This window comes from Pseudomonas sp. MWU16-30323 (assembly GCF_020515595.1).
Classification (GTDB): Bacteria; Pseudomonadota; Gammaproteobacteria; order Pseudomonadales; family Pseudomonadaceae; genus Aquipseudomonas; species Aquipseudomonas yamanorum.
This window is the reverse complement of the sequence record NZ_JAIWYM010000019.1, coordinates 54834-108743: the sequence shown is the minus strand read 5'-3', so window position 1 is coordinate 108743 and position 53910 is coordinate 54834. Positions and strand designations below refer to the sequence as shown.

The following is a 53910-nucleotide window of genomic DNA, read 5'->3' as shown; positions in this document are numbered from 1 at the left end:
GGGAGAGCAAACTGCATTCCCCATAAGCTTTACTTTATCGCGTCTTGTTACATCAGGAAAAATATAATCATCGGGAAAACCCATTGCGCGCCGCAACTCGTCAGGTTGCAACATTCGCATCATATGCCCGTCCGAGGTAGGCATAACGAATGCAAATCTATCCACTGTGGTTATTGTTCTTAGAGGGTCACTCATTCGTTGCCAACCACCCGCACCATCCGACCCATAATACACAAGAATAAATGCTTTATCCTCGCCCAACTCCTTTATAGCCCTATCCGCGCGAACAAGAGTATCTTTTGCTCTTTTAGGAGTACGAAGTGGTGTCATTTTATATCTACCACTCTGGTCCAATATATCCCAAACGTTTTTATAAGTAGTACTTATCGGACATACCAGTTCAGGTGCTTCTTGACGATCGGCTATCATAAACAATCGACGCCTACGCTGCGCTACCCCGAACATAGAAGCATCAATAACCTGCTCCCTAACGTTATATTTCAGGAATTTTAGCTCTTCCATCAATTCGCTATATCGCGACCAAGGCTTCATATGGATAACATTTTCTAATGTTATCCATCTGGGCTTCATAACCTTTGCGTACCTGATAACCTGAAAAGCCGTGTCTTTACTGTCTTCAGAGCGAGGTTTAGCTCCTCGCGCGCAAGTATGGTGCGTACATTCGGGTGAAGATATAAGCAGATCTATTGGACCTGTTTCCTTCATAATTTTTTTTGGGCTTAGCTTGCGGAGGTCCCCCTGATAGACATGAGCATCAGGAAAATTGAGACGAAATGATTCGACTGCTGGTCCCCAAAGGTCTACACCGCCAACAATCGTTGCGCCCCCTTCTCGAGCTCCCAGGCTGCTGCCTCCCGCCCCGCAGAACATGTCAAACGCGCGAATCTGATCCATTTCAAAGCCTTTAATTTAATCTTCTAGCCAGGTTACCAGGTTCCCTGCACCATTCAACAATAATGGCATAAGGACACCAGCATGAACGAGAACCTGGTTTACGCAGTTGACGAGCTATCAAGCTCAAATTTGGTGATCGATGCTCGCTACTCAGGTAGCCGAAACGGCAATTCGAGTGACGATCCTCTGACGAAGCTTCTTAGCCTCAGCAATCAAGGCGGCTTTCGAATCAGAGGAAAACGCAACGACCCGCGTCTCATCGCGCTGTTGTCGAGCATGGAGGATCTTGACTGGCCCGATGAACTGGACCTCTCCACAGGTGTGTTTACCTACTATGGCGATAACAAGAAGCCGGGTCGTAAATTGGACGAAACCAACCGGTATGGCAACAATCTTTTAGAGCTAATTTTCGAACGACAACACTCAGGTTTACGGGCGGATATCCCACCAATTTTCGTTTTCACCAAGGCTGGTATCTATCGCGACATGATTTTCAGGGGGCTGGCAGTGCCCGGCAGAATTGGAAGCACTCACAATGATGATTTGGTAGCCGTCTGGCACGCGAGCAACGGTCAGCGATTTCAGAATTACAGAGCCACCTTCACCATTCTCGACCTGCCAGAAATCCCCAGGGCATGGCTTACGGATATTATTTCAGGCGTACGGGCGGATGACAGCGAGAATGCACCGGCTGGATGGCTTAAATGGGTGAAAACGGGCCAATACACTCCTCTGATCGCCAAACGCTCACAACCTATCAGGTCAAAGAAAGACCAACTGCCGACCTTAAAAGATGATGTCAAGACGTTGGCCATCCTACACAAACACTTCGAGTCAGACCCTTACGCATTCGAGGAGTGTGCGGCCCACTTGGTTAGGGTGTGCTTGCCCGATACTGTAGAGCTTGACCTGACACGGCGGTATCGAGACGGGGGGCGAGATGGCATTGGCAGACTTCGGATCGGGAGACCTGAGACCTCGGTGCTCGTAGACTTTGCAATTGAAGCCAAGTGTTACGGTACGAATAACTCTGTAGGTGTCAGGGAGGTGTCGAGGCTGATCTCTCGCCTTCGGCACCGTCAATTTGGCGTCATCGTCACGACATCATGGCTGCATGATCAGGCCTATAAGGAAATCGTAGAAGACGGCCACCCAGTAATGATTCTTGCTGGAAAAGACCTCGTGGAGCTTCTGAGAGAAACAGGCCTACAGGACAGCGCCGCGGTACTGACGTGGTTGAAAACGAGTTTTCCATTGGGTGAAACCTAAATGAGTGCCGACGTAGTCACCCCTGAGCAGCGGTCAAGGAACATGTCCAAAATCAAGGGCAAAAACACGAAGCCCGAAATGACTGTTCGATCAATGTGTCATGAACTGGGGTTTCGCTATCGTCTACACCGAAAGGACTTACCGGGAACACCAGACCTGGTATTCCCGAAGCATCGATTATGCTTGTTCGTTCACGGGTGTTTCTGGCATAGACACCCTGGCTGCAAATACGCGTACACACCAAAAAGCAGACTGGATTTTTGGCTACCTAAGCTCGCAAAAAATGTTGAACGAGACATGAAGGCTAAACGAGCGCTTGAAGTATCAGGTTGGCGCGTATCAATTATCTGGGAATGCCAAACGAAAAATAGAGACACATTGCGGGCTGAAATCCAAAAAATGATCAACCCCAAAATCGATAGTCAGCACGTATCAGCTGAAATGGAATGATAATTCTGAGAGCTTGACGAGCTCCAACCGCCCACCTACCCTCACCACTCGGCGCCTAAGAAACGCCTCAACCAGAGCGGTCCTCCGCACCCGACAGCCATGCGGCTTTTTTTCGCCAGCGGTTTCTCTACGTCTGTGAAAAAATCCCCGTTATGTCGGGAGTGGGCGAATACAAGACCCGAAAGGGGAATATGTCCGGCCCGTCTCTGGTGGGTTTCTTAGCTCCCGACACCCATAACGCCCTAAGAAAGCAACCAGAGGTAACGGAAATGCCTGGATACTTTGCGGTCCCTGCGAAGGACTTTAGCTGTACCTGCACCACCTCTCATACACGCTCCGACTCGGAGGTGTTTCATGCATGAACCCTTCCTGCCTACCGTCTTCACCCGCCATAACCTACACCTGCACGCTCTACTCCTTGAGAACCAGCCATGGTTCTGTGCTCGAGACCTCGGCCGTCTGATGGGGTTGTACCTGGATGATCGTAAGGTCAGCAAGCTCGATGAGGATCAGCGTCAAACCCTGGAAATTCGATATCACGGCCAACCTGAAAACATGCTGATGATCAGTGAGTCCGGCGTGTATGCGTTGCTGGTGTATCACTACACACCTGGGCATCGCCTGCTGCGGGAATGGCTGACTCATCAAGTGGTTCCCACTTTGCGCGATGAGCATCAATCAAGATCCACAGACCGTCCGATGTTGAGCTTGCTGGATTGGCCTGAAATGTCGTTGAGCCTTCTGCATTGGCAAGATGAAGGCTGGATTCGGCTCCGGGATATGCCCTACCTATTGCTCAACAGGACTCGCCGTCGGGCGCCCCCGAGCAGAACTTGGTTGCGGAAGGTCGCGGAATATTTCCGTTTTTCAGGTCATACGGTGCGCTGAACTTTTGTGTTTGATCCGTCCGAGCTGAAGCTCGGACGGCCCCTCCTCCTATTGTCAGTTCTCTTCTGTTTTATCGTTTAAAACCATCTTTTAACCTTCCACTTCATTGGAAGTGCGAATGCGTGAGCCAAAATCCCAAAAAACACAAACCACTCAATAGCCGGATAACTTACAACCAAGTCAGGTCTATATCCCAAAAATAAAAATTGGTTATACCGAATGATATCCATATAAGAGACTACGAAAAAACCATTAACAATCAGACAAGTATACAGCTTTATATAACCTAACTTATCTCCAGAAAAACGTATCTTCAGAAAATAAGCAAATACGACACCACCCATCACGAACACCCACACCCAAAAGACGATCATTCATTGATACCCACTCGACCAAAACCAATAGAGGCCACCCATCAAAACCACCACCGAAGCTCTCTCTCGACGGGCCATGCAAAAACATGAATATAACCACAGAAAAAAGCAATCCATTCGATGAACGGATATTCTAAAATTATGTCCGGCCTGTATCCCAACACGGGAAGGACTTGCAGTTTCGAAATTAAAAAATAGATCATCGCAAACAAAAAATTAAACGCGACGCAAATTATGAACCTTATCCCGCACCATTCCCACAAATGCGCCCCGGAGAATCGTATCCTCAAAGTAAAAGCACAGAGTAATCCCCACAATGCAAACAATGGAAACGTCATAACAAACCAAACGGTCAATTCCAGTCTCCATTTTTACGCGAAAACCACCACTTGACCTTTCTCCCCACCGGAATAGCCATCGCATGGGCGAAAATACAGAAAAATGCAAACCAACCTAAAAAAATACAATCATAAAAAATATCTGGACGATAACCCAACAACCAAAACTCGTCATACTTAATCATTTTTATATACATAGCAATGAACACTGAATTTATAAAAATCCCAACATAAATCTTTACCTCACTAATATTAACACCCGATAGCTTGGCCTTCAGATAAAAAGCAAAACAGACACCGAGAACTTCCAAGATAAAAATGAGCAAACACATTACTCTCTCGCATCATTGAGCAATTGATCCAGAGTCAGAACACCGCCCCCTATCTCAGCAGCCCTTGAGCCAGGTCCCATTTTCTGATACCCCCTGATGTAGTCAGTACGGATATATCTAAATAAGCGCCAAGAGTCAGGTTTCAACACTAGCCTCATAGCACCGTAGCCAGACATTGCCAGATCTACCACTCCATAACCCTTATCCCCAAGTGCTTCATTCCCTCCAAACTCTACAGCCGCCTTTTGATAAAGCTGCCTTACCGGGCCCTTTGTATTTGAATGCCCCTCCCATAAGTTACGACCATTCTCATATATATTATTAGCCCCCTGCGCCATAATCGGGATGCCCGCCAGCGCACACAACGTTCCGACTGAGGCATAGCAAATCCCTGCACCTGTCGCAAATTGGAGAGCCCCCGCGATAACCCCGACACCTTTCCTCCCCACCTCCAGAGACTGATTCATCAGGCTTTTTTGTTCGTTCTTTATTTCCAGCAAACCTTGATCAACACTCTTCTTGCCTTCCTCAACATCCCTGACAATACTCCGCGCGTAATAAGCCACTTCCCGATTGAACTGCAACCTGACAATTCCATCTTTAATATGGCGAGCACTTATCGTGCAGGCCTGATTAGTCAAGTATGCACCCGCCTGACTAACCATCCAGATATCGTGAAACGTCGGATTCTGTTTTTTCTTTTCAATAGTCACCGACCCGCCTCCCAAGTGCTGAAACCACTGGTTCCGGCTTGATGGTGAGTCCAGATAATTTCCCGATATTGAAGCGCAACATGCTCTTGTGCCGCAGCATCAATATGCAAAACAGAATGCGGTACGTCGACGGTGAGGTCAGTAATGATGCAACCTCGAATATCGACGCTGTAGTACTTTTCGTGCCAGCCCGTTGGGGCAATACGGTAAAAATTGATGACACAGTTGAGCTCTTCCCTATTGGAAAGCGCTACCGCCAGTAAAGGAGATGACTTGTCGATATTTTTGGTGATAGCAATCGGGCCGTGACTCGATGCCCTGACGTTTCCGCGGTTGGCCATATTGTGGTGGAAGGACAGCACCATTATCTCGTCGCGGTGCCCGTCCTGGCACTTGTTGCCTATAGAGTCCTGGGTCGAACAGCTTGCAGAGATGAGGCCTTGGGATTTGCCGCTGATGGTCATGTAGCCGTGGTTAGCCATAAGGTAAGCGCCCTGTTGTTTTGAAGGGCACCTTACGAAAAATACAAAATAGGAAATATCGGACGCTTCGCTTTAAACGGTACGAGTAATAAGTAGGAAATTTCACCTTATAGTGCATGCTGGATGCCGGACAGCGCGCTGGATAGGTTCGAGAAGGCCCAACCATGGACCTTGAGGTAGTAAACTGCGCCGATCAACCAGACGCGTGATTTTCGCGTCCGAGAAAACAGAGAGAGCGATCGCTCTGGCAGCTCACCGTCTTCCGCCTGAACCGTGCAGACGACTCCCTGTCAGAACACCAGATGACCCGCTCCAAATAATCGAGACCCGCCCGTGAACCCAGACATGCTCGAATCCGGCCCCTTGGATGCCAAAGTACTCTCCGTCTTTGACTTCGACGGCACCCTGACCCACCACGACAGTTTCGTGCCGTTCCTGAAGTTCGCCTTTGGTAAAGGCGAGTTCATGCGCAGGATGGTGAAGCTGGCGGTGCCTGGCGCGCAGTTTCTGTTGCGCGTGATTAGCCGTGATGAGCTCAAGGCGCAGTTGATCCGCACCTTTATGACCGGCGTGGACAAGGCGTGGGTTCAGCAGAAAGCTGAAGCGTATTGCCAGGCGTATTGGAACAAGTTGATGCGCCCAACCGGGCTGCAATCGGTGGCCGATGAGGTGAAGTCCGGGGCGGTGGTGACGCTGTGTTCGGCGTCGCCGGCGTTGGTGTTGCAGCCGTTTGCGGATCGGCTTGGGATCCGGTTGATTGGTACTGAGCTTGAGGTGGTGGACGGGGTGTTGACGGGCAAGCTCACAGGGAATAATTGCCGGTGTGAGAATAAGGTGCTTCGGCTTGAGGCGGTTTATGGGGATCTGGGGGAGTATCGGCTCAGGGCCTGGGGTGATACGCGCGGGGATCGGGAGTTGTTGGCGGCGGCGCAGGATGCGCATTTTCGGCATTTTCATGGGAAGAAGAAGCGGGCCAGGTTGCAGCGGTGATGCGGGTGGATGGGGTCTGCGGGTAGACCGAGGTGATCCCATCGCAGCCTCGCTGGGGCTCGACAGCTCCCACAGGGGATCTCTGTAGGTTCTAAGGGTGGTGTGAGTTCGTTAGATTGGCGCTTTGAGGTCCACGCCGAGTGCCGTTGCGAAGGCTTTGACCAGCGGGCTTCGTGGGGCGTTGTGGCGCAGGATGAGGTTGAACGGTGTGCTCAGGTGGATCTGCTCCGGGCATAACACGCGCAGGCGCCCTTCTCTCACCAACGGCGCGGCGTAGTGTTCCGGGAGGAAGCCCAGGAAGCGGCCGGTGAGGATGAGGATGGCCACGGCTTCTACCTGGGAGGCCGAGGCGGACTGGCTGTCGTAGCTGACGAAGTTGGCCTTGTCGCTGTGGATCGCATAACGATGGTTGACCACTTCATGCTGGCGCAACACATCTGCGTTGATGTCACTCGCTTCAAACAGCGGATGCCCGACGGCGCAGTACGCGTGGGACTTTTCTTCGTACAGCGAGAAATAATCGAATTCTTCCCGGCGCTGGTACACCGGGACGATGCCGACAATCAGCCGCCCTTCCACCACGCCCCGTTCAACTTCGTCCAGTTGGGAGGCATGTAGGCGCAATCTTATTTTCGGCGATTCTCTATGTAATTTCCCCAGCGCCTTAATAAGCGGCGAATTAACGTCCGATACGGTGTTATCAATAACGCCCACACTAAGGTCGCCAATCAGTTCGTTCTGTGCCGAACTAAGCTTGTCTCTGAAACTGTCTACCGAGGCAAATAATTCAATGGACGCTTGATAGACTAATTTGCCTTCTTCGGTCAGGCCAAATCCTTCGCGCCCTCGCGTACACAGGCGCATGCCGATGCGAATTTCCAGGTCGGAAATCTGTTTGCTGATTGCCGCCAGGCCCACGTTCAGCTCATTCTGCGCCGCGCTGAAGCCGCCCGCTTCGACCACCGCCTTGAACACCCGCAGCAATTTGAAGTCCAGGCCGCTGAGTTGCAGGGGCGGTCTTGTGCCGGGTTTTGGCGGTATGTTTCCAGAATTGGAAAGTGGGGTTTCCATAATACGTGTTGACCTCAAGTGCCATATTCAACAGGCTTTGACCTACTCCATGAACATCGCCGGGCGGCAATAATGAACATACTTAACCGCCCTTGGCAACCTTGAATATAGCGGGTTGAACAGCTCTTACCGGCTGATTTAACGCCCATAAAAACCTGACACTTCGATCAGGACTTTTTCGTTTTGCTACTGCCCTCCGAATCCATAAGGCCAAGCCACGTCCACCGGGCTTGTCACTTCTAAAAACAAGCGTGAGGAATACCATGTCTCAGCCCACCGATCGCCTCTGGGGTGCTCGTTTCAAGTCCGGCCCGTCCGCTGCTTTGGCGGCGCTGTCCCGTTGCCCCGAGCGCTATTTTCGCCTGACGCCCTACGACCTGGCCGGCTCCCGGGCCCATGCCCGTGAGTTGCAGCGGGCCGGGTTGCTGGATGAGTCGGAAACCTTGCGCACCCTGGAAGCGCTGGACCGCATCGGTGAGGACTTCGCCGCAGGCCGCCTGCACCCGACGCTGGATGACGAGGATGTGCACACCTTCATCGAGCGGGTGTTGACCGAGCGTTTAGGCGCCCTGGGCGGCAAGTTGCGCGCCGGGCGTTCGCGCAATGATCAGACGGCCAACGATTTGCGCCTGTTCCTGCGGGATCACGCGCGCACCATCACCACCGAGGTGTTGGGGTTGCAGCAGGCGCTGGTGGACCAGGCCGAGCAGCATATCGAGAGCATCTGCCCGGGCTTCACCCACTTGCAGCAGGCGCAGCCGATTGTGTTCGCCCATCACTTGCTGGCCCATGCGCAATCGATGCTGCGGGATGTGCAGCGCCTGGTGGATTGGGATGCGCGTACGGCGTTGTCGCCGTTGGGTGCAGCGGCGATGGCGGGCTCGGCGATTGCGCGCCAGCCGGAGCATTCGGCCAAGGAGATGGGTTACACCGGGCCGTGCGAAAACTCGATTGATGCTGTAGCCAGTCGTGACCACGTGGCGGAATTTCTGTTTGTGGCGGGCATGCTCGGGGTGAATATTTCACGGCTGTCGGAGGAGTTTTGCCTGTGGTCGTCGCGGCAGTTTCGCTGGGTGCAGTTGGACGATGCCTACGCCACTGGTAGCTCGATCATGCCGCAGAAGAAGAACCCGGACATTGCCGAACTGGCGCGGGGTAAGGCTGGGCGTTTGATTGGCAACCTGACCGGGTTGATGTCGACGCTCAAGTCGTTGCCGCTGTCGTACAACCGCGATTTGAGTGAAGACAAGCACAGCGTGTTGGACAGCGTGGATACCTTGCTGCTGGTGCTGCCGGCGATGGCCGGGATGGTCGCGACGATGAAGGTGCAGGTGGAAGAGCTGCGGCGTCAGGCGCCGATGGGTTTCACCCTGGCGACGGAGGTGGCGGATTGGTTGGCCACTCGTGGTGTGCCGTTCAAGGAAGCCCATGAGATTACCGGCGCGTTGGTGCAAGCCTGTGAGAAGCATGAGATTGAATTGTGGGAAGCCTCGCCGGCGTTGCTGGCGGAGGTGGATACGCGGCTGACGCCGGAAGTGCGTGAGTGCCTGACCCTGGAAGCGGCGATTGCAGCGCGCAGTGGTTGGGGTGGTACGGCGCCGGAGCGGGTCAGGGAGCAGATTGGGCGGTTGAAGGTGGCGTTGGCTGCGCAACTGAAGTGGGCAGAAACCTACACCGGCTTTCGAATTTAAAGATCGTTCCCACGCTCTGCGTGGGAACGCCTCTTGTGACGCTCCGCGTCACGCTTTTGGGACGCAGAGCATCCCTTGCTGCATTCCCACGCAGAGCGTGGGAACGATCAGTGTATTCAGTTGTTTTGGAGAGTCACCATGAAACAAACCCCGGCAGAGCGCTTGCAAGCCGAGCGCCAGCAGACCGAGAACCAGTTCGATATCACGAAGTACGAGCATGTGCCCCGTCGCTATTACGGTCGCATGGTGTTCGCCACTTTGATCGTGGTCGCACTGGCCGCCTTGTTGCGGGCATTCGCCAACGGTCAGATCGAATGGTCCTACATCGGTCAGTTCCTCACGTCCGAGGCGATCATCTGGGGCCTGGTGAACACCATCATCATGTCGATCCTGGCCATGGCGCTGGGTGTGGTGATCGGGGTGATCACGGCGATCATGCGCATGTCGGCCAACCCGATCCTGCGCTACGTGGCCATCACCTACACCTGGCTGTTTCGTGGCACGCCGCTGATTCTGCAGCTGCTGCTGTGGTTCAACCTGGCGCTGATTTTCCCGGTGATCGCGATTCCCGGCCTGTTCAGCATCGACACCGTGGACCTGATGACGCCGTTCGTGGCCGCCCTCCTCGGCCTGAGCATCAACCAGGGTGCCTACACCGCCGAAGTGGTGCGCGCCGGCCTGTTGTCGGTGGACACCGGCCAGTATGAAGCCGCCAAGTCCATCGGCATGCCGAGCCTTCAGGCGCTGCGTAGGGTGATTCTGCCCCAGGCGATGCGGGTGATCATTCCGCCTGTAGGCAACGAGTTCATCAGCATGGTGAAAATGACCAGCCTGGCGAGTGTGATCCAGTACTCGGAGCTGCTGCACAACGCGCAAAACATCTACTACGCCAACGCCCGGGTCATGGAGCTGCTGATTGTTGCCGGCATCTGGTACCTGGCGGTGGTGACTGTTCTTTCATTCGGTCAGAGCCGCCTCGAGCGTCGTTTTGCCCGCGGCGCCGGCAAGCGTTCGTAAGCCCTGACTGAGGAGATTTGCCCCATGAGAAGCATCGTCAAGGCCGTGAACCTGAACAAGTATTACGACCAGTATCACGCGCTGCAGGACATCAACCTGGAAGTCGAACAAGGCGAAGTGCTGTGCATTATCGGCCCGTCCGGTTCCGGCAAAAGTACCCTGCTGCGCTGCGTCAATCAGCTGGAAAAAATCGACAAGGGCGGCCTGTGGGTCGACGGCGAACTGGTGGGTTACCGGGTGGTCGGCAACAAGCTGCATGAGTTGAATGAATCACAGATCGCCCGTCAGCGCCTGGCCACCGGCATGGTGTTTCAGCGCTTCAATCTGTTCCCGCACATGACCGTGTTGCAGAACATCATCGAAGGCCCGTGCCAAGTGCTCAAGCGCTCGCCCAAGGAAGCCACCGAGGACGCGTTGGAGTTGTTGGCCCGCGTCGGCCTGGCGGACAAGCGCAATGCCTACCCGGTGGAATTGTCCGGCGGCCAGCAACAGCGTGTGGCGATTGCCCGTGCGTTGGCGATGCGTCCCAAGCTGATGCTGTTTGACGAACCCACGTCAGCCCTCGACCCGGAGCTGGTAGGAGAAGTGCTGTCGGTGATGCGCGATTTGGCCACCACCGGCATGACCATGATTGTGGTCACCCATGAATTGGGCTTCGCCCGCGAAGTGTCCAACCGCATGGTGTTTATGGATGCCGGCCAGATTGTGGAAGCCGGCAGCCCGGAAGAAATTCTAATAAGCCCACAAAACCCGCGTACCCAAAGCTTTATTTCTGCCGTTCGCACTTAACTAAAAAACTAACGAGAACGCCCCCATGAAAAATCTGTTTCTTCCAAGTTTGCTCGTAGGCCTGATGGCCTCCACTTCGGTTTTGGCGGCATTGCCGGCAGCGATCAAGGACAAGGGTGAGATCAGCGCGGCCATCGTGCCGAACTACCCGCCGATGGATTTCAAGGACACCGCCACCAACAAACTCACCGGCCTGGACTTTGACCTGGGCAACGCCCTGGCCGAGCGCCTGGGGGTGAAGATCAAGTGGCAGGAAACCGGCTTCGAACAGATGCTCAGCGGCCTGACCACCAAGCGTGTGGACATTGTGCTGTCGGGCATGACCGACACCGCCGAGCGTCAGAAGTCGGTGACCTTCATCGATTACTTCACCAGCGGCCCGCAGCTGTACACCCTGGCCAAGCGCGAAGACCTCAAGGAGTTGACTGACCTGTGCGGTAAAAAAGTCGGCACCAGCCGACGTACCACCTGGCCGTCGGAAATTGCCGCGTGGAGCAAGGAAAACTGCGAAAAGGCCGGTAAGCCAGCCATCGTGGTGATTGGCACCGAGGGCTCGGCGGATGCGCGGGCGCAGTTGCAACAGAACCGTCTGGATGCGGCGATGCAGGGCAGCGAAACCATTCCTTACCTGATGTCGCTGGACAAGGGTAAGTACAAGCCGGTGGGCCTGGCGATTTCCAAGCAGTTCACGGGGCTTGGGATTGAGAAAAGCAATACTGAGTTGGTCACGGCCATCAGTGAGGCACTGCAGGGTATGATCGATGATGGGACCTACGGCAAGATCCTGAAGAAGTGGGACCTGGAGCAGGGAGCGGTGGAAAAAATCAGCATCAATGCCGGCCAGTAACACCCCATAACCCTGTGGGAGCCGGGCTTGCCCGCGATGAGGGCGTGTCAGTCGATATTTCCAGTGGCTGACACACCGCAATCGCGGGCAAGCCCGGCTCCCACAGGGATCAACTGTGTATGAAAGATCATCGTCAGCCCCAAGAATAAGGACATCTGCCCCACCGTGGCCACGTACTCCCTGGTAATCCGCCGCCTGATGATCTGCTCGGTGACCATCGTCGTCAGCCGCGCCATGACCAGCCCGTTGCTCGCCCTGTTGCTCAGCACCCGCCTGGGCCTCAACCAGCAGGACATCGGCTTGCTGATGGGCATCGCCGTGTTCATCGCCACCCTGCTGGGCCTCTACGGTGGCTACATCATCGACCGCCTGGAAAAGCGCAAGCTGCTGATCCTGGCGATGCTCTCAAGCTCCATCGGTTTTCTGTTGCTGACCTTTGCCAGCAACCTGTACCTGACCACCCTGACCCTGGTGATCACCGAGGCCGCGTCGGCGCTGTTCCTGATCGGCTCCAAGGCGATCATCAGCGAGAACCTGCCGGTGGGCCAGCGGGCCAAGGTGTTTTCCCTGCGCTACACCCTGACCAATGTCGGCTACGCCACCGGCCCGATGCTCGGCGTGGTGATTGCCGGCCAGATGCCCCTGGCACCGTTCCTGATCGCCAGCGCGATTGCCTTTGGCAGCCTGTTCCTGATGATCGGCATCCCGCCGACCCAGCGCGACGACAGCAACAAACCCTTAAGTTTTCTCAGCACCCTGCGGACCCTGCGCAGCGATCGCACCTTGATCCTGTTTACCAGCGGCAGCCTGTTGAGCACCATTGTCCACGGGCGCTACACCCTGTATCTGTCGCAGTTTCTGCTGGTGGCCTACAAGCCGGAAAACGCGCTGAAAATTCTCTCTGCGGTGCTGGCGTGCAACGCCATTACGGTGATCCTGATGCAGTACCAGATCGGCCGCTTCCTCAAGCGCGAACAACTGCGCTACTGGATCGTGCTCGGCACCTCGCTGTTTATTGCCGGGTTGATCGGCTTCAGCATGGCGGACGGCTTGGTGTCGTGGTGTGTCGCGATGTTTGTGTTCACCCTCGGGGAGATGATCATCTACCCCTCCGAATTCCTGTTTATCGACACCATCGCCCCGGACGCCCTGCGCGGCAGTTATTACGGCGCACAAAACCTGGCGGCATTTGGCGGCGCCTTGAGCCCGGTGATCTGCGGCTACCTGCTGATCAATGCATCGCCCGCCTCGATGTTCTATGTACTCAGCGGGCTGACGGCGGTGGGAGGCACCTTGTGTTTCCTGAGTGGCCGGCGTGTGGTGGTCCGTGCGTAATTTCTACTGATATTTGCTCGATATCCCGCTATTAATAGCGAAATCTCTCACGGACCCGAGCCCCATGAAATTCGACACGGCCTACAGCCTGAGTCTCGACGACAAGCTGTCGATCTATGACGTGCGCGACCTGAATTTCGACGAAACCGCCGCCTTCGACTCCGACAAGGACAGTTTCCTGTGCCCCAACGATGAATGCCGGGCGGCGTTTGCGGCGGGCAATGTGCTGGGCACCTTCAATGCGAAAAACGTCAATTACCTGCGCACGCCACACTTCAAGAACATCCCCAGTACCCGGCATATCGAGGGCTGCCGTTACGCCATCCGCCATGCCGGAAAAGGTGAAGCAGAGGATGGGCCGGAGGAAAATTTCCCGTCGGAATTTGTCCTGACGCGACGCCAGTACGAACGCAAAACCCCGGTTATCGGTGCCGAGGGCGGCACCCCACAAGAACCACCGAAAACGCCGGCAACCCGCAATGCCTTGTCTCACAGCTCAAGCGATACCCCCCCGGACAAGACCAGCGTCTTCGCCCACCCGGTGGAATGCTACGTATCGAATATCGACGACAAGGAAAAGCTGAAAAGCATGCCCTTGAAGATCGGCGATCACACCGCGACCTACTGGACGATTTTCAAGAAGATCGAATACCTGCAAGACAACAAAGGCCTGATCTACTGGGGCAAGATCAAGGAGATCAAGGACTACACCAGCAGCTTTCGCATCGACTTCGAAAAGAAAGCCTGGCTCGACAAGAAGCCCTACTCCATCAATGTTTACCTGAGCAAAAAACTGATCGAGAACTACCGCAAGCGCAAGGCGTTCCTGGAGCAGATCAAGGCGGCGGTTGACAGTGATCGAGCGCTGTATTGCTTCTTCTACGGGGTGACGCCGGAGCTGAAACAGGTGCCAAGCAAGAAAAACCCCGAGCAGACGTTCGGGGTGTTCAGTGCCAATATCCAGAACCTGGATCACCTGATTATCCGCGAGGCGCCGGGGTTGGGAGAACGGTAATGCGACTCCAGGTCAGGCCCTTCGGCTGAATAGACGGTACTTTTCACGTGCAAGTGCGGCGCCCGCAGGGTCCAAGCCGCCTACCGTGACCAACCAATGAATCAGCATTTCCTCATCCGGCCAATGAAGCCCCTTCACATCTTTCAAGCTTCGAGGCGTATGGTTGATTCGAGCGTCGTAATGCAGAGCGCTCCAAGGCATTGCGGCAAGATCCACGCCTTCTGCGTCCATCTCAAAATTCCGCAATATTTCGTTGATTTGAGTCTGCGCACTCCGATCACCCCGCTGCTGCTGGCAGTACGACTCGACCAAACTGACGAATTGCTGCTCAGGCACCGACGGATCAACCAAATCCAAAACATCAGACTTTAAGGCGAGATCCAAAACACCACTCATCCAGCGATTAATAAAGGTGTGCACGAAGCCATCGGCATCGGCCTTTTTCATATCAAAAAACAGCATGCAATAGCGGGTTTTCAGATGTATCGCCAACAGCACATGTTTACGTTGAACCGTCGCGGCATGGACCAGCCACTGATGAGGGGCGGCGTACAGGTCATCGCCCTGGCTTTCTTGTGGCAGCGGTTTTTGAACCGGGGTAATTTTTTTGCCTTTGTGAACCCGGCTAAAAAAATCACCAGCCGCCTGCGTACAATTAAAACTTAGCATCAAGATACTTCCTGAACATTTGTACTGAAGTCATAGACAAGACTCTCAGTCGCGTTGTACGTGTGCAGCAACCCACTCGATTTCGTAACGCTGCCTGACCGCGTAGCCAATAGCGCTCAATGTCTCTTCGCTTAATACCGACAACTCTGAATCACTCAACAAGTCATGCCTGATCATTTGCGCGAGGCTTTCGCGGGCTTTCGAGCGACTGTAGAGATCAAACATTCGGACGACATCGTTATCGCGATCCCTGGTGAGGCGATACAGTGTCCTGTACCGAGCCTCGGCAGAAAGCGTTTCGCGCTCGCTGATGGTCTTTGCATCAGCCAGTACGCCTAGGTAAAAGCGTTCAAGCGCCAATGCCCTGAGGACTTTGTACTTCTTCCAATCGCTTTCGGAAATGGACATCACATTCCCCGGTCACTTTCTTTTGAATAAAGAAGTAACCCTAGCCTGCGGCTGAGAGAACGCAAAATCCACTAGTGTCAGACCAGCATGCTCACCATCACCACGCCCAACAACCCGATATACACCCGCGCATGCAGTGCATCCGGGATGCGGCCGATCCACGGTGTGGCCAGGCGAATGCCCAGCAGCGAGCCCAGGGTGAGGATGGCAAACGCCAGCAAGTCGACATAGCCGACAAACCACGCGCCCAATTCCACCTTGGCGAATCCTGCCATGAGCATGTAGGTAAACGTACCGGCCAACGCCACCGGAACACTCAAGGGGTTGGCCATGGACGTGGACTGGGACATGCTCAAGCCGCAACGGCGCAACAATGGCACGGTCATCACGCTGCCGCCCACCCCGAGGAAGGTGGCGATCAGGCCAATGGCGATGCCGCCGCCCGTCACTTCCGCGCCGCTCAGGCGTCGTGGCTGGAGCCTGTCGTCCTGGCTGAGAAAGCCCCTGCGCAGCAGGCAATCGACGATGGTGACGGCCAGGTAGGCGATAAAGGCGTACCGCATGAAATCGCCACTGGCGAACATCGCAGCACCGGCGCCCAGCACGGCGCCGATCCCAATGTACCCGCCCAACGGCCACAGGTAATGGCGAATCAGATTACCTTTGCGACGGTGTTTTCCGGTGGCAAGCAGCGCGTTGACGATCATCACGCAGGTGGAGGTGGCGACCGCGATATGCATCGCCGATGCACTCACGCCCGCGTCGTGGCTGAGCTTGAGCATGCCGTACAGCAACGGCACCACTACGAACCCGCCGCCGAAGCCGAACAGCACCGCCGTCACGCCGGTCATGCAGCCGAACAGTGCCAGTAATAGATAGAACATCGAGAATCGCCTTCAGCCTCAGGGAGAGCTGTCGACGATAGAGATTCAAGGCTTGGCCCGCTTGCGCAAGTCGGCCAATAATGTGCGAGATATTGCCACTTCCGGAATCAGCTCCATGCGCAACGTTTCCATCGCTCAACTCGACCTGACGCCGCGAACGGTGGTGGCAATCGGCACCGATTATCCCCACGGCTATCTGCTCAAGCGCCACAGCCACCGGCGCGGGCAGTTGTTGTATGGCGCCACCGGGGTGATGCAAGTCAGCACCCAGCAAGGCAACTGGGTTGTGCCGCCCCAGCGTGCGGTGTGGATTCCCGCCCAGGTGCCCCATGAAGTGCTGATGATCGGTGTGTCGACGCGCAGCCTGTATATCGAACCGCACGCGGTCACCGACTTGGGCGCCAGCTGCCACGTCATCACCGTTTCACCCCTGATGCGCCAGTTGCTGATGGAGGCGGTGGAGCTGCCGCTGGAATACGACGAGGCCGGGCGCGACGGTACGCTGGTCAGCCTGCTGTTGCATGAACTGGCCCGCGCCACGCACTTGCCCTTGCATATCCCGCTTCCGGAGGACCCACGCCTGCTTGCCCTGTGCCTGGCGTTTCTGCAGCGGCCGGACGTGCACCAGTCACCGATTCAGTGGGCTGAACAATCGTACCTGAGCCTGCGCACCTTCAGCCGGCATTTTCGCCAACACACCGGCTTGAGTTTCGTGCAATGGCGCCAACGAGCGTGCGTGGTGCAGGCCCTGGCACGCCTGGCCAGCGGCGAGACCGTCACCCGGATCGCCCTGGACCTGGGCTATGAAAACCCGGCGGCGTTTTCCAGCATGTTCCGGCGAGTGCTTGGCCAGTCGCCGAGCACCTACCTGGACGGGGCGAAATAGACCGGCGGCAACCCTCTCGAAACCATCCAGTTGATGAGCGGTAGAAACAACTGTACAAAAACACAGTATAGTTTGCCTTCCCCCGTCGAACCTGGAGAAAGCCCATGTCCTCTCTGGCAATGAGCAACACCGTAGAACAGCAGATCGTCCTTCATCAATTCACCCCACGGCACAGCGTCCAGGCCCGCCTGATGCTGGGCTGGAGCCGGGAAGACCTGGCCCGGGAAGCGGATGTGGAAGTGGACGCCCTTCAACGTTTTGAAAGCCATGGCGATGTGGACGATGAAGTCCGCCTGAGTGTGGCGTTTCGTCTGGAGGCTGAAGGGTTGGTGTTTTTCCCGGGGTTTGCGCCGGGGTGGGGGATGAATGTGCGGGGCCGCGCCAGCACTCCGGCACAACCTGCCACCAAAGGAATCATCTCCAGGTTTCTGGATTCAACAGCGGCATCCATTGACCCAACAACACCTCAGCCCAATGGTGCGTAGCGCGCAAGGCCATCAACTCACGCCTGCAACTGCAACGCCCGAAGGATCATTTGTGGCGGCTGGCCAAACGCCCGCAAAAAGGCCCGACGCATGCGTTCCGGGTCACCGAAGCCTGTCTCCCGGGCGACGACGTCGATGGAGTGGCTGCCGGATTCGAGCATCAAGCGCGCGGCTTCAATGCGCAGGTGTTCCACTGCCTTGCCCGGTGATTGGCCGGTTTCGGCGCGGAACAGTCGGCTGAATTGGTGTAAACGCAGGCTTCCTGATTGCCTGGGAGACCTGTTCATCATCGCGGCGTCTGCGCCGACAATACCAACCGACAGCCTTGCGCCAGCGCAGCCAGACCATCGCCGGCCCAATAAGCGCCATAGAACCACACAAACGTTGAAACCCCATCCGGGCCAGTACCGGTGGGTAGACGTATCCTTGGGTTACCCGCAGTGGCTGCTTGATGAAAGGCGGCACTTTGCGCATCGGACACCAACCCATCGAGCCGATTTTCCGTGACCCGATCGTTAATTTCGTTGCCAGGGTCCAGGGTGAAATGACGCGTGTCATCCGTCAGCCGCGCATGCACGGGCACCAACTCCGCACCGGCTGTACGCAGTACGTTCAGTACCTGAGCAAAGTGCGCGCTGTGTTCGATCGTTTCCCGAACATCACCTGCAACATATTCACTGGCAAAACCAATGCGGCTGCCCGCCAACGGCCGTGTGTTGATCAGATGACCCGCATCGGCGACCGGCGGGACCTCCACCATCACCGGCCCCTCAGGGTCAACGCCGCTGAGGGCGATCAGTGATAACGAAGGGTCGCGCACGGTGCGCATCATGGGGCCGGGGATATCGAACCGGGGGCCGTAGCCGCTCGGGGAGTCAAACTCCAGGCCGCTCGGGTGATCGATGGAGCTGACGATTGCACCGCCCATATCAGCGCCAAACACGACGCCCTTGCTGACGGTCGGAGCGCAAGCCGGGGGAACAGAACTGTCCCCCGAGACTGTCTGTTTGAACACACAGAACGCGCCCGACGCTGTGACCTTCCTACTCTTGTCGTCCATATACGCCCACGCCTCGAAACTGATTTTCGAAGGATGATTGCATCCTTTTATCGAGACGGCTGTAGGTCGGAAACACTCTGCAACTCAGCAGTGGGACTGCATCTAAATAGCTATCACCCGCCGACGTGTTGCTCGTTACCTGCGTGCTCGACTTCCAGCCACCAGGCCTGCCCGCGCTCCGGCTGATTGAGCATGAACGCCTGCCCCATCGCCGGCGTGGTGATCGACACATTACGCTCCCACGCCAGCGCCATGATCCGGTCGAACGGTTCGTGCCACGCATGAAACGCCAGGTCAAAGGTGCCGTTGTGGATCGGCAGCAACCAGCGGCCCTTCAGGTCAATGTGCGCCTGCAGGGTTTCTTCCGGTTGCATGTGAACGTGGGGCCAGTCGACGTTGTAAGCACCGGTTTCCATCAGGGTCAGATCAAACGGACCGTACTGCTCGCCGATGCGCTTGAAGCCTTCGAAATAGCCGGTATCGCCGCTGAAGAAAATCCGCCGCGGGCCGTCGATCATCACCCACGAACACCACAGCGTCTGGTTGCCATCGAACAGGCCACGCCCGGAAAAGTGCTGGGCCGGCGTGGAAACAAAGCGAATCCCGTCCACTTCAGTGCCCTGCCACCAATCCAGTTGCCGCACCTTGCTGGCATCCACGCCCCACTTGACCAACGTATCGCCCACGCCCAGCGGCGCGAGGAAATAGCGGGTCTTGTCCGCCAGTTGCACCACCGCCTTGTGGTCCAGATGGTCGTAGTGGTTGTGGGAAAGAATCACCGCCTCGATCGGCGGCAGGTCTTCAAGGCTGATCGGCGGTTGGTGGAAACGCTTGGGGCCGGCCCAACTGAACGGCGAAGCACGCTCGGCGAACACCGGGTCGGTCAGCCAGAACTTGCCGCGCATTTTCAGCAGGACGGTGGAGTGCCCAAGGCGGAACACGCTGTGGTCGGGGGCGGCGAACAGTTGCTCACGGGTCAGCGGCTGCACCGGGATCTCACCCACCGGCCGCGTGCTGCGGGGCTTCTGGAAAAACATCTTCCACATGATGCCCAAGGTCTTGCCCAAGCCGCCATGCTGGATGGGCTTCTGATTGGTGAAGTGACCTTGCTGTTGTTCGGAAGACTTGGGCGCTGAAGAAGAACTGTCGAGACGGGTTGAGATCGTGGCCATTACCGAGGAACTCCTGCAGACTGCTCTTTAAATTACACTGCACAGTGTAGTTTCTAGATTGCAACAAAACGCGGAGCAAGTAAACTACCGAGTGTAATTTTCCCTTCAGAGCCGAAATCCCCCCATGACTGCACCTCAGCGCCTCACCGACCGTAAACGCGAAGCCATCGTGGCAGCCGCCATCGCCGAGTTTCGTGACAACGGTTTCGAGGTCACCAGCATGGACAAGATCGCCGCCACCGCGGGGGTTTCCAAACGCACGGTGTACAACCATTTTCCCAGCAAGGAAGAACTGTTCGCCGAGATCCTGCATCAACTGTGGGCCAGCAGCGTGGCGCAACTGGACGTCAGCTACGCCAGCGACCGCCCGCTGCGTGAGCAACTGCGCGGGTTGCTGCAGGCCAAGATGGCGATGATGTCGGACGCCAACTTCCTCGACCTGGCCCGCGTGGCAATTGCCGCCACCATCCACTCCCCGGAACGCGCCCAGGACATGGTCAACCGCTTGAGCAAGCGCGAAGAAGGGTTCACCCAATGGGTGCGCGCCGCCCAGGAAGACGGCCGGCTGCGTTGCACCGACCCGTGCTTCGCCGCCCACCAGGTGCAAAGCCTGCTCAAGGCTTTTGCCTTCTGGCCACAGATCACCCTCGGCCAGCCAACCCTGGACGCCGACGCCCAGGCGAACGTCATCGAGTCGGCCATCGACCTGTTCCTGGCGGGCTATGAGGTCGTGCCGCAGCACTGACCTGTTGCAGGAACGACATCCAAGGTCGTTTTTTGTCAGATTCGCCCTGTGCCCTTTGCAAATGGCTTGGAAGGACACTGATTATTCCCACGCGAATAACTGACAATATTCACACGTATTATCCGACCAGTGGTTTTCCCGATCACGTGTGCCGTCGTACCTGCAAAAAAGAATCGACCCAGGAATTTATGGAAAACCAACGAGGCAAAGGGCTGTCATTTGCCAGACGTATCTACAGGCCAAGGATCATCGGCCTGGGCATCGGCTGCATCAGCGTCATCGCTGCGCTTTACCCACTGCACATGCCTGGCTGGGTCTGGGCGTTGCTGCTGTTCAATGGTTTTGGTTGGGCGCACCTGGCGTATCAACTGTCCACTCGCTCCGACTTCCCCTACAAGGCGGAACGACGAAACCTGCTGTACGACTCGTTGCTCGGCGGATTCTGGGCGGCCACCACCCAATTCACGCCCCTCACCGCCGTGACCATCCTGTCGATGATGACCATGAACAACGTCGCCGCCGGCGGCAAACGCCTGTTCCTCCACGGGATAGTCGCGCAGCTGGTGGGCATCGGCGTGTCATGGCTGTTATTCGGCATCACGTTCAACCCCGACGTCAGCCTGGTCCAGGTCTACGCCTGCCTGCCCATGCTGACGCTGTATCCCATGGCGCTGGGCATGGTCTGCTACCGCCTGGCGATCAAGTTGTCGGAACACAAACGTGCCCTGAGCGCCCTGAGCCGCACCGACAGCCTTACCGGCCTGCTCAATCACGGTTCGTGGAAAGACCTGCTGCACCTGAAGTTTCACAAGTGCCAGCAACAACAGGTCCACGCCACTATTGCGCTGATCGACATCGATCATTTCAAGCAAATCAACGACAGCTACGGGCACATCATCGGCGACCAGGTTCTGCGCCAACTGAGCCTGGAGCTGCGCCGCAACCTGCGGGAAAACGACCTGGCCGGGCGTTACGGCGGCGACGAATTCTGTGTGATTCTTCCGGACATGCCCATGGAACAGGCGGCGCAAGTCATGGAACGCATGCGCGAGGTGTTCAGTAATTACCGTAACCCGGAAATCCCGGAGTTGCGGGTCAGCCTGAGCATTGGCCTGGCGTCTTTTCAAAGCACCTTCACCGACGCGGCCATGTGGCTCAACGCAGCGGACCGCGCGCTGTATGCGGCCAAGGACACTGGCCGTAACCGCGTGAATATCAGCGACTATGTGGTCGCTCATAGCGCTTGAATCCCGCGAACTGCACCTCGTCTGAATTAAGCGCAGCTACCACCGACCGATAGCATAATGCCGCCATTGGTCGGTCGCCGTAGAACTTCTTGCCGACCATACGACTCAGAACCCGCTGTTCCACCCTCTGTCAGCACAAGGAAGCTGGCAATGAGCACGTTCGCCGTAGGCTTGAGCCATACGGTGGCAGGCGCCCCCATGGATACCCCTGACGCTTGCTTCCCCCGAGCACACGACCATGCTATTCAACGCCCATAAAAAAACCATCAGTACCTTGCAAGCCACCCTTGCCCAGCAAGCCAGCCTTCTCGACGCCATCGACCGCTCCATGGCGGTGATCGAATTCGACCTGCAAGGCACGGTCCTGCGAGCCAATGAGAACTTTCTCAAGGCCATGGGTTACACCGCCGATCAAGTGGTGGGCCAGTCCCACCGGCTGTTCTGTCCCCCGGCCTTTGCCCGCAGCGCCGAGTACGGCCAATTGTGGACACAACTGCGCAACGGCCAATTCCAGTCCGGCACCTTCGAACGGGTGACCAGCAGCGGCCAGCCGATCTGGCTGGAAGCCAGTTACAACCCGGTGCGCGACGAATCCGGCAACGTGGTGAAAGTGGTGAAGTACGCCATGGACGTCACCTCGAAAATGCAGGCGGAGAGCGAAGCCAACGCCAAGTTGCAGGCCATCGACCGCGCCATGGCGGTGATCGAGTTCAACCTCGACGGCACCATCATCAGCGCCAACCAGAATTTCCTGCAGCGCATGGGCTACAGCCTGGCGCAGGTCCAGGGCAAGCATCACCGCATGTTCTGCACACCGGAGCTGGCCAACAGCAGCGCCTACAGCGATTTCTGGCAACGGCTGAACCAGGGCGATCTGTTCAACGGCCAGTTCGAACGCATCGACAAAAACGGCCATGTGGTGTGGCTGGAAGCCAACTACAACCCGGTGTACGACGCCAGCGGGCGCCTGTGCAAGGTGGTGAAGTACGCTTCCGACGTCACGGCCATGGTGGAAAAACACGCCGCCGACGCCCAAAGCGCGACCCAGGCTTATCACATCTCGCTGCAAACCCGGGACTTCGCCGAAAAAGGCGCCGAGGTGATCCAGCAGACCGCCACGGGCATGCGCGAGATTGCCGCCAACATCGACGGTTCTTCCGCGCTGATCGCCAAGCTGGGCGAGCGTTCGCAGCAAATCACCGCCATCGTCAACACCATTCGCGGGATCGCCGACCAGACCAACTTGCTGGCCTTGAACGCCGCCATCGAAGCCGCCCGCGCCGGCGAGCAAGGGCGCGGCTTTGCAGTGGTAGCCGATGAAGTGCGGCAGTTGGCGGCGCGCACCAGCGGCTCAACGGCGGAGATTTCGTCGATGATCGAGATGATCCAGAGCGAAACCCGCCAGGCCATCGACAGCATGGACGGCACCCGCGACCGCGCCGCCCAGGGCGTGGACCTGGCCAACCAGGCCGGCACCGTGATCCTGCAAATTCGCGAAGGCGCCAGCGAGGCGGTGCAGGCGGTGAGCGCGTTTGCCAATGAACGGGGCAACAGGTAAGCGACAGGCTTCTTCATGTGCCTGGTGGAGGGCTCGGTCTATAGTGGTGGCTTGTCTTACACCACGGATTCGAGCCCGCCATGACCCCGGACAAACCTGACGCCAAAGTTGACCACCTGCGTTTTCATCGTAAACACGCCCATCTCGAACCGACCTTCGGTAATGACACCTTTGCGCTGAAAGCCGAAGCCTTCGCGCGCTTCTTTGGCACCCCGACATTCCTGGGGGCGCAAACGGCAATCGTGATTCTGTGGGTCGTGCTCAACGTGACCGGCATCACACACTTTGACGTGTATCCGTTCATTCTCTTGAACCTGGCGTTCAGCCTGCAATCGGCCTATGCCGCGCCGCTGATCCTGCTGGCCCAGACCCGCCAGGCCGCACGGGACAAGGCCCAATCCGACGCCGACGCCCAGCACCGCGAAGCCCTGGCCGTGGCCAACACCGAACGCCAGGCCCAGGCAGCGCAAACCACCAAGCAATTGCTGGAACTGCTGGAGCAGAACACCAAACTCACCGAGATGACCAAGCAACTGACCGAACGCATCGAAGGGTTGACCACCGAGATGCACGAGCACTTCGTGCGCAAAACCTGACCCTGCCAGCTCCCACAGTCAGTGATCCGGCAAGCGCACATGCTGGCCCAACTGATCGAATAACGTGACCACCGAGCGCAGCGCCCGGCAATCGGGGCGTGTCAGCAGCCACAGGGCCGTGTCATGCCCTGTCAGCGGCGGGCTCAACGGTTGCAGGCCTGCGCCCAGCAAGTAATCCGGTAATGCCGCCACACCGAGTCCCGCGCGCACCAGTTCGGTCACCGAGACCATGCTGTTGCAGCGATAGGCCGGCATCACCCCGGGCAAGTACTGGCGCCGCCAGGTGACGGTGGGATGGTCCGGCAGAAAGTCATCCGGCGCGATCCAGCTCAGGGCGGCCAGCTCCTTGCCTGCATGCTGGCGGGCATAGTCGGCACTGGCACACACCCGATACGACACCGTGCCCAGGCAACGTCCTACCAGATGCTCGGGCGGAGTCTTGGTCAGGCGCAGGGCGATATCCGCATCGCGGCGGCTGAGATTGGCAAAGTCATTGGAGGTGCTCAGCTCCAGGGTCAGCGCCGGGTAGCCAGGCATAAACTGCGCCAGGGCCGGCAACAACAGTGACTGCAACACCGAATCCGTACAGGTCAGGCGTACCGTGCCGCTGATGACTTCACCGCCCTGCTCCACCCCCACACGCGCCGCCTCCAGCGCTTGTTCGGCACGTTCGGCCTGCTCGGCGAGCGTGGTGGCCAAGGTGGTGGGCAGGTAGCCGGCGCGGCTTTTTTCGAACAGCGGCTGGCCCAGCGCCGCCTCCAGCCGCCGCACCGCGCGAAAAACCGTAGACACATCCACCCGCAGCAACGCCGCCGCCCGTGCGAGCGTGCCACCCCGCACCAGGGCGAGAATCAGGGAAAGGTCGGGGTAGTCGACCTGATAGTGCGCGGCTGCATTGAACATGTGGGCTAACGCCAATATTGATTGCGTGAACGCCAATCTATAGTGAGCGCCAGGACTCAACAAGCCACGGATACCCTTGATGAATAAAACCACCCTGCACCTGGCCCTGATCGGCGACTACGATCCACACGTCACCGCCCACCAGGCCATTCCCTTGGCGTTGCAACAGGCCGGCGCGGCGTTGGGCCTGACGGTGCGGTTCGACTGGCTGGCCACCGACACGATCAAATCCACCGAACACTTGCAGCACTACGATGGCTTCTGGTGCGTTCCCGCCAGCCCTTACCGTGACCTCGACGGCGCCCTGCTGGCCATCCGTTATGCCCGCGAACAGCGGCGCCCGTTCCTCGGCACCTGCGGCGGTTTTCAACACGCGGTGCTGGAATATGCCCGCAACGTGCTGGGCTGGGCCGACGCCGAACACGGCGAACTGGCCCCCGATTCGCCCCGTGCAGTGCTCACGCCCCTGACCTGTGCGCTGGTGGAAGCGACTGACACCCTCCGCTTGATGGCCTTTACCCGCATCGCCGAGGCCTACGCCACCCTGGATATCCATGAAGGCTACCGTTGCCGCTATGGCATCAATCCAGACTTCGAAAGCGCATTGCTGGAAGCCGACCTGATTGCCAGCGGCCATGACTCGGCGGGCGACCTGCGGGCGGTGGAGCTGCTGGACCATCCGTTTTTTGTCGCCACTCTGTTCCAGCCGGAACGTGCGGCGCTTAAAGGCGTCACGCCACCGTTGGCTATTGCGCTGCTGAAGGCCTGCGCATGATCGCCAACACGCCCAAACCGCCGTACTACGCCGTGGTGTTCAGTTCATTGCGCACTGAAGGTGACAACGGTTACGGACAAGCCGCCGACCGCATGCTGGAACTGGCCCGGCAACAACCTGGTTTTCTTGGCGTGGAATCGGCGCGCGGGGAAGATGGCCTGGGCATCACGGTGTCCTACTGGAGCAGCGAAGCCGCGATCCTGGCCTGGAAGCAGCACGCCGAGCACACCGAGGTGCGCGAACAGGGGCGCTCCACCTGGTACTCGGCGTGCCATACACGGGTGTGCAAGGTGGAGCGGTCTTACGCGTTCGAGCGCTGAAACATCAGCCTGTGTAAAACACTTGATGTGCACAAGGGAGGCTCTGTGGTGAGGGAGCTCGCTGTAGTGAGGGAGCTTCTGTGGTGAGGGAGCTTGCTGTGGCGAGGGAGCTTGCTGTGGCGAGGGAGCTTGCTCCCGCTGGAGTGCGCAGCGCTCCCAAGATTTTGGGGCCGCTACGCAGCCCAGCGGGAGCAAGCTCCCTCGCCACAAAAAGCGCTCCAGCCGCAGGGCTATGCGGCACTCAACTGACCAGACTGCGCACCGCACTGATCTGCGGAATCTCCGCCCGACGCATGTACACCCGCAGCGGTTCCGTGATGTTGATGCGATCGTCGATGTTCTGGTCCAGCAGCAATTGGATCCGCTCGCGGGACAGGGTCATGGCCTGCCCGTCAACCGGCTGCCAGACAAACTCGGCGGTCGGGATGATGCCGTCGTCGGCCACGTCCATGCCGAAGGCGTCTTCGCTGAAACGGACGATGTACTGGTGGGTCTTGCGGTTCAGGCCGACAAAACCGTGGAGTTGGTCGGCGGCCTGGCAGATAAGCTCGGAGGTGATGCGCATGGTAAACCTCACTGAAAAGTCCTGTTTGGACTGGAAAGATGGTTTACACGCATGGCAGAAAGTCTGCCCTCTGATGGGGCATCTGAGGGCAAGAGTACTGCATGGCACCGCACAAAAGTGCAGAAAAATGGCCCGTTAACACGTTAATGTCGGTTTGGTGATAGCGCCATTCGCAAGCAATTGTTAAAAAGGAGCCCTTCTCAAAGTTACCTCCACGAAAGGACTTCGCTTATGCCTGTCACGTTTACCAAGAGTGCCCTGCTGCTGGCCCTGATGCTGGGCCTTGGCCACGCACAGGCGGCAAGCCCGATCAGCCCTACCGAACTCGCGGCCAACGAAGGCATTCCAAACCCTGCCGTCATTGCCCACCGTGGCGCGTCCTACGACGCACCGGAATCCACCGCCGCCGCCTACAAAGTCGCGCGCGACCTGGGGGCCGACTACCTGGAAATGGACCTGCAACGCAGCAAGGACGGCGTGCTGTTTGCCCTGCATGACAACAACCTGCAACGCACCACCGACGTCGCCACCAAGTTCCCCGAGCGCAAGGACAGCCCGGCCAACGAATTCACCTGGGCCGAGCTTAAAACCCTGGACGCCGGCAGCTGGTTCAACGCCGCCTACCCGGATCGCGCACGCCCTGGCTTCGTCGGCTTGAAAATCCTCAGCCTGGACGAAATCATCAAGATTGCCGAAGGCAACCCGCAGCACAAACCCGGCCTGTACATCGAAACCAAAGAGCCGAAGCAATTCCCGGGTATCGAAGCCGACCTGAAGAACAAGCTGTTGGACAAAGGCTGGTTGAGCTCCACGGGCTCCAACCAGGCCCAGAAAAACATCGGCGTCGGCCAGGGCAAGGGCCGCGTCGTGCTGCAAACCTTTGAAAAGGACAGCCTGAAAGAACTGCAAAAAGAGATGCCCAACACCCCGAAAATCCTGCTGTTGTGGGTCGGTGAAGGCAGCATCGAGCCAAAATCCAAGGTGACCTTCGCGGAGTCCGGCGAGCCGAGCAAAGCCGCCTACTACGCCAAGCAGGAGCCGAAGGACGCCGCCGAGTTCGAAAAATGGGTCGACGAGGCCAAGAGCCTGGGCGCCATCGGTACCGGCCCTTCGGCACAGCTGACCAACCTGGGCGACCAGAGCTACTCCGACCTGGTCAAACCCGAGATGAACCAGTTGACCCACGACAAAGGCATGCTGGTGCACGTGTACACCGTGGATGAGCCGGTGGACTTCGACAAGGTGATGAAAGCCGGCGTCGACGGCATCTTCACCAACCGCGCCGCCGAACTGCTGAAGTACTACAAACGCTGGCCGTCCTCGAGTGTGGCCGACCTGCTGCAGGACAACGGTTACTGAGTGAGCCCCGAATGGTCAGGCTGCCTGTGGCTGGGGCCTGACTACGGGCTGATCCTGGGCATACCGGGGCGCACCGCGCCCCATGCACACTATGCCCACCAGCTGATGTTCTCCCCGGGCGGGCCGATCACGGCCAGCCTCGATGGCCGTGTCAGCACGGCCCATCGCCTGTTTATCCCTTCCAGAATGCCCCATGCCCTCCTCCACACCCAGGGTGAGGTGTTGATGGTGTATGCCGAACCCGGCGCATTTGACCTCGACTCTTTGCAGGCCGCCCTGGCCGACAGTGAACTGTCCCTGAAAGCACTCGAGCGCACGCTGCGCCAATTGCCGAGACGCGCACTGGATGACGCCCGCGTGGAGCGCGCGCTGTTGGCGCTGGATCAGCAACTGAGTGGCAAGGTCTCCGCTCACGCCCTGGCTCAGGCGGCGCATGTGTCGTTGGCGGCAGCACCTTGACCGAGGCCGGCCGGGGCGTCGTTGCGCAACCTGCGTGTACGAATCCTGGACTAGACCGACGGGCACCGGCGGCTCCTTACACCATCAACGGCCAGCAGCGCGGTCAATACCGGCAAGCTCAACAAGCCCGCGATATTGAGACCTTCGTTGACCACCCCATGAATCAGGTCGCGACGACGGTCTCCCTGGTTGCGATTCCACTGCGGCTCATAGGGCAACCACCACTCTCCAATAAACGACACCACCACCGCGCAGACAACTACCAGCCCCAGCCACTGCGGCTCATCCACCTGCACCAGCCAGAGCGCCCACCCGATAAATCCCGCCCAGAACAAGGGCGCGTACACCCAGGCCAATAACTGTTTCATCTGTGCCTCCCATGATTGAGACGCCAGCATGAAACCCCGCACTCGCCGCCGATTGAACAAACGGCGCAATGTTAAGGGTGAGTTAAGTTGCGCTGGTTAACCTGATCCCACTTAAACAGCTCACCCCAAAGGATCACACCATGAAAAACTTGACTGCTCTGTTCGCCGCTGCCGCCTTGACCCTTACCGCTGGCTTGGCCCAGGCCGATGTTCGCCCGGACCACATTCCGAGCCTGCTCAAGTCCGGCGCCATCATGGATTTTGAAAAGCTCAACGCCAAGGCAGTGGCCCAGCACAAAGGCGCGACCATCGTTGACACTGAACTGGAAGACAAAGCCGGCCGCCTGGTCTACGAGACCGAACTGCGTGACACCAGCAACGTGAAGTGGGACGTGAAGCTGGATGCGAAGACCGGCGAAGTCCTGGAAAACAAGCAAGACACCTGAGTTGAACCGCAAAAACGCCGCGCCGCCTTCGGGCCGCGCGGCTTTTTTATGCGCGCTCGTCGCCCGGAAGAGCAAATAGTCTAATTACTGTTAACGAATTTATACCTTACGCCGCCAAGCTCGCTAGAATCCCCATCATCAGCCAAGGCACAACGCCAGCAGCATCAGGACCGAGACCGTTCGCATGGGGCAAAAAGCCGTCGATATTGCCACCATTGGCCGAATCAGCGCCGTCCCGGCGATTCTCCAGGTGATCAGCGAAATGACCGGCTTGCGTTTTGCGGCCGTGGCACGGGTCACCGATGATTCATGGACCGCCTGCGCCGTGCGCGACCAGTTGGACTTCGGCCTGCCCGTGGGTGGCGAGCTGGACCTGACCACCACCCTGTGCCACGAAATCCGCGGCTCCCATGTCTCGATCGTGATCGATAAAGCCAGCGAAGACCCGCTGTACCGCGACCACCACACGCCGCGCATCTACCACTTTGAAAGCTACATCTCGGTGCCGGTGTTCCGCACCGACGGGCGTTTCTTCGGCACCATCTGTGCCCTGGACCCGAATCCGGCGCAACTGCGCAGCAGCACCATCCAGTCGACCATGGAGTCGTTTGCCCGGGTGCTGTCGCTGCAGATTGAAGCCGAAGAAAGCCTCCAGCAGACCGAGGCCGACTTGCAGCAGGAGCGCGAAACCGCCGAACTGCGCGAACAATTCATCGCCGTGCTCGGCCACGACCTGCGCAACCCGCTGTTTGCCATCAACGTCGGCGCCGAACGCCTGCTGCGCAAGCACCCCGACCCGGCCACCGACACGCTGGTACGGCACATGCTGGCCAGCGGCCGCCGGGCCTCGCAACTGGTGGAGGACGTACTGGACTTTGCCCGCGGCCGAATGGGCAGCGGCATCCCGGTGAACATCGGCGAGTGCCCGGGGCTGGAAGACACCTTGCAGCACGTGGTGGACGAGGTGAAGCACGTGCACCCCAAGCGGCTGATCCACGCCCGCATCGGCAATCTCAACGGTGTGAAAGGCGACCGCGAGCGACTGGCGCAATTGCTCTCCAACCTGGTGGCCAACGCCATCAGCCACGGCAGTCCCGAAGGGCCGGTTGAAGTCAATGCGCAGGCCAACGCCGGCACCTTCGAGCTGACGGTGAAAAACCGTGGGCTGATCAGTGAACAAGCCATGCCGCTGCTGTTCCAGCCCTACTCCCGACCGACGGGCGCCCTGCCCCAGGCCGGCCTGGGCCTGGGTTTGTACATCGTCAAACAGATTGCCGACGCCCATGGCGGGCGGCTGGAAGTGTCTTCCAGCGAGCAGGACGGCACGGTGTTCAGCTTCAGTTTGCCGACGGCCTGATCACGCGCTCAGTCGCGCTGTCACCTCGTTCAACTCCACCGACAAACTGCGCAGGTTCTGACTGGCTGCGTCGGTACGTTGCACGTTATCCAGATTGGTCGTGGCGACGGTGGTAATTTGCGTGATATTTCGCGAGATGTCCTCTGCCACCGAGGTTTGCTCCTCCGCCGCCGTGGCAATCTGACGGTTCATGTCGCGGATGGCTTCCACCGCCTGGGTGATTTGGTTGAGCATCGCGCCCGCCTGGGACACTTTTTCCACACTCTCATCACTGCACGCCTGGCCACTGACAATAGCCTCCGCCGCATCCACCGCGCCCGTTTGCACCGCCCCGATAATCTGATTGATCTCGATGATCGACGCCGCCGTGCGCTGCGCCAGGCTGCGCACTTCGTCGGCGACCACGGCAAACCCGCGGCCCGCTTCCCCGGCACGCGCCGCCTCGATGGCGGCGTTGAGGGCCAGCAGGTTGGTTTGCTCCGCAATGCCACGGATCACTTCCAGCACCTTGCCGATGCGCACACTGTCGGTTTCCAGGCGCCGAATGATCGTGCCGGTGTTAAGGATCTCGTCGCGCATCCGGCCGATAGTGGCGATGGTCACCTTCATCACCTCGCCCCCCTCACGGGCCGAATGATCGGCTTCATCGGCTGCTCGGGAAGCACTCGCGGCGTGGCGCGCGACTTCCTGGGCGGTGGCCGACATTTCGGTCATGGCCGTGGCCACCTGATCGGTGCGGTCAAACTGCTCTGCGGTGCCCTTGGCCATCAACCCGGCAATCGCCCCCAGCTCGCCGCTGGCGCCCACCAGGTCAGTGGCACTGCGCTGCAAACGGCTGAAGGTTTCCGCGAGGAAGTCCCGCAACGTATTGGCGGCTGCGGCCAGGCGCCCCAGTTCATCTTCACGTTGGCTGGCCACTCGATTGGCAAAGCGCCCCTGGCTCAGTTGCGCGACGTACTCGATCAGCTCGCGGATCGGTGCAATCAGGTTGCGACTGATCAGCCACAGGCTCAGCAGGCCAATCAACACACCCGACAGCAACATCACCGCCACCCCCAACATGACCGTGCGATCGGCCTGGGTGCTGATCAGCAACGATTGCTGCGTGCCTTGGGCGTGCAACTCGCTGACCAATGCACTCATCTGCTCGCTGACGGCGCGGTCCACGCCCTTGACCGCGTTGTCGCCCGCCGCCGGATCCGCACCCGCCGCCAGGTAGGCATCGCGCCCTTTCTGATAGGCCACGCCCAACACCTGATGCTCCTGACGCAAGGCCTCAAGGCGTCGGCTCAAGGCCTGATCACTCTGGGTCTGGCTCACCAGCTGGCCGAGAATGCCTTGCACATCCCGTTGCCGATCCTGGAACTGCCCCCAGTACTTCTCCATGTCCTGGGGTTGTTTGCCACGTAACAAGACGTTCTTCCACTCCTGCACTTGCACCTTGAATTGCAGGTTCGCTTCATCGATCAATTGTGAAGTCTGCAACGGCCCTTCCAGCAAGCTGCGGTAACTCTGCACGCCACTGGAAAGAAAATGAAAACACGCCAGGGCGATCAACAGCATCGCCAGCAGGCTGCCACCGAGCAGCGACAAGATCTGTGCTCTCAAGGACTTTCGCAAAAGATTCATCGGGGAAAATCCTCGAAACAGGGAAAAGGGGAGCATGCCCGCCATGACGTCCCTGTCTGAAAAGCCCGCCTCATCCACAGCGTTGCTTGCGCTTGAATCGGCCGTGCCAGACGCTTCTTGAGCCTATCGGACAGGCGGTGAAAAGCCTGTCAAAAGGCCACTACTGCACCACTTGCCTGCCGCTCTCAGAACCGTCACAAAACTGTCAACCAGACTTGCCATGATGCGCTCCAAGTGAACCTGTGAAATCTCCTACAGGCACTTTCCCTGCGAGCCTCCATGAACCACAGCATCGACCACAGCCACCAGGACTCCGACCTGTTTGGCTTGCTTTACGGTTTTCGTTTCCGCCCCGGTGAAAAGGGCGAACAGATTGACTCAGCCACTGCCCTGGCGGCCTTGCAGCAACCCGGTGATGCCGACGAATTTCTCTGGCTGCACCTGAACCTGGCCCACGCCGCCTGCGAGCGCTGGATGCAGGCGCACCTGAACCTGCCGGAAGAGTTCTTCGAGGCCCTGCACGAAGGCTCGCGCTCCACCCGCATCGAACACGTAGACTCGGCCTTGCTGGCGGTGGTCAACGACGTGGTGTTCAACTTCAGCAGCATGGTGTCTTCAGACATTTCCACCTTATGGGTGTGCGCCCGCAGCCGGCTGCTGATCAGCGCGCGCCTGCAACCGCTGCACTCGGTGGACAAGCTGCGCTCGTCGGTGAAGGCCGGTGAACACTTTCGCTCGCCGCTGGAACTGCTGGTGCATTTGCTGCGGGATCAGGGCGAGGTGCTGACGCAGATCGTGCGCAAGACCAGCCTCAGCGTCGACCAGATCGAGGACCAGTTGCTGTCGTCGCGCCTGTCCACCAACCGCGCTGAACTGGGCGCCGCGCGCCGGGTGCTGGTGCGCCTGCAACGGCTGCTGGCCTTGGAGCCCGGCTCGTTGCTGCGATTGCTCAACCGCCCGCCGCAATGGTTGCAGAAGGAAGACGTGAAGGAGCTGCGCAAATCCACCGAGGAGTTTGCGCTGATCATCAACGACCTGATGGCGTTGGGCGAGCGGATCAAGCTGTTGCAGGAAGAGATCGCCGCCAACCTCAACGAGCAGAGCAACCGCACGCTGTTCACCCTGACCGTGGTGACGGTGCTGGCGTTGCCGATCAACATCATTGCCGGCTTTTTTGGCATGAACGTTGGGGGCGTGCCGCTTTCCACTGACCCGGAAGGCTTCTGGATTCTGGTGGCACTGGTGGCAACGTTTACCCTGATTGCCGGGCGTTGGGCATTTCGCAAGCGCAAGGATTATTGAATTTGAAACGCGATCAATGTGGGAGCTGGCTTGCCTGCGATAGCGGTGGTGACTGATACACCGCTATCGCAGGCAAGCCAGCTCCCACAGTTGATTGGCGGTGTTTTGTAGACCAGCGGCCATCCCAAATCTCTAAACACTGATTTACCGCAGCATCTCTGTAACATTCTGCAACGATCATGACCGACATCCTCCCCAAACTGGATGCTCCGGCATGGCCACCCCTTCCCTGACTGCCTCCACACACGCTTCCACCGCCGATCCCAAACCGCGCCTGGACAAGAAACCTGGCCTGGTGACGGTGATCGTTTTCTTCGCCGTACTCGCCATGGGCCTGTTGTTCACCGCCTACAGCCTGATGCACGACATGCACGAGCTGGGCACGGTGGTCACCACCTGGACGCCGTTCCTGCTGCTGGGCGTGGCTTTGTTGATCGCCCTGGGCTTCGAGTTCGTCAACGGTTTCCACGACACCGCCAACGCGGTGGCCACGGTGATCTACACCAACTCATTACCGCCGCATTTCGCGGTGGTGTGGTCGGGCTTTTTCAACTTCCTCGGCGTGCTGCTGTCCAGCGGCGCGGTGGCGTTCGGCATCATCGCCCTGCTGCCGGTGGAGCTGATTCTGCAGGTCGGCTCCTCGGCCGGCTTTGCGATGATCTTCGCGCTGTTGATCGCCGCGATCCTGTGGAACCTCGGCACCTGGTGGCTGGGTTTGCCGGCGTCGTCGTCCCACACCTTGATCGGCTCGATCATCGGCGTGGGCGTGGCCAACGCACTGATGCATGGCCGTGACGGCACCAGCGGTGTGGACTGGGGCCAGGCGATCAAGATCGGTTACGCACTGTTGTTGTCGCCGCTGATCGGCTTCGCCTTCGCCGCGCTGCTGTTGCTGGCGCTGCGGGCCTTCGTGAAAAATCGTTCGCTGTACAAGGCGCCAAAAGGCGACACCCCGCCACCTTGGTGGATTCGCGGCATGCTGATCGTCACCTGCACCGGCGTGTCGTTCGCACACGGTTCCAACGACGGCCAGAAGGGCATGGGCCTGATCATGTTGATCCTGGTAGGCACCCTGCCGATGGCCTACGCGTTGAACCGCACCATGCCAGCGGGTGAGTCGTTGCAGTTTGCCGCCGTGGCCGAAGTGACCCAGGCAGCCCTGGTAAAAGCGGCGCCGCAACTGGCGCCTGCCGACTCGCGCGCTACCTTGTCGACCTACGTGCGCACCAAGGAAGCCACCCCGGAACTGGTGCCCGCCCTCGCCTCCATCACCGGGCATATCGGTGAAGAAGTGAAGAGCTACGGCTCCCTCGCCGCCGTGCCGGCCGAGGCCGTGGGCAACGTGCGTAACGACATGTACCTGACCAGCGAAACCATCCGCCTGATGGACAAGGGCAAGGTCGGCAACTTCGACGCCGACACCCAGAACAAGCTGCAACTGTTCAAGCAACAGATCGACAACGCCACACGGTTTATCCCGCTGTGGGTCAAGATCGCCGTGGCCATCGCCCTCGGCCTGGGAACCATGGTCGGCTGGAAGCGCATCGTGGTGACCGTGGGCGAGAAGATCGGCAAGACCCATCTGACCTACGCCCAGGGCGCCTCGGCCGAGATGGTGGCGATGCTGACCATTGGCGCGGCGGACATGTATGGCTTGCCGGTGTCCACCACCCATGTACTGTCGTCCGGTGTGGCCGGGACCATGGTGGCGAACGGGGGTGGGTTGCAGATGAAGACCATCCGCAACTTGCTGATGGCCTGGGTGCTGACATTACCGGCGGCGATTTTGTTGTCGGGTAGCCTGTACTGGCTATTCACCCAATTGTTCTGACACAACCCGATAAAAATGTGGGAGCTGGCTTGCCTGCGATAGCGGTGGTGACTGATACACCGCTATCGCAGGCAAGCCAGCTCCCACAGGGGTTCGGCGGCGTTCTCAGGTATTAAACAACCCACTCATCACCCTCAACCGCTTCTTGTACACCCGCCGCGCCTCCAGTGCCTCCTCCAGCGTCACCGCCACAAACCCCGCCCGCTGGTTCGGTTGCATCTGCCCGATCAGATCCAGGTCGGCACTGATCACCGTACCAATCATCGCGTAGCCACCGCCCGACACCGCGTCCCGGTGCAGCACGATCGGCTCCAACCCGGCCGGCACCTGGATCGAGCCGATGGGGTAGCAACTGTCGACGATGTTCGACGGATCAGACCCGGCACCAAACGGCTGTTCCCGTGGCTGAAAGCTCAGCGCGCTGCCGCCCTTGAAGCGATAGCCGATGCGATCAGCCTCCGAACCGACCGTCCAGGGCTCGGCAAAAAAGCTGATTTTGGCGCCGGGGGTCAGTCGCTCGTAATACAGCCCCGGCACCACCCGCAGCGTCACGTCCCCACCCACCGATTGGCGTAATGCCATGGGCAAACTGTTCCCGGCCCGGCCTTTGCCGCTGGGCTCGCCGACCGGCAGCTCATCACCTTCTACCAGTCGCCGCCCCTGAAACCCGCCCAACGCACCCAGGGTGTAAGTGGACCGGCTGCCCAACACCAGCGGCACATCAATCCCACCGGCCACCGCCAGGTAAGTCCGCGCGCCGGCCTTGGGAAATTCAAAGCGCAGCACTTGCCCGGCGCGCACTTCAAACGCGGTGTCCTGATGCACCACCACGCCGTCCAGGCGCGGCGACATCAGCGCCCCGCACAACGCCACCAAAGCATCTTGCTGAAACTCCAGCTCCGGCCCGATCAACGTGCATTCCAGCCCGGCGGCGCCGATGGGGTTACCCACCAGGTGGTTGGCCGCACTCAACGCGTATTGGTCCAGGGCGCCGGACGGCGGAATGCCCAGGTGGTAATAACCTTCACGACCCAGGTCCTGCACGGAGGTGGCGAGGCCGGGTTTGAGTACCTTGATCATGCCAGCGCCTCCTGCAGGGTTTTCGGGTAGCCAGTGGGGTCGGCCAGAAAGGCATCCAGGGAAAATTCCACCGGGCGGATGCGCAGGTCGAACCGCCCGGCCTCCACTTCAGCCACCGCCAGGTCATAGGCATCACGGTCCACGGGTTTGAACTGCACGATGTCGCCGGGACGGAAGAACACCATGTGCTCTTTCAGGTAAGCCAGTTGCTGCTGCGGGTCGTAGATCGGCGCCGGGGTGACGCCGAACATCTGGTAGCCGCCAGCACCGCGCACCGAATAAATACAGCCGAAGCAGCCGCCGTGGCCGAGGGTCAATTTCGGCGTGTCAGTACGTGGGCGCAGGTACTTGGGTACCTGCAACTGCCGCTCGCGCTCCACCATCTGGAACATGAACGGCAAGCCCGCCACAAACCCCACCATCGAGACAAACCACGGCGCGCCACTGTGGGCCGCGATAAACGCTTCCACGTCTGCCAGGCCGTTGATCCGCGCTGCGTATTCCAAATCGGTGCCGGTGGGGTCCTGATGGCGGTCGCGAAAACGCATCAGGGTTTCATGGGTCCAGGGGTCGTTGTACAGCACCGGGATTTCGATGATGCGGGTGTGCAAGGTGCGTTCGGCCACGGCTTGGGCTTCGGCGCTTTGCACCGCGTCCAGCAGCACGTGGGGCGCGATGCGGTCCGGGTCGAAGCGAATCTGGAACGAGGCATTTGCCAGGCAGACGTCCAGCACACCGTCCAGGGCCAGGCGCTCCACTGCGCGGGTGACGGCCATGCCCTTGAAGAAAGCCTCCAGGGACATGCTCTCGCTGACCTCGGCAAACAGGTGTTCATCACCGCCAAAGCTGTAGCGGATCGGGGAAGATTCGGCCATGTCTGTTCCTCTTGGAATCATTGTAGAAAGGCAGGCAAAAAATCAGAGAGACCCGGTGTCTGGGCACCGGTGTCGGTCAGCGAGGTGTGCGCACTTCAATCCCCGCCTGGTCCAGCGCTTCGCGGGTGGCTTCCACCAATTCAAGGGCGCCGGGGGTGTCGCTGTGCAGGCAGATGGAATCGAATTCGATAAACAGGTCTTCGCCTTCAACCGTGCGCACCAGGCCGGTCTGGCAGGCCCGTAGGACTCGCGCCGCAACCGTTGCCGGATCCAGCGCCCGCACATGGCGGGTAAACACGATGGAACCCGTGAGATCGTACTCACGGTCGGCATAAAACTCCCGCACCACCGGCTGGCCCAATTCCTTGGCAACGCGCCAGATCACCGAGTTGGGCATGCAGTACAGCAACAGCGTGGGCTCCAGGCGTTGCAGGTTTTCCACCAGCAATCGCGCCGCTTCTTCGTCCCGCGCCAGGTGCATGTACAACGCGCCGTGGGGCTTGATGTGTTGCAGCGTCAGGCCCTGGGCCCGGGCGATTTCCCGCAGGGCGCCGAGCTGATAGAGCATGTCGTCCACCAGTTCCTGGGCCGGGGCGTTGATATGGCGCCGGCCGAAACCCACCAGGTCACGAAAGCCCGGGTGCGCGCCAATCGCCACGCCCAACTGCTTGGCACGCTCGACGGTGCGGCGCATGGTGCCCGGGTCACCGGCATGAAAGCCGGTGGCGATGTTGGCCGAGCTGATGTAGGCCATCAGTTCACTGTCGACGCCATCGCCGATGGTCCAGGGGCCGAAGCCTTCGCCCATGTCCGAATTGAAATCCACTGCCTGCATCGGGGTCGCTCCGTTGAAGTTCATGCCATGGAAATTAGGCTGCGGCTTGACCCCTTGGGAAGATCTATTATCAGATGGCCCATCTTCTGAAAATCAGATACCCGATAATGCCGCCCTGGACGCTCTGCGTCCGCTTTTAAAATCGTGACGCAGAGCGTCACAGGATGCGTTCCCACGCAAAGCGTGGGAACGAGCGGAGAAACCAATGTCCCTGACCCTGCGTCAAATCCGCTACTTCGTCGCCACCGCCGAAATCGGCCAGATCTCCCAGGCGGCGATTCACCTGAACATCTCCCAATCGGCGGTGACCACCGCGATCAAGGAGCTGGAAGCGATGCTCGGCGCGCAGCTATTCGTGCGCTCGGCCCAGGGCATGAGCCTGACCGATGCCGGGCGGCATTTTCTCAACCGGGCCTACGTGATTGTGCGCAGTGTCGACGACGCCCTGAACAGCCCGCTGCCAGACTACCGCGCCAGCGGCGTACTGCGGGTGGCCGCCAGCTACACCGTGCTCGGCTACTTCCTGCCGCACCATTTGCAGCGCATGGAACACTGGCACCCGGACGTGACCATCGAGGTCTTCGAACAGGAACGCCAGGCCATCGAACACGGGCTGCTCAACGGCCAGTTCGACATGGCCGTGGTGCTCACCGCCAACCTCACCCACCCGGATATCGTCTCGGAAATCCTCTTCAACTCCGAACGCCGCCTGTGGCTGCCCAGCCATCACCCGTTGTGCGAACGCCCCGCCGTGAGCCTCGCGGACGTGGCCCGGGAGCCGTACATTTTCCTCACCGTCGACGAAGCCGAACAAAGCGCCATGCGCTACTGGGAACAGGCCGGGCAAACGCCCAAGGTGCGGCTGCGCACCAGTTCGGTGGAGGCGGTGCGCAGCATGGTCGCCAACGGCAGCGGCGTGGCAATTCTGTCGGACCTGGTGCATCGCCCGTGGTCGCTGGAAGGCAAGCGCATCGAAACCGTGAGTGTCACCGACAAGGTCACGCCCATGAGCGTCGGGCTGGCCTGGCACCGCGAGCGCGACTTCACCCCGGCGATGCAGGCGTTTCGTGATTATTTCCACGATGCCTTCCTGGCGCCGCAGCAGTTGTCGGCCCGGCGTTAAAGCCGGGATTGCAGGGTCGCCGCCAGCCAATCCATGAACACCCGCACCCGCTGTGGTAAATGCCGTTGGCCGGCGTACAGCAGGGACACGTCCAGCGCAGGTGCCGGATACTCCGGCAGCACCGCTACCAACTCACCACTGGCCAAGAGATCGACAATGCCCAGCACCGGCACCTGAGTCAGGCCAAACCCACCGATGCACGCCAGCCGATACGCGTCGGTGCTGTTGACGGTCACCCGCCCGGCCATGGGAACCCGGTGCACCTTGTTGCCCTGTACGTATTCAAACCCGGGCGAACGTGAGCCCAGCGGGCGTACGTAATGCACCAGTTGATGGTGGGCCAAATCGGCGAGCGTCTTGGGTACGCCGTAACGTTGCAGGTAAGTCGCGCTGGCGCAATTGATCATCGTCATGCTGCCCAGCAACCGCGCCACCACCGACTGGTCCGGCTGCGCGCCAATCCGCAATACACAATCGAAACCTTCGGCCAACAGGTCGACCTGGCGGTCGGTGCTGCTGATCTCCAGCTCGATCAGCGGGTGCAGGTCCATGAATTCCGGCAGGCGCGGCAGGATCAGTTCCCGGGCCATGACATTGGGCATGTCCACCCGAATGCGCCCCGCCAGCTGCGCTTCATCCTGGCGAAACAAGCCTTCCAGCTCTTCCATATGGGACAGCAAATCCTTGCTGCGCTCATACAGCACGCGCCCGTCCTGGGTGGCCTGGACCTTGCGCGTGGTGCGCTGCAACAGGCGCGCACCGACCAACGCTTCCAGGGCCTGCACATGCTCGGACACGGTCGAGCGCGGCAAGCCCAGGCTTTCGCCCGCCTGGGTGAAACTCGACAGCTCGGTGACGCGCACGAAGGTGCGCAGCAACTCAAGTTTGTTCATGGGATTGTTCGCCTTATCCGGCCAGTGATTCCGGTACAGCTCTATTTATCACGTTATGACCGGACAAATACACTCAGTCCCACGAACACTCACCCGCTCCGAGGACTCCACCATGACCCGTAAAATCGCACTCATCACCGGCGCCAGCCGCGGCCTGGGCAAAAGCGCTGCCCTGCACCTGGCGGCACAAGGCGTCGACATCATCGGCACGTACAACAGCGCGGCGGACGAAGCCCAGGCGGTGGTCGCCCAAGTCGAAGCACTGGGCGGCAAAGCGGCGATGCTGCAACTGGACGTCAGCCAAAGCGCCACCTTCGATGCATTCACCGCCCAGGTCGGCTCGGTGTTGAAGGACGTGTTCGGCCAGGCGCACTTCAACTTCCTGATCAACAACGCCGGGATTGGCGCCCATGCCAGCTTCGCCGAAACCACCGAGGCGCAGTTCGACCAACTGGTGGCGATCCACTTCAAGGGTCCGTTTTTCCTGACCCAGAAACTGCTGCCGCTGATCAGCGATGGCGGGCGCATCATCAATATCTCCAGCGGCCTGGCGCGCTTCAGCCTGCCAGGTTACTCGGCCTACGCCTCGATGAAAGGCGCGGTGGAGGTGCTGACCCGCTACCAGGCCAAGGAGTTGGGCGCGCGCGGGATTACCGTCAACACCCTGGCCCCCGGCGCAATCGCCACCGACTTCAGCGGCGGCGCGGTGCGGGACAACCCGGACGTGAACGCGATGGTCGCCAACAACACCGCACTCGGTCGCGCAGGCTTGCCGGATGACATTGGCGGGGCGATTTCCACCCTGCTGGCGGATGGCAGCAACTGGATCACCGGGCAGCGCGTCGAGGCGTCGGGCGGGATGTTTCTGTAACGCGCCGAGATTCTCCGCTAGCATCAATGCTTTCGGATACCTGACAGGCAATCACCCATGAGTTTTGATCCAGGACTGGCCGGCGGCATGGGCGTACTGGCCGCCGTGGTCGACAGCGGCAGTTTCGCCCGCGCCGCCGACAGCCTGGAGATGACGCCTTCGGGGGTCAGCCGGGCCATTTCGCGGCTGGAAAAACGCCTGGGGATTCGCCTGTTCGACCGCACCACTCGCTCGGTGCAATTGACCGACGAGGGCCGGCGTTTCTACCAGGAAATCGCCCCGCTGCTGGCGGGCCTGGAAGAAGCCGCCAGCTCGGCGGCAGACAGCGCCCTGACCGTACGTGGGCGGTTGCGGGTGAACATCGACCCGTACTTCTCGCGGCTGGTACTGGGGCCGGTGCTCGGTGAGTTCATGAGCCAATACCCGCAGTTGCAGTTAGACCTGCACACGCGGGACCAGCTCGGGGACTTGGTGGCGGATGGCTTTGACCTGGCCATCCGTTTTGGCATTCCGCAATCGTCCTCGCTGATTGCCCGCAAGCTGATGGAAGTGCGGGTGCTGACATTGGCGTCGCCGACTTATCTTGAGCGGCATGGTCGCCCTTCACACCCCAAGGATCTGGAAGACGGCCAGCACGTGTGCATCGACTTTCGCGACTCCCAGACCGGCCGGCCGTTTGCCTGGGAATTCCACCGGCCCGGTGAGCAGGTCAACGTCGCCACCAGCGGGCGGCTGGTGGTCAACGATGCCGGGACCTTGTACAGCGTCTGCGAACACGGCCATGCAGTGGCGCAGATGCTCGACCTTGGGCTGGCACCGGCGCTCGACTCCGGCGCGTTGGTCGAGTTGTTTCCCGACTGGCCCGATGAGCGCTTCCCGCTGTATGCCTTCTACCCGTCGCGGCATTTACCTGCGGCCAAGGTGCGGGCGTTCCTTGAGTTTGTGGCGTCCCTCAAACTTGGCTGAGCATGCGTTTTTGCATGATCTTTTCGCGCACGGCGTCATAACCCCAGTGATACACATAGGTGTACGGCAGGAAAAACAGCAGCACGCCGATGTCGAGGATAAACGCCTGCATCAGGCTGATGTTCAGCCACCAGGCAATCAACGGTACGGCGACAATGATCAGGCCGCCTTCAAACATCAGGGCATGCAGCACCCGAGTCCAGACGCCATTGGCCAGCTTCAGGCGCAACTTGAGGCGGTCGAACAGGCTGTTGAAAATGATGTTCCAGGTCAGCGCCATCAGGCTGATCGCCAGGGTCACCGTGCCCATTTCCACGACAGGCCGGTCCATGATCCAAACCAGCAGCGGCGTACAAATCAACAAAGCCAGGCCTTCAAAACCAATGGCCTGCCAAACGCGTTCAGTAATCGACTTGGTGGGTGTCATGACCCGTTCTCCGTGAGTGACGATGGTTGCCATCATTACCCTTTGACTCGATACTTCATAACCAATAACCATCGATCAAGGCGATAGTCATGGCCTCCCATGAAGTGCTTCAAGCGTTTGTGCAGGCGGCAACCCAAGGTTCGTTTTCAGCGGCGGCGCGCAAACTGGGCAAGAGCCAGTCCACCGTCAGCGCGGCGGTGGCCAGCCTGGAGATTGACCTGGACGTGGTGCTGTTTGATCGCAGCAGCCGCAAGCCGACGCTGACCCCGGCCGGGCATGTGCTGTTGCAACGCGCCGAGCAGGTGCTGGAAGCCAGCAGCCGCCTGGAGTTGGCGGCCAGCCAGTTGTCCCAGGGGTTGGAGCCGAAGCTGAGTATCGCCATGTCCGATACCTACCAGTCGGACCGTTTCGAAACCGCCCTCAGCGCCTTCGAACAGCGCTACCCGGACCTGGAGCTGGAATGCCTGATCGCCGAATGCGAGGACTTGATCGCCCTGGTGCAAAGCGGCCGGGCGCAGATTGCGTTTATCGAGAAGCAGGAGGTTTATCCGCCGGACCTCACCAGCACCGCCGTGGAAGAACGCACGGAAATCGCGCTGTTTGTCGCCCCCAAACATCCGCTGGCGAGCCTTAAGGACATCGATCAGCACACCCTGGAGCAACACCGCGAACTGCGCCTGGCGAGCATCATCAACCCGAATGAAACCCGAGGCCTGGGGCGTGTGTGGTCGGCGCCCAGTTACCTGATGCTGATGGAAATGGCGCAGTTGGGTTTCGGCTGGGCACCATTGCCACGCTGGCTGGTGGAGCGGTTTGGCGGTGGTCACCTGTGTGAAATCAAGGCCCGGAGCTGGCCGCGCTCGGTGGCGGTGGATGCGCTGTGGTCACGCCAGCATCCGCCCGGCCCGGCAGGCAGTTGGCTGCTGGGCAAGATGCTGGAGTAATGCCCGAACACAAATTTCGGAACAATGAAGATCAAATGTGGGAGCCGGCTCGCCTGCGATAGCGGTGTGTCAGTCACCACCGCTATCGCAGGCAAGCCAGCGCCCACATTGAATGTGCGGTGCATTCAAAGGCGCAGTCAGGCGGCTTCAATCTGCGGCGGGCGGTTGTTCTGGAAATACTCATGCAGCGCCCGCAACGCCGGCAACTCCAGGGCCTGGGCGGCAAAGCACAACCCCACCCGGCGCGTCGGTGCCGGCAGGTGCCAAGGGCGAATCACCACCCCGGCCCGCTCCGCCGCCAGCGACTGCGGCAACATCGCCACGCCCACACCGGCTGCTACCATATGCAAGGCCTGGGTCAACGAACCGGCATGCCCGGCCACCGCTTGGGGCGAGCGGCCATACAAGGCCATCAGCCGTTGGTGGGAATCATGCTGCGGGCAGGTGATCCAGTCTTCAATCGGCGCCCAGGCCTGTTCTTTTCCACCCGCCGCCATCGGGTGCGCAGCCGGCAGGGCCATCACGTAGGACTCGTCCCAAAGCGGCAGGAATAATTCGTCCTCGCAGCACATTTCCTCTACCGCCAGGCGCCCTTCTCCTTCGCAGCCTTCCTGCAAGGTCAGCAGCAAACCCGGCAGGCCCTGGTGCGCCATGCGCAGGAAGGTTTCGATCTGACTGTCGGCAATATCGCCTTCCACACCCAGTTCCAGGGCGATGCGGTTTTCGCGCCCGCGAAACAACCGGCTCAACGCGTCGGCCTCGGCCACCATGCGCCGGGCTTGCGGGTACAACACCCGCGCCTCGTCACTGACCTCGACCCCACGTGGCTGGCGCAGAAACAGCGCCACGCCCAATTCTTCTTCCAACTGCTTGATGGTCACCGACAACGTCGGCTGGCTGATGAACAGCCGCTGGGCGGCGGCGGTGATATTGCGCTCCTCGAATACCGCGAGAAACGCCTTGAGATGACGCACATCCATAGTTAATACCGATGACAGACAGAGGAATAAGGCATTTTTCAGCCACTCAAGGGCTAAATATACTGCTCGCCACGTTCAGTTATTTGTTTTTCTTATTTCAGGAGTTCCACCATGAGCAAGCCATTGATCATCATCACCGGCGCCAGCTCGGGCATTGGCGAAGCCACCGCGCGCTTGCTGTCGGCCGCTGGCCACCCGCTGTTGCTGCTGGCCCGCCGCATCGACCGGCTGAATGCGCTGGAGTTGCCGAACACCTTGAGCCGCGGTGTCGACATCACCGACCGCGTTGCGCTGGTGGCGGCGGTGAAAGAAGCCGAAGCGCAATTCGGCCCGGCCGATGCACTCATCAACAATGCCGGCGTGATGCTGCTGGGCAGCGTCAGCGAACAGGACCCGGCACAGTGGGAGCAGATGCTCGACGTCAACGTGAAAGGCCTGCTGAACGGCATTCATGCGGTGGCCGCCAGCATGGTCGAGCGCAAGGGTGGCACCCTCATCAACGTCAGCTCGGTAGCCGGGCGCAAGACCTTCCCCAACCACGTCGCCTATGTAGGCACCAAGTTCGCCGTGCATGGGATTTCGGAAAACCTGCGGGAAGAAATGTCGCCGCACAACGTGCGTGTGATCACCATTGCGCCGGGTGCGGTGGAAACCGAACTGCTGAGCCACACCACCGATGAGGCCATCAAGACCGGCTACCAGGCGTGGAAACAGGACATGGGCGGCACCGTGCTAAGCGCCGATGACGTAGCTTCGGCGATTGCCTATGCCTACCAGCAGCCGCAGCATGTGTGCATTCGCGAGATCGTATTGGCGGCGACGCGTCAGCAGCCGTAAGAAGCCAAGGCAGACAACACACATCCAATGTGGGAGCTGGCTTGCCTGCGATAGCGGTGGGTCAGCCATGCATCTGTTGTTGATACGCCGCTATCGCAGGCAAGCCAGCTCCCACAGTGGATCGCACTCCAGTCTCACTGGCTATTTGAGTTCGGCCAAACGCCGTTCGATAAAGCGCTTTTCCGGCGCTTGCTGGGTCAACGCCAGCGCCCGTTCAAACGCCCGCCGCGCGTCCTCCCCCCTTCCCAGCCGCCGACAAAACTCGCCCCGTGCCGAGTGCGCCAGGTGATAGTCCACCAACTCCCCCCGCGCCAGAATCTCGTCCACCAACTGCAACCCCGCCAACGCCCCATCGCGCATTGCAACGGCCACTGCGCGATTCAGCTCGATCACCGGCGACGGCACCAACCCGAGCAACACGTCGTACAGCCCGACAATCTGCGGCCAGTCGGTCTCGTCAGCGCTCGCCGCCTCGGCATGCACCGCCGCAATCGCCGCCTGCAGGCTGTAGGGCCCGAAGCGGCGTGTGGTCAGGGATTTCTCCACCAAGGCACATCCTTCAGTGATCAACGACGCATCCCACAGCGAACGGTCTTGCTCATCCAGTAACACCAACTCACCGCCGGCCGAGGTGCGTGCCGGGCGCCGGGATTCGTGGAGCAACATCAGCGCCAGCAAGCCCATTACTTCCGGCTCCGGCAACAATTCCATCAGCAATCGGCCCAGGCGAATGGCTTCGCGTGTCAGGTCCTCTCGGGTCAGATCAGCGCCCATGGACGCCGAATAGCCTTCGTTGAACACCAGGTAAATCACCCGCAGCACACTGTCCAGGCGCTCGGGCAACTCCGCCAGGGACGGCACTTGATAGGGGATTTTCGCTTCGCGGATCTTGCCCTTGGCCCGCACGATGCGCTGGGCGATGGTAGTCGGCGTGGCGAGAAACGCCCGGGCGATTTCCTCGGTGGTGAGGTCGCAGATCTCACGCAAGGTCAGCGCCGCCTGGGCATCTGCTGCCAGCGCCGGGTGGCAGCAGGTGAAGATCAAACGCAGGCGGTCGTCTTCCACGTCTTCAGCGCTCCAGTCGGCCTCTTCCAATTCATCAGCCTGAGCCAGCAACTGGTTCTGATGCGCGGCAAACCGGGCCTGGCGGCGCAAACGGTCGATGGCCTTGAAGCGCCCGGTGGAGACCAGCCAGGCCCGGGGATTGTCGGGCACACCGTCTTGCTCCCAACGCTCCACCGCGACGAAGAACGCCTCGTGCAAGGCCTCTTCAGCGAGGTCGAAATCGCCGAGCAGGCGAATCAGGGTCGCGAGGATGCACCGCGATTCGCTGCGATAAACCGCTTCGACCCGGGCCTGCACCGTCAATCGCGCAGGCCTTCGGTCACCAGCGTCACCAGCCGGTCGAGGCTCTGGCCCCAACCCTCGTGAAAGCCCATGGCTTCGTGGGCCTGCTTGGTTTCGGCGCTCCAGTGCATGGCGCGGGCGGTGTAGAGGGTTTTGCCATCGACGTCTTCAAAGGTGACTTCGGCTGTCATGAACGGTTGGCCCGAAGGAATCCAGCCGGGGGTGAACGCATCGGTAAACACCAGCCGACTGGGCGCAGTGATTTCGAGGAATACGCCCTGGGTCGGGTATTCGCTGCCGTCGGGCGCGCGCATCAGCGTGCGAAATTGCCCACCGACCCACAGGTCCATTTCGCACTCGGGGGTGGTCATGCCGTGTGGGCCCCACCACTGCTGCAACAAGGCCGGCTCGGTCCAGGCACGGAATACGCGGCTGCGAGGTGCGTCGATCAAGCGACTGATGGACAGTTCAAATTCGGCGGGCTTGGGTTGATTGCTCATGGGAAACCTCCTGAGTTTTATTGTTGTGATCAGAGATTCAATTCACGCACGGGGCGCACTTCCACACTGCCGACCCGGGCGGCCGGAATGCCACCGGCCACCTGGATCGCTTCATTCAGGTCCTTGGCTTCGATCAGGTAGAACCCGGCGAGCTGCTCCTTGGTTTCGGCAAACGGTCCGTCGGTGATCGACAGCTTGCCGTTGCGCATGCGTACCGTGGTGGCGGTGGTCACCGACTCCAGCGGTTCGGCAGCGAGCATCCGCCCGCTGGCCTGCACGGACTGGCCATAGGCAAAACATTCCGGGTCCTTGGGGCTGTCGGGCGACTCGTGCAGCACCTGCTCGTTGCTATAGATCAGGCAGAGGTATTTCATGGGATTCTCCGTTTTCGGACACTCAACTATAGTCCCCGGCGATCAGGGTTCCAGCGCGAACAAGGTGGTGCCGGTGTGCATGTCGAACGGCGCCGACCAATGCTCATGCACCACCTGCCAGTGGCCGTTGATACGCTGGTAACCGGCGGTCACCCGCATCCAGCACGCCTTCACCACACCGTCCGGCCCGGCGCCGCCACAACGCGCCAGCCAGAAGGCAAACGCACTCTCGGCGGCCGGCACAATGTGCAACTCATGAAACTCGAAAATACCCGGACCGGGGCAGACCTTCATGCACGCCTCCCAATGGGCGCGATAGGCGGCCTTGCCCTTGAATTGCAGGGCGCCTACGGCGTCGAACGAGACGATATCGTCGGCGTAGAAGCTGACAATACGCTCGATATCCTTGGCCATCACGGCTTGCTGCCATTGTTCGATCAAACGGCTGATATCGGTTTTAACCTGGGCATTCATGGCGATACTCCTCTTGGGAAAAATCACTGAAGACACCCTTAGTCGACTGGGATATCGGCGAATCGACAGCCCCGCAAAAAATAATTGCGACTACAGCAAACCCGCTAGAATCCGCGCTTCTTTGTAGGATTTCGGATGCTACGCCGATGGAAACTCGCCTCGTCGCCTATCAGACGTTGACTGCCCTGCAACAACAGCAACTTAACGCCCTTGAAGTGCATCCCGAGCAACTGGCGTTTTCCGGCGATATCTACTGTGCGCTGAACACCCTGCTGGTCAATCCGAATCCCGGCATCGCAGGCTTTGCGCTACTGGCCGACGACCTCCCCGTCGCCTTCCTGCTGCTCAAACGCCCGCCCTGCCTGCCCCATTGGGCGGATGAACACAGCGCCACGCTGCATGCGTTGCAAGTCGATCGCCATCAGCAAGGCCTGGGGTTTGGCAAAGCCTGCCTGCAAGCCCTCCCCGCCGCCGCGCGCCTGGTTTGGCCGCAGATCAAAGCGCTGGAGCTGTCGGTGGACACGGATAATGTGGCCGCGATGGGGCTGTATTTGCAGCAGGGCTGGGTGGACAGCGGGGAGGCGTATAAGGGGCGGATTGGGTATGAGCGCCGGTTGGCGTGGGTGTTTTAAACAATAAGGAGCTGGTGAAGATGCTAACAACCCTGGAACAACTCGAATCCCTCTACGGCCTGCCCCACGAGCGGGCCGTGCGCAAGGAGATCCCGTTTCTCAACGAGGATTACCAGGCCATGGTCCGCGCTTCACCCTTGGTGGTGGTGAGTTCATCCGGCCCGGACGGCATCGACGGCTCACCCCGTGGCGATGTGCCGGGGTTTGTGCGAATCATCGACGAGCGCACGCTGGCGATTCCGGATCGGCCAGGGAATAACCGCCTCGACACCCTGCGCAATCTGGTGGTGGACCCGCGTATAGCGTTGCTGTTCATCATCCCGGGCATTGGCGAGACGCTGCGGGTCAATGGCCGGGCGCAGATTTCCATCGAGCCCGAGTTGCTGGAGAGCTTTGCAGTGAATGGCAAAGCGGCCCGCTCGGTGATTCTGGTGCAGGTGGAGGCGGCGTATTTCCATTGCTCCAAAGCCTTTGTGCGTTCCGATTGCTGGAACCCGGAAAAGCATCTGGATCGCTCGGCTCTGCCCAGCGCCGGGGCCTTTCACAAGCGCTTGAATGACGGGGCGTTCGACGCCGAAGCCTATGACCGCGAGATGCCGGAGCGGGTCAAGGCCACGTTGTATTGAGAGGCGGTGGCAGGAGCGAACAGGCTCGCTCCTGCCAATGATGCGCTCAGGCGGATGCGGCGTTGATCGGGATCCAGATTTCCACGGAGCCCGTGCCTTTACCCACATCGAAGTCGGCGCTGTAGCGCTCAAAATCGGCCCCGACCACCTTGTACCCGGAGGCCGGCAGCCACTCGAACATGATGCGTTCATAGGTCTGCGCCAGCGCCTGCACCGGGCCAAAATGCGGGAACACGGCATAGCGGTGGGCCGGGATTTCAATCGACTGGAAGTTGCTCGGTACATCGCCCTTGGCCGGCACTTCAACGCCGGCCAGGTAGTCGAATTCATCGTGTTTGGCGTTGTAGCACACGCCGTAGGTCACGCCGCCGACGCGCTTTTTGATCTCTTTGAAGCAGCTGTCGAACAACTCCCACAACTTGGGAATATCGCCAATCGTGGCTTTCGAATAACGCCCTTGCACACCCGCGATCACCAGGGCCTTGCCCTCTTCCATGCGCGGCTGTAACGGCAGTTTTTTCTGTTGATCCATCTGAACAGTCTCCTTCTTATGAGGGAACAAACCCGCGTCGAGTATAGGGGCATATCCCCGTCGCACTCCAAGCAGAAATTTTTCCTGCAGCATCTGGACAATTGGCCATCATCGACCGTATTGTCTGCCCCGCAGGCCACCGCAGTGGCCGACGTCGCTCGGACGGTTCCGGGCGCTTACGTATTTCGAGGCAACCATGGCCGAACCCCGTTCGCCGCGCCGCTTTGCGCGCATAGATCGACTCCCCCCTTACGTGTTCAATATCACTGCCGAGCTGAAGATGGCTGCGCGTCGGCGCGGCGAAGACATCATCGACTTGAGCATGGGTAACCCTGACGGCGCCACGCCACCGCACATCGTGGAAAAAATGGTCACCGTCGCCCAGCGTGAAGACACCCACGGTTACTCCACCTCCAAAGGCATTCCGCGGCTGCGCCGGGCGATTTCGCGCTGGTACAAAGACCGCTATGAAGTGGATATCGACCCGGAAACCGAAGCCATCGTGACCATCGGTTCCAAGGAAGGCCTGGCGCATTTGATGCTGGCCACCCTGGACCAGGGCGACACGGTGCTGGTGCCAAACCCCAGCTACCCGATTCACATCTACGGTGCCGTGATTGCCGGCGCCCAGGTGCGTTCAGTGCCGCTGATTCCAGGCGTGGATTTCTTCGCAGAACTGGAACGCGCCATTCGTGGCTCGATTCCCAAGCCGAAGATGATGATCCTCGGCTTCCCGTCCAACCCCACCGCGCAGTGCGTGGAGCTGGACTTCTTCGAACGGGTGATCGCCCTGGCCAAGCAGTACGACGTGCTGGTGGTGCATGACCTGGCCTACGCCGACATCGTCTACGACGGCTGGAAAGCTCCGTCGATCATGCAAGTGCCGGGCGCCAAGGACATCGCGGTGGAGTTTTTCACCCTGTCCAAGAGCTACAACATGGCCGGCTGGCGCATTGGTTTCATGGTGGGCAACCCGGAACTGGTCAACGCCCTGGCGCGGATCAAGAGCTACCACGACTACGGCACCTTCACCCCGCTGCAAGTGGCGGCGATTGCGGCGCTGGAAGGCGATCAGCAGTGCGTGAAAGACATTGCCGAGCAGTACCGCCAGCGTCGCAACGTGCTGGTGAAAGGCCTGCATGAGCTGGGCTGGATGGTCGAGAACCCGAAGGCGTCGATGTACGTCTGGGCGAAGATCCCCGAGGCGTACGCCGCGATGGGGTCGCTGGAGTTTGCCAAGAAGCTGCTGCTTGAGGCGAAGGTGTGTGTGTCGCCGGGGATTGGTTTTGGTGAGTATGGCGACGATCACGTGCGCTTTGCGCTGATCGAAAACCAGGACCGGATTCGCCAGGCGGTGCGGGGCATTCGGGCGATGTTCCGGGCGGATGGGCTGGTCAAGAAAGCTGACGCCTGACCCGATGATCGTTCCCACGCTCTGCGTGGGATTGCCGTCTTGGACGCTCTGCGTCCGCTTGTGACGCGGAGCGTCACAGGATGCGTTCCCACGCGGAGCGTGGGAACGATCACTTACCGCCTAGACCACCAGCGACAGCAACATGATGAAGCCCAACGCCACCACCGACAGAATGGTCTCCATCGCCGTCCAGGTCTTGAACGTCTCGGCCACGGTCATATTGAAGTACTGCTTCACCAGCCAGAACCCCGCATCGTTGACGTGAGACAACACCAGCGAGCCCGCCCCCGTCGCCAACACCAGCAACTCGCGGTTCACCCCCGGAATCATCCCCACCACCGGCACCACAATGCCGGCGCCGGTAATGGTCGCCACCGTCGCGGAGCCCGTGGCCACACGAATCACCGCCGCCACCAGCCAGGCCAGCAGGATCGGGTTGATCTGCGCGGTCACCGCCATCTGGCCGATTACATCACCCACGCCGCTGGTCACCAGCATCTGCTTGAAGCCACCACCGGCACCGATGATCAGGATGATCGCGGCAGTGGGCGCAAGGCTCGCGTCGAGCAGCTTGAGGATTTGCTTGGAACCGATGCCCTGGCGATGGCCGAAGGTGTACAGCGACAGCAGCAAGGCCAGCAGTAACGCGGTGATCGGGTGACCGATCATGTCCATCCAGTTGCGGATCACATGGCCGTCCGGCAGGGCCACGTCGGCGAAGGTTTTCAGCAGCATCAGGAACACCGGCAGCAGCACGGTGATCAAGGTGATGCTGAAGCTCGGCAGGGTCTTGGATTCCGGTTGCTCACTGGCCAGTTGGTCCACCAGTTCCTGGGACGGGTTGCCCGGGATGTACTTGGCGATAAACGAACCGTAAAGCGGGCCGGCGATGATGGCCGTAGGCAGCGCGACAATCAGGCCGTAGAGAATGGTCTTGCCGATGTCAGCCCCAAACACGCCAATTGCCAGCAACGGGCCCGGGTGCGGAGGCACCAGGCCGTGCACTGCCGACAGGCCAGCCAGCAGCGGGATGCCGATCTTGATCAGCGACACGCCCGTACGGCGCGCAACGATAAACACCAGCGGGATCAGCAATACAAAACCGATCTCGAAGAACAGCGGAATGCCCACCAGAAACGCGGCGAACATCATTGCCCACTGCACCTTCTCCTTGCCGAAGGCCCGCACCAGGGTTTGCGCGATCTGATCGGCACCGCCGGAATCGGCCATCATCTTGCCGAGCATCGTACCCAGCGCGAGGATAATCCCGACAAAGCCGAGCACCCCGCCGAAGCCGTCCTGGAAGGCCTTGATGATCTTGTCCACGGGCATGCCCGAGGTCAGGCCGAGAAAGCCTGCGGCGATGATCAACGCAATGAACGGGTGGACTTTGAACCGGGTGATCAACACGATCAGGCCGATGATGGTCACCACTGCATCGAGCAGCAGATAGGTATCGTGGGACAAGCCAAACATGGGGGTCTCTCCTGTTTGTTGTTGTTATTAAAGCCGGTAAAAAATTCAGTGCAGGCGGACAGCGCTATCTTGTCCGGCAAAAAATTATTTGTTTGGTTCAAAGCCGTGTTTCAGCCACCAGGCATTGGTTTGCTCAGCCAGTTCTTCAACGCTGTCTTCACTGGCGTTCAGCGCCAGGGTCAACGGCTCGCCCACCGGCGATTCAAGGGTGGCGAACTGGCTGTCTATGAGGCTGGCCGGCATGAAATGGCCGGGGCGATGGGACACGCGGTCGGCGGCGACTTCGCGGGTCAGCTCCAGAAACACAAACCCCAGGCCCGGCGCGGCTTCACGCAGGTGGTCGCGGTATTTCTTTTTCAGGGCCGAACAGGTGAGCACGGGATGCTCGCCGGCCTTGAGCGAGCGGCGCAGTTCATCGCACAGGATGTCGAGCCAGCCGGCGCGGTCTTCGTCGTTAAGGGGATGGCCGGCGCTCATCTTCTCGATGTTCGCGGCGGGGTGAAAGCTGTCGCCTTCGATGGCGGTGGCGCCGTTCAGCAAGCACAGGGCCTCGCTGACGCTGGACTTGCCACAGCCGGAAACACCCATGATCACGAGGGCAGTAACAGGTTGACTCATGAAACACCTCAAGACGCAGATAGCGCTACCTTTGCACGCTGTAAGGCTAGTGCAAAAACAGGCTTTTCCCGCGCCGTCTTGTCATTTTTATGGAGTGACGCGTGCATCTGCTCCAAAGGTTTGAACGGGAACAGGCATCCCGACGTTCAAGAATTTGCAGGGTCTTGGAGACAGCGCTACCTTAGTGCCTCGATTTTTGTTTGGCAAGCCGCCTGATGACTCCCAAGAACGATAAAAATACCCGCACCACGGGCCGCCCTACCCTCAATGAAGTGGCCCGCCTGGCTGGCGTCAGCCCGATTACCGCCTCCCGGGCCTTGCGCGGCATCAGCACCGTGGCCACCGAGCTGGTGGAAAAAGTGCAAAAAGCCGCTGCCGAACTGAGTTACGTGGTCAACCCGGCCGCCCGTGCCCTGGCGTCGGCCCAGAGCCAGTCGGTGGTGGTGTTGGTGCCGTCGCTGTCCAACCTGCTGTTTATCGAAACCCTCGAAGCCATCCACCAAGTGCTGCGGCCCAAGGGCTTTGAAGTGCTGATCGGCAACACCC

Annotated in this window: 60 protein-coding genes and 1 pseudogene (2 of these 61 running past the window's edge); 33 read left to right on the top strand and 28 right to left on the bottom strand. The window is 59.6% G+C overall.

Annotation, left to right across the window (positions count from 1 at the left end; genetic code table 11):
* Window positions 1-915, bottom strand: partial view of a DNA (cytosine-5-)-methyltransferase gene (dcm, locus tag LIY45_RS20910; protein WP_226477457.1) — the 5' portion only. Its footprint begins 66 nt before the window's first position; 915 of the gene's 981 nt are visible here — the first part of the coding sequence; the start codon lies at window positions 913-915; its stop codon lies beyond the left edge, outside the window.
* 81 nt (window positions 916-996) lie between these two features.
* Here dcm and LIY45_RS20905 point away from each other — a divergent pair, with 81 nt between their 5' ends.
* The 3 genes from LIY45_RS20905 (at window position 997) to LIY45_RS20895 (ending at window position 3522) form a co-directional block, all read left to right on the top strand.
* The gene (locus tag LIY45_RS20905; RefSeq protein ID WP_226477456.1) at window positions 997-2184 is read left to right on the top strand and encodes a restriction endonuclease; all 1188 of its coding nucleotides are present in this window, start codon (window positions 997-999) and stop codon (window positions 2182-2184) included.
* Window positions 2185-2634 carry a very short patch repair endonuclease gene (locus tag LIY45_RS20900; protein WP_226477455.1) on the top strand — a complete coding sequence of 150 codons (450 nt, stop codon included), beginning with the start codon at window positions 2185-2187 and terminating at the stop codon, window positions 2632-2634. It abuts the gene before it with no gap.
* 354 nt (window positions 2635-2988) lie between these two features.
* A complete protein-coding gene (locus tag LIY45_RS20895) occupies window positions 2989-3522 on the top strand; it encodes a Bro-N domain-containing protein (protein ID WP_226477454.1) in 534 nt (177 codons plus the stop codon).
* A gap of 726 nt (window positions 3523-4248) precedes the next feature.
* Here LIY45_RS20895 and LIY45_RS20890 read toward each other — a convergent pair.
* From LIY45_RS20890 to LIY45_RS20880, 3 genes are read right to left on the bottom strand one after another with little or no spacing between them, the layout of a single operon-like run.
* Window positions 4249-4560 (bottom strand): hypothetical protein, encoded by a 312-nt coding sequence (locus LIY45_RS20890; RefSeq protein ID WP_226477453.1) that lies wholly within the window; start codon window positions 4558-4560, stop codon window positions 4249-4251.
* A 5-nt stretch (window positions 4561-4565) separates the two neighbouring features.
* The gene (locus tag LIY45_RS20885; protein WP_226477452.1) at window positions 4566-5279 is read right to left on the bottom strand and encodes a DUF4225 domain-containing protein; all 714 of its coding nucleotides are present in this window, start codon (window positions 5277-5279) and stop codon (window positions 4566-4568) included.
* The gene (locus LIY45_RS20880) at window positions 5276-5761 is read right to left on the bottom strand and encodes an Hcp family type VI secretion system effector (protein ID WP_226477451.1); all 486 of its coding nucleotides are present in this window, start codon (window positions 5759-5761) and stop codon (window positions 5276-5278) included. The genes LIY45_RS20885 and LIY45_RS20880 overlap by 4 nt, the downstream gene beginning before the upstream one ends.
* Before the next feature lie 345 nt (window positions 5762-6106).
* On the opposite strand from LIY45_RS20880, the gene LIY45_RS20875 reads away from it, so the two are divergent.
* The gene (locus LIY45_RS20875; protein WP_226477450.1) at window positions 6107-6751 is read left to right on the top strand and encodes an HAD-IB family hydrolase; all 645 of its coding nucleotides are present in this window, start codon (window positions 6107-6109) and stop codon (window positions 6749-6751) included.
* Between the two features lie 111 nt (window positions 6752-6862).
* On the opposite strand, the gene LIY45_RS20870 is transcribed toward LIY45_RS20875, so the two are convergent.
* Window positions 6863-7822: a LysR family transcriptional regulator gene (locus LIY45_RS20870; RefSeq protein ID WP_226477449.1), complete on the bottom strand. Its 960-nt coding sequence runs from the start codon at window positions 7820-7822 to the stop codon at window positions 6863-6865.
* A gap of 263 nt (window positions 7823-8085) precedes the next feature.
* Between LIY45_RS20870 and argH the strand changes: the two genes are divergently transcribed.
* The 6 genes from argH to LIY45_RS20840 all read left to right on the top strand — a co-directional run bounded on the left by argH (window position 8086) and on the right by LIY45_RS20840 (window position 14516).
* On the top strand, window positions 8086-9513 hold the full coding sequence (gene argH / locus LIY45_RS20865; protein ID WP_226477448.1) for an argininosuccinate lyase: 1428 nt from the start codon (window positions 8086-8088) through the stop codon (window positions 9511-9513).
* Window positions 9514-9651: 138 nt separating this feature from the next.
* On the top strand, window positions 9652-10530 hold the full coding sequence (locus LIY45_RS20860; protein WP_063027828.1) for an amino acid ABC transporter permease: 879 nt from the start codon (window positions 9652-9654) through the stop codon (window positions 10528-10530).
* A gap of 24 nt (window positions 10531-10554) precedes the next feature.
* A complete protein-coding gene (locus LIY45_RS20855) occupies window positions 10555-11319 on the top strand; it encodes an amino acid ABC transporter ATP-binding protein (protein WP_003211502.1) in 765 nt (254 codons plus the stop codon).
* A 25-nt stretch (window positions 11320-11344) separates the two neighbouring features.
* Window positions 11345-12166, top strand: a complete 822-nt coding sequence (locus LIY45_RS20850) for an ABC transporter substrate-binding protein (RefSeq protein WP_017475911.1) — start codon at window positions 11345-11347, stop codon at window positions 12164-12166.
* A gap of 165 nt (window positions 12167-12331) precedes the next feature.
* The gene (locus LIY45_RS20845) at window positions 12332-13501 is read left to right on the top strand and encodes an MFS transporter (protein ID WP_003211499.1); all 1170 of its coding nucleotides are present in this window, start codon (window positions 12332-12334) and stop codon (window positions 13499-13501) included.
* Between the two features lie 64 nt (window positions 13502-13565).
* Complete coding sequence (locus LIY45_RS20840) at window positions 13566-14516, top strand: hypothetical protein (RefSeq protein WP_226477447.1); 951 nt, start codon at window positions 13566-13568, stop codon at window positions 14514-14516.
* 12 nt (window positions 14517-14528) lie between these two features.
* On the opposite strand, the gene LIY45_RS20835 is transcribed toward LIY45_RS20840, so the two are convergent.
* The 3 genes from LIY45_RS20835 to LIY45_RS20825 form a co-directional block, all read right to left on the bottom strand.
* Window positions 14529-15185 (bottom strand): hypothetical protein, encoded by a 657-nt coding sequence (locus LIY45_RS20835; RefSeq protein ID WP_226477446.1) that lies wholly within the window; start codon window positions 15183-15185, stop codon window positions 14529-14531.
* 45 nt (window positions 15186-15230) lie between these two features.
* Window positions 15231-15593 (bottom strand): hypothetical protein, encoded by a 363-nt coding sequence (locus LIY45_RS20830; protein WP_226477445.1) that lies wholly within the window; start codon window positions 15591-15593, stop codon window positions 15231-15233.
* 77 nt (window positions 15594-15670) lie between these two features.
* Window positions 15671-16477, bottom strand: coding sequence for a sulfite exporter TauE/SafE family protein (locus LIY45_RS20825; protein WP_226477444.1), 807 nt, complete (start codon window positions 16475-16477; stop codon window positions 15671-15673).
* Window positions 16478-16592: 115 nt separating this feature from the next.
* Here LIY45_RS20825 and LIY45_RS20820 point away from each other — a divergent pair, with 115 nt between their 5' ends.
* On the top strand, window positions 16593-17363 hold the full coding sequence (locus LIY45_RS20820; RefSeq protein WP_226477443.1) for a helix-turn-helix transcriptional regulator: 771 nt from the start codon (window positions 16593-16595) through the stop codon (window positions 17361-17363).
* A gap of 104 nt (window positions 17364-17467) precedes the next feature.
* Window positions 17468-17848, top strand: coding sequence for a helix-turn-helix transcriptional regulator (locus LIY45_RS20815; RefSeq protein WP_026077785.1), 381 nt, complete (start codon window positions 17468-17470; stop codon window positions 17846-17848).
* A 17-nt stretch (window positions 17849-17865) separates the two neighbouring features.
* Here LIY45_RS20815 and LIY45_RS20810 read toward each other — a convergent pair.
* The 3 genes and pseudogenes from LIY45_RS20810 to LIY45_RS20800 form a co-directional block, all read right to left on the bottom strand.
* Window positions 17866-18093 (bottom strand): annotated as a pseudogene (locus LIY45_RS20810) (helix-turn-helix domain-containing protein); the annotation flags it as partial.
* A gap of 41 nt (window positions 18094-18134) precedes the next feature.
* On the bottom strand, window positions 18135-18908 hold the full coding sequence (locus LIY45_RS20805; RefSeq protein WP_226477442.1) for a hypothetical protein: 774 nt from the start codon (window positions 18906-18908) through the stop codon (window positions 18135-18137).
* Between the two features lie 113 nt (window positions 18909-19021).
* Entirely contained in the window at window positions 19022-20080 is a 1059-nt protein-coding gene (locus tag LIY45_RS20800) for an MBL fold metallo-hydrolase (RefSeq protein ID WP_226477441.1), read from the bottom strand.
* Window positions 20081-20204: 124 nt separating this feature from the next.
* On the opposite strand from LIY45_RS20800, the gene LIY45_RS20795 reads away from it, so the two are divergent.
* The 4 genes from LIY45_RS20795 (at window position 20205) to LIY45_RS20780 (ending at window position 24226) form a co-directional block, all read left to right on the top strand.
* Complete coding sequence (locus LIY45_RS20795) at window positions 20205-20825, top strand: TetR/AcrR family transcriptional regulator (protein ID WP_017475919.1); 621 nt, start codon at window positions 20205-20207, stop codon at window positions 20823-20825.
* 188 nt (window positions 20826-21013) lie between these two features.
* Complete coding sequence (locus LIY45_RS20790; protein WP_017475920.1) at window positions 21014-22072, top strand: diguanylate cyclase; 1059 nt, start codon at window positions 21014-21016, stop codon at window positions 22070-22072.
* Between the two features lie 238 nt (window positions 22073-22310).
* A complete protein-coding gene (locus tag LIY45_RS20785; protein ID WP_226477440.1) occupies window positions 22311-23630 on the top strand; it encodes a PAS domain-containing methyl-accepting chemotaxis protein in 1320 nt (439 codons plus the stop codon).
* A gap of 80 nt (window positions 23631-23710) precedes the next feature.
* Window positions 23711-24226, top strand: coding sequence for a DUF1003 domain-containing protein (locus LIY45_RS20780; protein WP_017475922.1), 516 nt, complete (start codon window positions 23711-23713; stop codon window positions 24224-24226).
* Window positions 24227-24244: 18 nt separating this feature from the next.
* On the opposite strand, the gene LIY45_RS20775 is transcribed toward LIY45_RS20780, so the two are convergent.
* Complete coding sequence (locus LIY45_RS20775) at window positions 24245-25129, bottom strand: LysR family transcriptional regulator (protein WP_226477439.1); 885 nt, start codon at window positions 25127-25129, stop codon at window positions 24245-24247.
* Between the two features lie 79 nt (window positions 25130-25208).
* On the opposite strand from LIY45_RS20775, the gene LIY45_RS20770 reads away from it, so the two are divergent.
* Entirely contained in the window at window positions 25209-25904 is a 696-nt protein-coding gene (locus LIY45_RS20770) for a CTP synthase (RefSeq protein ID WP_226477438.1), read from the top strand.
* Window positions 25901-26224, top strand: a complete 324-nt coding sequence (locus tag LIY45_RS20765; protein WP_017475925.1) for an antibiotic biosynthesis monooxygenase — start codon at window positions 25901-25903, stop codon at window positions 26222-26224. Before LIY45_RS20770 ends, LIY45_RS20765 begins: the two co-directional genes overlap by 4 nt.
* 241 nt (window positions 26225-26465) lie before the next feature.
* Here LIY45_RS20765 and LIY45_RS20760 read toward each other — a convergent pair whose 3' ends face one another.
* Window positions 26466-26789, bottom strand: a complete 324-nt coding sequence (locus LIY45_RS20760; RefSeq protein WP_226477437.1) for a DUF2025 family protein — start codon at window positions 26787-26789, stop codon at window positions 26466-26468.
* A 231-nt stretch (window positions 26790-27020) separates the two neighbouring features.
* Between LIY45_RS20760 and LIY45_RS20755 the strand changes: the two genes are divergently transcribed.
* Both LIY45_RS20755 and LIY45_RS20750 read left to right on the top strand, forming a co-directional pair.
* Window positions 27021-28148, top strand: a complete 1128-nt coding sequence (locus tag LIY45_RS20755) for a glycerophosphodiester phosphodiesterase (protein ID WP_226477436.1) — start codon at window positions 27021-27023, stop codon at window positions 28146-28148.
* Complete coding sequence (locus LIY45_RS20750) at window positions 28149-28607, top strand: hypothetical protein (protein WP_226477435.1); 459 nt, start codon at window positions 28149-28151, stop codon at window positions 28605-28607.
* A 50-nt stretch (window positions 28608-28657) separates the two neighbouring features.
* Here the strand turns inward: LIY45_RS20750 and LIY45_RS20745 are convergent, their stop codons facing one another.
* On the bottom strand, window positions 28658-28975 hold the full coding sequence (locus tag LIY45_RS20745) for a hypothetical protein (RefSeq protein ID WP_226477434.1): 318 nt from the start codon (window positions 28973-28975) through the stop codon (window positions 28658-28660).
* Window positions 28976-29115: 140 nt separating this feature from the next.
* Between LIY45_RS20745 and LIY45_RS20740 the strand changes: the two genes are divergently transcribed.
* Window positions 29116-29421 (top strand): PepSY domain-containing protein, encoded by a 306-nt coding sequence (locus tag LIY45_RS20740; protein ID WP_017475930.1) that lies wholly within the window; start codon window positions 29116-29118, stop codon window positions 29419-29421.
* 184 nt (window positions 29422-29605) lie between these two features.
* Window positions 29606-30778, top strand: a complete 1173-nt coding sequence (locus tag LIY45_RS20735) for a GAF domain-containing sensor histidine kinase (protein ID WP_226477433.1) — start codon at window positions 29606-29608, stop codon at window positions 30776-30778.
* Here the strand turns inward: LIY45_RS20735 and LIY45_RS20730 are convergent, their stop codons facing one another.
* Complete coding sequence (locus tag LIY45_RS20730) at window positions 30779-32407, bottom strand: methyl-accepting chemotaxis protein (RefSeq protein ID WP_226477432.1); 1629 nt, start codon at window positions 32405-32407, stop codon at window positions 30779-30781. It abuts the gene before it with no gap.
* 279 nt (window positions 32408-32686) lie between these two features.
* Here LIY45_RS20730 and LIY45_RS20725 point away from each other — a divergent pair, with 279 nt between their 5' ends.
* Window positions 32687-33709, top strand: a complete 1023-nt coding sequence (locus LIY45_RS20725) for a transporter (protein WP_226477431.1) — start codon at window positions 32687-32689, stop codon at window positions 33707-33709.
* Window positions 33710-33923: 214 nt separating this feature from the next.
* Complete coding sequence (locus LIY45_RS20720) at window positions 33924-35540, top strand: inorganic phosphate transporter (RefSeq protein WP_017475934.1); 1617 nt, start codon at window positions 33924-33926, stop codon at window positions 35538-35540.
* A 105-nt stretch (window positions 35541-35645) separates the two neighbouring features.
* Here LIY45_RS20720 and LIY45_RS20715 read toward each other — a convergent pair whose 3' ends face one another.
* The 3 genes from LIY45_RS20715 to LIY45_RS20705 form a co-directional block, all read right to left on the bottom strand.
* Window positions 35646-36620 carry a biotin-dependent carboxyltransferase family protein gene (locus tag LIY45_RS20715; RefSeq protein WP_226477430.1) on the bottom strand — a complete coding sequence of 325 codons (975 nt, stop codon included), beginning with the start codon at window positions 36618-36620 and terminating at the stop codon, window positions 35646-35648.
* Window positions 36617-37495: an allophanate hydrolase subunit 1 gene (locus LIY45_RS20710; RefSeq protein WP_226477429.1), complete on the bottom strand. Its 879-nt coding sequence runs from the start codon at window positions 37493-37495 to the stop codon at window positions 36617-36619. Before LIY45_RS20710 ends, LIY45_RS20715 begins: the two co-directional genes overlap by 4 nt.
* A 76-nt stretch (window positions 37496-37571) precedes the next feature.
* On the bottom strand, window positions 37572-38330 hold the full coding sequence (locus LIY45_RS20705) for a 5-oxoprolinase subunit PxpA (RefSeq protein ID WP_017475937.1): 759 nt from the start codon (window positions 38328-38330) through the stop codon (window positions 37572-37574).
* 205 nt (window positions 38331-38535) lie between these two features.
* Here LIY45_RS20705 and LIY45_RS20700 point away from each other — a divergent pair, with 205 nt between their 5' ends.
* Window positions 38536-39453, top strand: a complete 918-nt coding sequence (locus LIY45_RS20700; protein ID WP_017475938.1) for a LysR family transcriptional regulator — start codon at window positions 38536-38538, stop codon at window positions 39451-39453.
* Here the strand turns inward: LIY45_RS20700 and LIY45_RS20695 are convergent.
* Window positions 39450-40346, bottom strand: coding sequence for a LysR family transcriptional regulator (locus tag LIY45_RS20695; RefSeq protein WP_226477428.1), 897 nt, complete (start codon window positions 40344-40346; stop codon window positions 39450-39452). The two genes, LIY45_RS20700 and LIY45_RS20695, sit on opposite strands and share 4 nt — an antisense overlap.
* Before the next feature lie 112 nt (window positions 40347-40458).
* Here LIY45_RS20695 and LIY45_RS20690 point away from each other — a divergent pair, with 112 nt between their 5' ends.
* Together LIY45_RS20690 and LIY45_RS20685 are read left to right on the top strand one after the other, a co-directional pair.
* Window positions 40459-41217, top strand: a complete 759-nt coding sequence (locus LIY45_RS20690; RefSeq protein WP_226477427.1) for an SDR family oxidoreductase — start codon at window positions 40459-40461, stop codon at window positions 41215-41217.
* A 57-nt stretch (window positions 41218-41274) separates the two neighbouring features.
* Window positions 41275-42183, top strand: a complete 909-nt coding sequence (locus LIY45_RS20685) for a LysR family transcriptional regulator (RefSeq protein WP_226477426.1) — start codon at window positions 41275-41277, stop codon at window positions 42181-42183.
* Here the strand turns inward: LIY45_RS20685 and LIY45_RS20680 are convergent.
* Window positions 42170-42610, bottom strand: a complete 441-nt coding sequence (locus tag LIY45_RS20680) for a multidrug/biocide efflux PACE transporter (protein WP_226477425.1) — start codon at window positions 42608-42610, stop codon at window positions 42170-42172. The two genes, LIY45_RS20685 and LIY45_RS20680, sit on opposite strands and share 14 nt — an antisense overlap.
* 89 nt (window positions 42611-42699) lie before the next feature.
* Between LIY45_RS20680 and LIY45_RS20675 the strand changes: the two genes are divergently transcribed.
* Window positions 42700-43554 carry a LysR family transcriptional regulator gene (locus LIY45_RS20675; RefSeq protein ID WP_017475943.1) on the top strand — a complete coding sequence of 285 codons (855 nt, stop codon included), beginning with the start codon at window positions 42700-42702 and terminating at the stop codon, window positions 43552-43554.
* Between the two features lie 137 nt (window positions 43555-43691).
* Here the strand turns inward: LIY45_RS20675 and LIY45_RS20670 are convergent, their stop codons facing one another.
* On the bottom strand, window positions 43692-44534 hold the full coding sequence (locus tag LIY45_RS20670) for a LysR family transcriptional regulator (protein ID WP_226477424.1): 843 nt from the start codon (window positions 44532-44534) through the stop codon (window positions 43692-43694).
* 111 nt (window positions 44535-44645) lie between these two features.
* Here LIY45_RS20670 and LIY45_RS20665 point away from each other — a divergent pair, with 111 nt between their 5' ends.
* Window positions 44646-45371, top strand: coding sequence for an SDR family oxidoreductase (locus LIY45_RS20665; RefSeq protein WP_226477423.1), 726 nt, complete (start codon window positions 44646-44648; stop codon window positions 45369-45371).
* 141 nt (window positions 45372-45512) lie between these two features.
* Here LIY45_RS20665 and LIY45_RS20660 read toward each other — a convergent pair whose 3' ends face one another.
* Genes LIY45_RS20660 through LIY45_RS20645 form a run of 4 tightly spaced genes read right to left on the bottom strand, consistent with a single transcriptional unit; the run spans window position 45513 to window position 48066 of the window.
* Window positions 45513-46739: an RNA polymerase sigma factor gene (locus tag LIY45_RS20660; protein ID WP_226477422.1), complete on the bottom strand. Its 1227-nt coding sequence runs from the start codon at window positions 46737-46739 to the stop codon at window positions 45513-45515.
* Window positions 46736-47218 carry an SRPBCC family protein gene (locus LIY45_RS20655; RefSeq protein WP_017475945.1) on the bottom strand — a complete coding sequence of 161 codons (483 nt, stop codon included), beginning with the start codon at window positions 47216-47218 and terminating at the stop codon, window positions 46736-46738. Before LIY45_RS20655 ends, LIY45_RS20660 begins: the two co-directional genes overlap by 4 nt.
* A gap of 29 nt (window positions 47219-47247) precedes the next feature.
* A complete protein-coding gene (locus LIY45_RS20650) occupies window positions 47248-47592 on the bottom strand; it encodes a YciI family protein (RefSeq protein WP_017475946.1) in 345 nt (114 codons plus the stop codon).
* 42 nt (window positions 47593-47634) lie between these two features.
* The gene (locus LIY45_RS20645) at window positions 47635-48066 is read right to left on the bottom strand and encodes a nuclear transport factor 2 family protein (RefSeq protein ID WP_017475947.1); all 432 of its coding nucleotides are present in this window, start codon (window positions 48064-48066) and stop codon (window positions 47635-47637) included.
* A gap of 146 nt (window positions 48067-48212) precedes the next feature.
* On the opposite strand from LIY45_RS20645, the gene LIY45_RS20640 reads away from it, so the two are divergent.
* Window positions 48213-48698 carry a GNAT family N-acetyltransferase gene (locus LIY45_RS20640; protein ID WP_017475948.1) on the top strand — a complete coding sequence of 162 codons (486 nt, stop codon included), beginning with the start codon at window positions 48213-48215 and terminating at the stop codon, window positions 48696-48698.
* 20 nt (window positions 48699-48718) lie between these two features.
* Window positions 48719-49324 carry a pyridoxamine 5'-phosphate oxidase family protein gene (locus tag LIY45_RS20635; protein ID WP_063027754.1) on the top strand — a complete coding sequence of 202 codons (606 nt, stop codon included), beginning with the start codon at window positions 48719-48721 and terminating at the stop codon, window positions 49322-49324.
* A gap of 46 nt (window positions 49325-49370) precedes the next feature.
* Here the strand turns inward: LIY45_RS20635 and LIY45_RS20630 are convergent, their stop codons facing one another.
* Window positions 49371-49856 (bottom strand): GyrI-like domain-containing protein, encoded by a 486-nt coding sequence (locus LIY45_RS20630; protein WP_226477421.1) that lies wholly within the window; start codon window positions 49854-49856, stop codon window positions 49371-49373.
* 196 nt (window positions 49857-50052) lie between these two features.
* Between LIY45_RS20630 and alaC the strand changes: the two genes are divergently transcribed.
* On the top strand, window positions 50053-51270 hold the full coding sequence (gene alaC / locus LIY45_RS20625; protein WP_003213096.1) for an alanine transaminase: 1218 nt from the start codon (window positions 50053-50055) through the stop codon (window positions 51268-51270).
* Between the two features lie 120 nt (window positions 51271-51390).
* Here the strand turns inward: alaC and LIY45_RS20620 are convergent, their stop codons facing one another.
* A complete protein-coding gene (locus LIY45_RS20620) occupies window positions 51391-52746 on the bottom strand; it encodes a GntP family permease (protein WP_017475952.1) in 1356 nt (451 codons plus the stop codon).
* Between the two features lie 84 nt (window positions 52747-52830).
* Window positions 52831-53364: a gluconokinase gene (locus tag LIY45_RS20615; RefSeq protein ID WP_017475953.1), complete on the bottom strand. Its 534-nt coding sequence runs from the start codon at window positions 53362-53364 to the stop codon at window positions 52831-52833.
* A 212-nt stretch (window positions 53365-53576) separates the two neighbouring features.
* Here LIY45_RS20615 and LIY45_RS20610 point away from each other — a divergent pair, with 212 nt between their 5' ends.
* Window positions 53577-53910, top strand: the 5' end (the start) of a protein-coding gene (locus LIY45_RS20610; RefSeq protein ID WP_177325501.1) for a LacI family DNA-binding transcriptional regulator. 698 nt of this gene lie beyond the right edge of the window; the window shows 334 of its 1032 coding nt (coding positions 1-334); its start codon is at window positions 53577-53579; its stop codon lies off the right edge, out of view.

Excerpts from the sequence above, each read along its gene's own strand:
- LIY45_RS20905 (WP_226477456.1), top strand. The coding sequence starts at position 997 with ATGAACGAGAACCTGGTTTACGCAGTTGACGAGCTATCAAGCTCAAAT.
- LIY45_RS20900 (WP_226477455.1), top strand. The coding sequence starts at position 2,185 with ATGAGTGCCGACGTAGTCACCCCTGAGCAGCGGTCAAGGAACATGTCC.
- LIY45_RS20895 (WP_226477454.1), top strand. The coding sequence starts at position 2,989 with ATGCATGAACCCTTCCTGCCTACCGTCTTCACCCGCCATAACCTACAC.
- LIY45_RS20880 (WP_226477451.1), bottom strand. The coding sequence starts at position 5,761 with ATGGCTAACCACGGCTACATGACCATCAGCGGCAAATCCCAAGGCCTC.
- LIY45_RS20875 (WP_226477450.1), top strand. The coding sequence starts at position 6,107 with ATGCTCGAATCCGGCCCCTTGGATGCCAAAGTACTCTCCGTCTTTGAC.
- LIY45_RS20870 (WP_226477449.1), bottom strand. The coding sequence starts at position 7,822 with ATGGAAACCCCACTTTCCAATTCTGGAAACATACCGCCAAAACCCGGC.
- argH (WP_226477448.1), top strand. The coding sequence starts at position 8,086 with ATGTCTCAGCCCACCGATCGCCTCTGGGGTGCTCGTTTCAAGTCCGGC.
- LIY45_RS20860 (WP_063027828.1), top strand. The coding sequence starts at position 9,652 with ATGAAACAAACCCCGGCAGAGCGCTTGCAAGCCGAGCGCCAGCAGACC.
- LIY45_RS20855 (WP_003211502.1), top strand. The coding sequence starts at position 10,555 with ATGAGAAGCATCGTCAAGGCCGTGAACCTGAACAAGTATTACGACCAG.
- LIY45_RS20850 (WP_017475911.1), top strand. The coding sequence starts at position 11,345 with ATGAAAAATCTGTTTCTTCCAAGTTTGCTCGTAGGCCTGATGGCCTCC.
- LIY45_RS20840 (WP_226477447.1), top strand. The coding sequence starts at position 13,566 with ATGAAATTCGACACGGCCTACAGCCTGAGTCTCGACGACAAGCTGTCG.
- LIY45_RS20835 (WP_226477446.1), bottom strand. The coding sequence starts at position 15,185 with ATGCTAAGTTTTAATTGTACGCAGGCGGCTGGTGATTTTTTTAGCCGG.
- LIY45_RS20830 (WP_226477445.1), bottom strand. The coding sequence starts at position 15,593 with ATGTCCATTTCCGAAAGCGATTGGAAGAAGTACAAAGTCCTCAGGGCA.
- LIY45_RS20825 (WP_226477444.1), bottom strand. The coding sequence starts at position 16,477 with ATGTTCTATCTATTACTGGCACTGTTCGGCTGCATGACCGGCGTGACG.
- LIY45_RS20820 (WP_226477443.1), top strand. The coding sequence starts at position 16,593 with ATGCGCAACGTTTCCATCGCTCAACTCGACCTGACGCCGCGAACGGTG.
- LIY45_RS20815 (WP_026077785.1), top strand. The coding sequence starts at position 17,468 with ATGTCCTCTCTGGCAATGAGCAACACCGTAGAACAGCAGATCGTCCTT.
- LIY45_RS20805 (WP_226477442.1), bottom strand. The coding sequence starts at position 18,908 with ATGGACGACAAGAGTAGGAAGGTCACAGCGTCGGGCGCGTTCTGTGTG.
- LIY45_RS20800 (WP_226477441.1), bottom strand. The coding sequence starts at position 20,080 with ATGGCCACGATCTCAACCCGTCTCGACAGTTCTTCTTCAGCGCCCAAG.
- LIY45_RS20795 (WP_017475919.1), top strand. The coding sequence starts at position 20,205 with ATGACTGCACCTCAGCGCCTCACCGACCGTAAACGCGAAGCCATCGTG.
- LIY45_RS20790 (WP_017475920.1), top strand. The coding sequence starts at position 21,014 with ATGGAAAACCAACGAGGCAAAGGGCTGTCATTTGCCAGACGTATCTAC.
- LIY45_RS20785 (WP_226477440.1), top strand. The coding sequence starts at position 22,311 with ATGCTATTCAACGCCCATAAAAAAACCATCAGTACCTTGCAAGCCACC.
- LIY45_RS20780 (WP_017475922.1), top strand. The coding sequence starts at position 23,711 with ATGACCCCGGACAAACCTGACGCCAAAGTTGACCACCTGCGTTTTCAT.
- LIY45_RS20775 (WP_226477439.1), bottom strand. The coding sequence starts at position 25,129 with ATGTTCAATGCAGCCGCGCACTATCAGGTCGACTACCCCGACCTTTCC.
- LIY45_RS20770 (WP_226477438.1), top strand. The coding sequence starts at position 25,209 with ATGAATAAAACCACCCTGCACCTGGCCCTGATCGGCGACTACGATCCA.
- LIY45_RS20765 (WP_017475925.1), top strand. The coding sequence starts at position 25,901 with ATGATCGCCAACACGCCCAAACCGCCGTACTACGCCGTGGTGTTCAGT.
- LIY45_RS20760 (WP_226477437.1), bottom strand. The coding sequence starts at position 26,789 with ATGCGCATCACCTCCGAGCTTATCTGCCAGGCCGCCGACCAACTCCAC.
- LIY45_RS20755 (WP_226477436.1), top strand. The coding sequence starts at position 27,021 with ATGCCTGTCACGTTTACCAAGAGTGCCCTGCTGCTGGCCCTGATGCTG.
- LIY45_RS20745 (WP_226477434.1), bottom strand. The coding sequence starts at position 28,975 with ATGAAACAGTTATTGGCCTGGGTGTACGCGCCCTTGTTCTGGGCGGGA.
- LIY45_RS20740 (WP_017475930.1), top strand. The coding sequence starts at position 29,116 with ATGAAAAACTTGACTGCTCTGTTCGCCGCTGCCGCCTTGACCCTTACC.
- LIY45_RS20735 (WP_226477433.1), top strand. The coding sequence starts at position 29,606 with ATGGGGCAAAAAGCCGTCGATATTGCCACCATTGGCCGAATCAGCGCC.
- LIY45_RS20730 (WP_226477432.1), bottom strand. The coding sequence starts at position 32,407 with ATGAATCTTTTGCGAAAGTCCTTGAGAGCACAGATCTTGTCGCTGCTC.
- LIY45_RS20725 (WP_226477431.1), top strand. The coding sequence starts at position 32,687 with ATGAACCACAGCATCGACCACAGCCACCAGGACTCCGACCTGTTTGGC.
- LIY45_RS20720 (WP_017475934.1), top strand. The coding sequence starts at position 33,924 with ATGGCCACCCCTTCCCTGACTGCCTCCACACACGCTTCCACCGCCGAT.
- LIY45_RS20715 (WP_226477430.1), bottom strand. The coding sequence starts at position 36,620 with ATGATCAAGGTACTCAAACCCGGCCTCGCCACCTCCGTGCAGGACCTG.
- LIY45_RS20710 (WP_226477429.1), bottom strand. The coding sequence starts at position 37,495 with ATGGCCGAATCTTCCCCGATCCGCTACAGCTTTGGCGGTGATGAACAC.
- LIY45_RS20705 (WP_017475937.1), bottom strand. The coding sequence starts at position 38,330 with ATGCAGGCAGTGGATTTCAATTCGGACATGGGCGAAGGCTTCGGCCCC.
- LIY45_RS20700 (WP_017475938.1), top strand. The coding sequence starts at position 38,536 with ATGTCCCTGACCCTGCGTCAAATCCGCTACTTCGTCGCCACCGCCGAA.
- LIY45_RS20695 (WP_226477428.1), bottom strand. The coding sequence starts at position 40,346 with ATGAACAAACTTGAGTTGCTGCGCACCTTCGTGCGCGTCACCGAGCTG.
- LIY45_RS20690 (WP_226477427.1), top strand. The coding sequence starts at position 40,459 with ATGACCCGTAAAATCGCACTCATCACCGGCGCCAGCCGCGGCCTGGGC.
- LIY45_RS20685 (WP_226477426.1), top strand. The coding sequence starts at position 41,275 with ATGAGTTTTGATCCAGGACTGGCCGGCGGCATGGGCGTACTGGCCGCC.
- LIY45_RS20680 (WP_226477425.1), bottom strand. The coding sequence starts at position 42,610 with ATGACACCCACCAAGTCGATTACTGAACGCGTTTGGCAGGCCATTGGT.
- LIY45_RS20675 (WP_017475943.1), top strand. The coding sequence starts at position 42,700 with ATGGCCTCCCATGAAGTGCTTCAAGCGTTTGTGCAGGCGGCAACCCAA.
- LIY45_RS20670 (WP_226477424.1), bottom strand. The coding sequence starts at position 44,534 with ATGGATGTGCGTCATCTCAAGGCGTTTCTCGCGGTATTCGAGGAGCGC.
- LIY45_RS20665 (WP_226477423.1), top strand. The coding sequence starts at position 44,646 with ATGAGCAAGCCATTGATCATCATCACCGGCGCCAGCTCGGGCATTGGC.
- LIY45_RS20655 (WP_017475945.1), bottom strand. The coding sequence starts at position 47,218 with ATGAGCAATCAACCCAAGCCCGCCGAATTTGAACTGTCCATCAGTCGC.
- LIY45_RS20650 (WP_017475946.1), bottom strand. The coding sequence starts at position 47,592 with ATGAAATACCTCTGCCTGATCTATAGCAACGAGCAGGTGCTGCACGAG.
- LIY45_RS20645 (WP_017475947.1), bottom strand. The coding sequence starts at position 48,066 with ATGAATGCCCAGGTTAAAACCGATATCAGCCGTTTGATCGAACAATGG.
- LIY45_RS20640 (WP_017475948.1), top strand. The coding sequence starts at position 48,213 with ATGGAAACTCGCCTCGTCGCCTATCAGACGTTGACTGCCCTGCAACAA.
- LIY45_RS20635 (WP_063027754.1), top strand. The coding sequence starts at position 48,719 with ATGCTAACAACCCTGGAACAACTCGAATCCCTCTACGGCCTGCCCCAC.
- LIY45_RS20630 (WP_226477421.1), bottom strand. The coding sequence starts at position 49,856 with ATGGATCAACAGAAAAAACTGCCGTTACAGCCGCGCATGGAAGAGGGC.
- alaC (WP_003213096.1), top strand. The coding sequence starts at position 50,053 with ATGGCCGAACCCCGTTCGCCGCGCCGCTTTGCGCGCATAGATCGACTC.
- LIY45_RS20620 (WP_017475952.1), bottom strand. The coding sequence starts at position 52,746 with ATGTTTGGCTTGTCCCACGATACCTATCTGCTGCTCGATGCAGTGGTG.
- LIY45_RS20615 (WP_017475953.1), bottom strand. The coding sequence starts at position 53,364 with ATGAGTCAACCTGTTACTGCCCTCGTGATCATGGGTGTTTCCGGCTGT.